This window comes from Jeotgalibaca ciconiae (assembly GCF_003955755.1).
GTDB lineage: Bacteria > Bacillota > Bacilli > Lactobacillales > Aerococcaceae > Jeotgalibaca > Jeotgalibaca ciconiae.
This window is the reverse complement of sequence record NZ_CP034465.1, coordinates 1,650,687-1,708,357: the sequence shown is the minus strand read 5'-3', so window position 1 is coordinate 1,708,357 and position 57,671 is coordinate 1,650,687. Positions and strand designations below refer to the sequence as shown.

Annotated in this window: 54 protein-coding genes and 3 pseudogenes (1 of these 57 only partly in view); 19 read left to right on the top strand and 38 right to left on the bottom strand. The window is 37.6% G+C overall.

Annotated features, from left to right (window positions below; all coding sequences use genetic code 11):
* The 17 genes from phoU to EJN90_RS08005 all read right to left on the bottom strand — a co-directional run.
* Positions 1 to 160 carry the 5' end (the start) of a phosphate signaling complex protein PhoU gene (phoU, locus tag EJN90_RS08085; protein WP_126110158.1) on the bottom strand. It extends 500 nt beyond the left edge of the window, so only the first 160 of its 660 coding nucleotides appear in the window; its start codon is at positions 158 to 160; its stop codon lies off the left edge, out of view.
* Between the two features lie 58 nt (positions 161 to 218).
* Positions 219 to 971 (bottom strand): phosphate ABC transporter ATP-binding protein PstB, encoded by a 753-nt coding sequence (gene pstB, locus EJN90_RS08080; RefSeq protein ID WP_126110156.1) that lies wholly within the window; start codon positions 969 to 971, stop codon positions 219 to 221.
* Between the two features lie 3 nt (positions 972 to 974).
* Positions 975 to 1,790, bottom strand: a complete 816-nt coding sequence (gene pstA / locus EJN90_RS08075; RefSeq protein ID WP_126110154.1) for a phosphate ABC transporter permease PstA — start codon at positions 1,788 to 1,790, stop codon at positions 975 to 977.
* Positions 1,791 to 1,793: 3 nt separating this feature from the next.
* Positions 1,794 to 2,654: a phosphate ABC transporter permease subunit PstC gene (pstC, locus tag EJN90_RS08070; RefSeq protein ID WP_126110152.1), complete on the bottom strand. Its 861-nt coding sequence runs from the start codon at positions 2,652 to 2,654 to the stop codon at positions 1,794 to 1,796.
* A gap of 140 nt (positions 2,655 to 2,794) precedes the next feature.
* A complete protein-coding gene (locus tag EJN90_RS08065) occupies positions 2,795 to 3,673 on the bottom strand; it encodes a substrate-binding domain-containing protein (RefSeq protein WP_126110150.1) in 879 nt (292 codons plus the stop codon).
* Between the two features lie 269 nt (positions 3,674 to 3,942).
* Positions 3,943 to 5,703, bottom strand: a complete 1,761-nt coding sequence (gene pnpS, locus EJN90_RS08060; RefSeq protein WP_227872474.1) for a two-component system histidine kinase PnpS — start codon at positions 5,701 to 5,703, stop codon at positions 3,943 to 3,945.
* A complete protein-coding gene (locus EJN90_RS08055) occupies positions 5,703 to 6,446 on the bottom strand; it encodes a response regulator transcription factor (RefSeq protein WP_126110148.1) in 744 nt (247 codons plus the stop codon). Before EJN90_RS08055 ends, pnpS begins: the two co-directional genes overlap by 1 nt.
* 174 nt (positions 6,447 to 6,620) lie before the next feature.
* Positions 6,621 to 7,508, bottom strand: coding sequence for a permease-like cell division protein FtsX (gene ftsX, locus EJN90_RS08050; protein ID WP_126110146.1), 888 nt, complete (start codon positions 7,506 to 7,508; stop codon positions 6,621 to 6,623).
* The gene (gene ftsE / locus EJN90_RS08045) at positions 7,498 to 8,184 is read right to left on the bottom strand and encodes a cell division ATP-binding protein FtsE (RefSeq protein ID WP_126110144.1); all 687 of its coding nucleotides are present in this window, start codon (positions 8,182 to 8,184) and stop codon (positions 7,498 to 7,500) included. The genes ftsX and ftsE overlap by 11 nt, the downstream gene beginning before the upstream one ends.
* A gap of 263 nt (positions 8,185 to 8,447) precedes the next feature.
* Positions 8,448 to 9,561, bottom strand: a protein-coding gene (gene prfB, locus EJN90_RS08040; protein ID WP_179950342.1) for a peptide chain release factor 2 whose coding sequence is annotated in 2 segments (ribosomal slippage) — positions 8,448 to 9,488 and positions 9,490 to 9,561 — 1,113 coding nt in all. Because the reading frame shifts where the segments join, the coding sequence is not laid out codon by codon here.
* Between the two features lie 89 nt (positions 9,562 to 9,650).
* Positions 9,651 to 12,335 (bottom strand): preprotein translocase subunit SecA, encoded by a 2,685-nt coding sequence (gene secA / locus EJN90_RS08035; RefSeq protein WP_126110140.1) that lies wholly within the window; start codon positions 12,333 to 12,335, stop codon positions 9,651 to 9,653.
* A 237-nt stretch (positions 12,336 to 12,572) separates the two neighbouring features.
* Positions 12,573 to 13,133, bottom strand: a complete 561-nt coding sequence (hpf, locus tag EJN90_RS08030) for a ribosome hibernation-promoting factor, HPF/YfiA family (protein WP_126110138.1) — start codon at positions 13,131 to 13,133, stop codon at positions 12,573 to 12,575.
* Positions 13,134 to 13,254: 121 nt separating this feature from the next.
* A complete protein-coding gene (locus EJN90_RS08025; protein ID WP_126110136.1) occupies positions 13,255 to 13,941 on the bottom strand; it encodes a ComF family protein in 687 nt (228 codons plus the stop codon).
* A complete protein-coding gene (locus tag EJN90_RS08020; protein WP_126110134.1) occupies positions 13,919 to 15,280 on the bottom strand; it encodes a DEAD/DEAH box helicase in 1,362 nt (453 codons plus the stop codon). The genes EJN90_RS08025 and EJN90_RS08020 overlap by 23 nt, the downstream gene beginning before the upstream one ends.
* Before the next feature lie 80 nt (positions 15,281 to 15,360).
* Positions 15,361 to 15,894, bottom strand: a complete 534-nt coding sequence (gene thpR / locus EJN90_RS08015; protein ID WP_126110132.1) for an RNA 2',3'-cyclic phosphodiesterase — start codon at positions 15,892 to 15,894, stop codon at positions 15,361 to 15,363.
* A 19-nt stretch (positions 15,895 to 15,913) separates the two neighbouring features.
* Positions 15,914 to 16,783 carry a DegV family protein gene (locus EJN90_RS08010; RefSeq protein WP_126110130.1) on the bottom strand — a complete coding sequence of 290 codons (870 nt, stop codon included), beginning with the start codon at positions 16,781 to 16,783 and terminating at the stop codon, positions 15,914 to 15,916.
* Between the two features lie 28 nt (positions 16,784 to 16,811).
* On the bottom strand, positions 16,812 to 18,317 hold the full coding sequence (locus EJN90_RS08005) for a UDP-N-acetylmuramoyl-L-alanyl-D-glutamate--2,6-diaminopimelate ligase (RefSeq protein ID WP_164544041.1): 1,506 nt from the start codon (positions 18,315 to 18,317) through the stop codon (positions 16,812 to 16,814).
* Between the two features lie 254 nt (positions 18,318 to 18,571).
* Here EJN90_RS08005 and EJN90_RS08000 point away from each other — a divergent pair, with 254 nt between their 5' ends.
* Positions 18,572 to 19,252, top strand: coding sequence for a YigZ family protein (locus EJN90_RS08000; protein WP_126110126.1), 681 nt, complete (start codon positions 18,572 to 18,574; stop codon positions 19,250 to 19,252).
* A 61-nt stretch (positions 19,253 to 19,313) separates the two neighbouring features.
* Here EJN90_RS08000 and EJN90_RS07995 read toward each other — a convergent pair whose 3' ends face one another.
* The 7 genes from EJN90_RS07995 to EJN90_RS07965 all read right to left on the bottom strand — a co-directional run bounded on the left by EJN90_RS07995 (position 19,314) and on the right by EJN90_RS07965 (position 27,849).
* Positions 19,314 to 20,408 carry a glycosyltransferase family 4 protein gene (locus EJN90_RS07995; RefSeq protein ID WP_126110124.1) on the bottom strand — a complete coding sequence of 365 codons (1,095 nt, stop codon included), beginning with the start codon at positions 20,406 to 20,408 and terminating at the stop codon, positions 19,314 to 19,316.
* A gap of 117 nt (positions 20,409 to 20,525) precedes the next feature.
* Positions 20,526 to 22,406, bottom strand: a complete 1,881-nt coding sequence (locus EJN90_RS07990; RefSeq protein ID WP_126110122.1) for an LTA synthase family protein — start codon at positions 22,404 to 22,406, stop codon at positions 20,526 to 20,528.
* A 24-nt stretch (positions 22,407 to 22,430) separates the two neighbouring features.
* Positions 22,431 to 23,261: an ammonia-dependent NAD(+) synthetase gene (gene nadE / locus EJN90_RS07985; RefSeq protein ID WP_126110120.1), complete on the bottom strand. Its 831-nt coding sequence runs from the start codon at positions 23,259 to 23,261 to the stop codon at positions 22,431 to 22,433.
* A 43-nt stretch (positions 23,262 to 23,304) separates the two neighbouring features.
* Positions 23,305 to 24,777: a nicotinate phosphoribosyltransferase gene (locus EJN90_RS07980; RefSeq protein ID WP_126110118.1), complete on the bottom strand. Its 1,473-nt coding sequence runs from the start codon at positions 24,775 to 24,777 to the stop codon at positions 23,305 to 23,307.
* A gap of 168 nt (positions 24,778 to 24,945) precedes the next feature.
* Positions 24,946 to 26,007 carry a Gfo/Idh/MocA family protein gene (locus EJN90_RS07975; protein ID WP_126110116.1) on the bottom strand — a complete coding sequence of 354 codons (1,062 nt, stop codon included), beginning with the start codon at positions 26,005 to 26,007 and terminating at the stop codon, positions 24,946 to 24,948.
* A gap of 15 nt (positions 26,008 to 26,022) precedes the next feature.
* Positions 26,023 to 26,754 (bottom strand): ThuA domain-containing protein, encoded by a 732-nt coding sequence (locus tag EJN90_RS07970; protein WP_126110114.1) that lies wholly within the window; start codon positions 26,752 to 26,754, stop codon positions 26,023 to 26,025.
* Between the two features lie 15 nt (positions 26,755 to 26,769).
* The gene (locus EJN90_RS07965; protein WP_126110113.1) at positions 26,770 to 27,849 is read right to left on the bottom strand and encodes a Gfo/Idh/MocA family protein; all 1,080 of its coding nucleotides are present in this window, start codon (positions 27,847 to 27,849) and stop codon (positions 26,770 to 26,772) included.
* Between the two features lie 112 nt (positions 27,850 to 27,961).
* Here EJN90_RS07965 and EJN90_RS07960 point away from each other — a divergent pair, with 112 nt between their 5' ends.
* A complete protein-coding gene (locus EJN90_RS07960) occupies positions 27,962 to 28,738 on the top strand; it encodes an AraC family transcriptional regulator (protein ID WP_126110111.1) in 777 nt (258 codons plus the stop codon).
* A gap of 51 nt (positions 28,739 to 28,789) precedes the next feature.
* Here EJN90_RS07960 and EJN90_RS07955 read toward each other — a convergent pair whose 3' ends face one another.
* The 6 genes from EJN90_RS07955 to groES form a co-directional block, all read right to left on the bottom strand.
* Positions 28,790 to 30,184, bottom strand: a complete 1,395-nt coding sequence (locus EJN90_RS07955) for a sugar transferase (RefSeq protein ID WP_174919277.1) — start codon at positions 30,182 to 30,184, stop codon at positions 28,790 to 28,792.
* A gap of 361 nt (positions 30,185 to 30,545) precedes the next feature.
* Positions 30,546 to 32,444, bottom strand: coding sequence for a PTS fructose transporter subunit IIABC (locus EJN90_RS07950; RefSeq protein WP_126110109.1), 1,899 nt, complete (start codon positions 32,442 to 32,444; stop codon positions 30,546 to 30,548).
* Positions 32,434 to 33,369: a 1-phosphofructokinase gene (pfkB, locus tag EJN90_RS07945; protein WP_126110107.1), complete on the bottom strand. Its 936-nt coding sequence runs from the start codon at positions 33,367 to 33,369 to the stop codon at positions 32,434 to 32,436. Before pfkB ends, EJN90_RS07950 begins: the two co-directional genes overlap by 11 nt.
* Entirely contained in the window at positions 33,366 to 34,118 is a 753-nt protein-coding gene (locus tag EJN90_RS07940; RefSeq protein ID WP_126110105.1) for a DeoR/GlpR family DNA-binding transcription regulator, read from the bottom strand. The genes pfkB and EJN90_RS07940 overlap by 4 nt, the downstream gene beginning before the upstream one ends.
* A gap of 387 nt (positions 34,119 to 34,505) precedes the next feature.
* Positions 34,506 to 36,122 carry a chaperonin GroEL gene (gene groL, locus EJN90_RS07935; RefSeq protein WP_126110103.1) on the bottom strand — a complete coding sequence of 539 codons (1,617 nt, stop codon included), beginning with the start codon at positions 36,120 to 36,122 and terminating at the stop codon, positions 34,506 to 34,508.
* Between the two features lie 32 nt (positions 36,123 to 36,154).
* Positions 36,155 to 36,439, bottom strand: coding sequence for a co-chaperone GroES (groES, locus tag EJN90_RS07930; protein ID WP_126110101.1), 285 nt, complete (start codon positions 36,437 to 36,439; stop codon positions 36,155 to 36,157).
* 219 nt (positions 36,440 to 36,658) lie between these two features.
* On the opposite strand from groES, the gene EJN90_RS07925 reads away from it, so the two are divergent.
* Positions 36,659 to 37,333, top strand: coding sequence for a CPBP family intramembrane glutamic endopeptidase (locus tag EJN90_RS07925; RefSeq protein WP_126110099.1), 675 nt, complete (start codon positions 36,659 to 36,661; stop codon positions 37,331 to 37,333).
* Between the two features lie 53 nt (positions 37,334 to 37,386).
* Positions 37,387 to 37,602 (top strand): YdiK family protein, encoded by a 216-nt coding sequence (locus EJN90_RS07920; RefSeq protein ID WP_126110097.1) that lies wholly within the window; start codon positions 37,387 to 37,389, stop codon positions 37,600 to 37,602.
* A gap of 45 nt (positions 37,603 to 37,647) precedes the next feature.
* Here EJN90_RS07920 and EJN90_RS07915 read toward each other — a convergent pair whose 3' ends face one another.
* The gene (locus EJN90_RS07915) at positions 37,648 to 38,283 is read right to left on the bottom strand and encodes a redox-sensing transcriptional repressor Rex (RefSeq protein ID WP_126110095.1); all 636 of its coding nucleotides are present in this window, start codon (positions 38,281 to 38,283) and stop codon (positions 37,648 to 37,650) included.
* A gap of 402 nt (positions 38,284 to 38,685) precedes the next feature.
* Between EJN90_RS07915 and EJN90_RS14170 the strand changes: the two are divergent.
* Positions 38,686 to 39,280 (top strand): annotated as a pseudogene (locus EJN90_RS14170) (ATP-binding cassette domain-containing protein); the annotation flags it as partial.
* Complete coding sequence (locus EJN90_RS07910) at positions 39,260 to 40,567, top strand: ABC-F family ATP-binding cassette domain-containing protein (RefSeq protein ID WP_407657535.1); 1,308 nt, start codon at positions 39,260 to 39,262, stop codon at positions 40,565 to 40,567. The pseudogene EJN90_RS14170 and the gene EJN90_RS07910, both read left to right, overlap by 21 nt.
* 100 nt (positions 40,568 to 40,667) lie before the next feature.
* On the opposite strand, the gene tsaD is transcribed toward EJN90_RS07910, so the two are convergent.
* Genes tsaD through tsaB form a run of 4 tightly spaced genes read right to left on the bottom strand, consistent with a single transcriptional unit; the run spans position 40,668 to position 43,508 of the window.
* Complete coding sequence (gene tsaD, locus EJN90_RS07905) at positions 40,668 to 41,690, bottom strand: tRNA (adenosine(37)-N6)-threonylcarbamoyltransferase complex transferase subunit TsaD (RefSeq protein ID WP_126110091.1); 1,023 nt, start codon at positions 41,688 to 41,690, stop codon at positions 40,668 to 40,670.
* A gap of 16 nt (positions 41,691 to 41,706) precedes the next feature.
* Positions 41,707 to 42,174 (bottom strand): ribosomal protein S18-alanine N-acetyltransferase, encoded by a 468-nt coding sequence (gene rimI, locus EJN90_RS07900; protein ID WP_126110090.1) that lies wholly within the window; start codon positions 42,172 to 42,174, stop codon positions 41,707 to 41,709.
* Between the two features lie 13 nt (positions 42,175 to 42,187).
* On the bottom strand, positions 42,188 to 42,799 hold the full coding sequence (rimI, locus tag EJN90_RS07895; RefSeq protein WP_164544040.1) for a ribosomal protein S18-alanine N-acetyltransferase: 612 nt from the start codon (positions 42,797 to 42,799) through the stop codon (positions 42,188 to 42,190).
* On the bottom strand, positions 42,783 to 43,508 hold the full coding sequence (gene tsaB, locus EJN90_RS07890; protein ID WP_126110086.1) for a tRNA (adenosine(37)-N6)-threonylcarbamoyltransferase complex dimerization subunit type 1 TsaB: 726 nt from the start codon (positions 43,506 to 43,508) through the stop codon (positions 42,783 to 42,785). The genes rimI (EJN90_RS07895) and tsaB overlap by 17 nt, the downstream gene beginning before the upstream one ends.
* A gap of 361 nt (positions 43,509 to 43,869) precedes the next feature.
* On the opposite strand from tsaB, the gene EJN90_RS07885 reads away from it, so the two are divergent.
* From EJN90_RS07885 to EJN90_RS07830, 12 genes and pseudogenes are all read left to right on the top strand, one after another.
* Positions 43,870 to 45,060 (top strand): IS256 family transposase, encoded by a 1,191-nt coding sequence (locus EJN90_RS07885; RefSeq protein WP_126110084.1) that lies wholly within the window; start codon positions 43,870 to 43,872, stop codon positions 45,058 to 45,060.
* A 452-nt stretch (positions 45,061 to 45,512) separates the two neighbouring features.
* Positions 45,513 to 45,794: a metal-sensitive transcriptional regulator gene (locus tag EJN90_RS07880; RefSeq protein ID WP_126110082.1), complete on the top strand. Its 282-nt coding sequence runs from the start codon at positions 45,513 to 45,515 to the stop codon at positions 45,792 to 45,794.
* A 15-nt stretch (positions 45,795 to 45,809) separates the two neighbouring features.
* Entirely contained in the window at positions 45,810 to 47,141 is a 1,332-nt protein-coding gene (locus tag EJN90_RS07875; RefSeq protein ID WP_076768360.1) for an MATE family efflux transporter, read from the top strand.
* Between the two features lie 600 nt (positions 47,142 to 47,741).
* Entirely contained in the window at positions 47,742 to 48,314 is a 573-nt protein-coding gene (locus EJN90_RS07870; protein WP_034537929.1) for a Dps family protein, read from the top strand.
* A 184-nt stretch (positions 48,315 to 48,498) separates the two neighbouring features.
* On the top strand, positions 48,499 to 49,206 hold the full coding sequence (locus tag EJN90_RS07865) for a Crp/Fnr family transcriptional regulator (protein ID WP_126110080.1): 708 nt from the start codon (positions 48,499 to 48,501) through the stop codon (positions 49,204 to 49,206).
* Between the two features lie 227 nt (positions 49,207 to 49,433).
* Positions 49,434 to 49,772, top strand: coding sequence for a hypothetical protein (locus EJN90_RS07860; RefSeq protein WP_126110078.1), 339 nt, complete (start codon positions 49,434 to 49,436; stop codon positions 49,770 to 49,772).
* Positions 49,757 to 50,611 (top strand): prolipoprotein diacylglyceryl transferase, encoded by an 855-nt coding sequence (lgt, locus tag EJN90_RS07855; RefSeq protein ID WP_003109035.1) that lies wholly within the window; start codon positions 49,757 to 49,759, stop codon positions 50,609 to 50,611. The genes EJN90_RS07860 and lgt overlap by 16 nt, the downstream gene beginning before the upstream one ends.
* Before the next feature lie 146 nt (positions 50,612 to 50,757).
* Positions 50,758 to 50,991 carry a heavy-metal-associated domain-containing protein gene (locus EJN90_RS07850; RefSeq protein WP_003703288.1) on the top strand — a complete coding sequence of 78 codons (234 nt, stop codon included), beginning with the start codon at positions 50,758 to 50,760 and terminating at the stop codon, positions 50,989 to 50,991.
* 319 nt (positions 50,992 to 51,310) lie between these two features.
* Complete coding sequence (locus EJN90_RS07840) at positions 51,311 to 53,215, top strand: heavy metal translocating P-type ATPase (RefSeq protein ID WP_126110076.1); 1,905 nt, start codon at positions 51,311 to 51,313, stop codon at positions 53,213 to 53,215.
* 297 nt (positions 53,216 to 53,512) lie between these two features.
* A pseudogene (locus EJN90_RS07835) lies at positions 53,513 to 53,980 on the top strand (tyrosine-type recombinase/integrase); the annotation flags it as partial.
* A gap of 231 nt (positions 53,981 to 54,211) precedes the next feature.
* Positions 54,212 to 54,379 (top strand): hypothetical protein, encoded by a 168-nt coding sequence (locus EJN90_RS13885; RefSeq protein ID WP_164544039.1) that lies wholly within the window; start codon positions 54,212 to 54,214, stop codon positions 54,377 to 54,379.
* The gene (locus EJN90_RS07830; RefSeq protein WP_227872472.1) at positions 54,363 to 54,560 is read left to right on the top strand and encodes an excalibur calcium-binding domain-containing protein; all 198 of its coding nucleotides are present in this window, start codon (positions 54,363 to 54,365) and stop codon (positions 54,558 to 54,560) included. The genes EJN90_RS13885 and EJN90_RS07830 overlap by 17 nt, the downstream gene beginning before the upstream one ends.
* Before the next feature lie 26 nt (positions 54,561 to 54,586).
* Here EJN90_RS07830 and EJN90_RS07825 read toward each other — a convergent pair.
* Positions 54,587 to 54,970, bottom strand: a pseudogene (locus EJN90_RS07825) (transposase); the annotation flags it as partial.
* 270 nt (positions 54,971 to 55,240) lie between these two features.
* On the bottom strand, positions 55,241 to 55,396 hold the full coding sequence (locus EJN90_RS13880) for a hypothetical protein (RefSeq protein ID WP_164544038.1): 156 nt from the start codon (positions 55,394 to 55,396) through the stop codon (positions 55,241 to 55,243).
* Between the two features lie 385 nt (positions 55,397 to 55,781).
* Between EJN90_RS13880 and EJN90_RS07820 the strand changes: the two genes are divergently transcribed.
* The gene (locus EJN90_RS07820; protein WP_126110072.1) at positions 55,782 to 56,009 is read left to right on the top strand and encodes a CsbD family protein; all 228 of its coding nucleotides are present in this window, start codon (positions 55,782 to 55,784) and stop codon (positions 56,007 to 56,009) included.
* 99 nt (positions 56,010 to 56,108) lie between these two features.
* Here the strand turns inward: EJN90_RS07820 and EJN90_RS07815 are convergent, their stop codons facing one another.
* Complete coding sequence (locus tag EJN90_RS07815) at positions 56,109 to 57,602, bottom strand: UDP-glucose--hexose-1-phosphate uridylyltransferase (protein ID WP_227872471.1); 1,494 nt, start codon at positions 57,600 to 57,602, stop codon at positions 56,109 to 56,111.
* Positions 57,603 to 57,671 lie beyond the last annotated feature (69 nt).

The window sequence follows — 57,671 nt, the reverse complement described above, 5'->3', positions numbered from 1 at the left end:
CATTAATGTCTTTATCTTTTTTCTTCGCTTCCATTGCTAAGTTTTTATCATGATTGATAAAAGCTTTTACTGCTCTTAATATATTTTCGTTTACCATTAAACCCATTTTAGTAAACTGGCCGTGCATAGATTGTAATTCACCATCAAAAGTCCTTCTCACTGTAGCACACCTCACTTTTATCTTGTCTTACTCTTCTATTTTAGCATTTTTTTCGTAATTACCCAAATCTTCCAGATACATAATCTTCTGTACGTTTATCAGCCGGATTCGAGAAAATTTGTGTCGTTTCACCAAATTCAATCGTTTCGCCTGTAAGGAAGAATGCTGTTTTGTCAGAGACACGTGCCGCTTGTTGCATATTGTGAGTAACCATGACAATCGTATAACGATCTTTCAAATCTTGTACTAGGTCTTCAATTTTTGCAGTAGAGATCGGGTCGAGCGCAGATGTCGGCTCATCCATCAATAGAACTTCTGGTTCAACAGCTAGGGCTCTTGCGATACAAATCCTTTGTTGTTGTCCTCCTGAGATACGCAAAGCATTTTTAGACAGGTCGTCTTTTACTTCTTCCCAAATTGCTGCCCCCTTTAAGCTGCGTTCTACAATTTCATCGAGAGTTTTTTTATCTTTGATCCCATGAGTACGCGGGCCGTATGCAATATTATCGTAGATACTCATTGGGAATGGGTTTGGATGTTGGAACACCATACCTACTCGTTTGCGAAGCATGTTTACATCATAATCCGATGCATAGATATCCTCTTGGTCTAAACGAATATCACCTTCAATACGGCATCCTGCAACCAAATCATTCATTCGGTTTAAGCTTTTAAGGAAGGTTGATTTCCCACAACCGGAAGGTCCGATGAACGCAGTGATTTCATGTTCGTTAATTTCCATGTTAATATTTTTCAAGGCTTGAAAATCTGTATACCAGAGATTCATATTATTTACAGTGATTTTACTCATAACTTATTTCGCTCCCTTTGTTAATCGATTGCTGAGCCAAGTAGACATGCCATTTATAATTAATACAATGACAATCAGAACTACTCCCGTTGCATAGGATTCTTTTACATGGATTCCTTCACTCGCTAAAATATACATATGTAAAGCAAGTGTACGGCTTGATTGGAATAAATTGTCGGGTACGTTTACAGACGTTCCTAAAGTATACATAAGCGCTGCTGTTTCACCAACAATTCTACCTACTGCCAAGATAATGCCTGATAAAATACCTGGCATCGCAACAGGCAGTACAACTTTAAATATGGTTCGTAACTTTCCAGCTCCTAAAGCAAAACTTCCTTCACGCAACGAATTACGCACTGCAAGCAAAGCTTCTTCTGTAGAACGGATAATTACAGGCAATACCATTATAACCGATGTAAGGATACCGGAAACAAGCGAGTATTTAAATCCTAAAAAGATAACGAAAAATAACATACCGAAGAGACCATATACAATAGAGGGAATGCCCGACAGTGTATCTGTCGCAATTCTAATGACATTTACAAATTTATTGTTTTTATCAGCATATTCTACTAAATAAAATGCTGTAAAGACTCCAATTGGTGCAGCTATCACTAATGCAAGAAAAACCACTACAAATGTGGTTAAGATTGACGGCATCATTGATACGTTGTCTGTTGTATATTTCCATGCAAACATTTCCGGTGAAAGGCTGCTGATTCCATTTATCAAAATAAAACCAATCACATAGAAAAGAGATCCAAATGTCAGGAATGAAAAGAAGTATACTAAAAATTTAATGATTTTCGATTCCATGTCCTAAATCCCCTTCCTTTTCACAATAGAGAATGCTGCATTGATGATGATGATAAAAATAAACAATACTACAGAAGTAGCAATCAGTGCTTCACGATGTTCGCCAGCTGCATATGCCATCTCTAAAACGATATTTGTTGTCATAGTACGAACCCCTTGCGTAACGCTTGACGGGATTCGTGGTTGATTCCCTGCAACAAGAATAACCGCCATCGTTTCACCAATTGCACGTCCAATGCCTAGAATAACTGCAGATACAATTCCTGATTTAGCAGCGGGTACCATAACTCGGACGACAGAACGTTCGTGAGTAGCCCCTAATGCAATACTTCCTTCATAATAACTAGCTGGAACAGCTCTCAAAGAAGACTCAGAAAGACCAATAATGGTTGGTAAAATCATGATTCCCAACAGAATAGAAGCAGTAAGAATATTCATTCCCGTCCCGCCTACTAACCCTCTCATAAAAGGAACAATTAGTCGCAAAGCAAAAAAACCATACACAATGGATGGAATAGCTGCCATCATGTTTACTGCCGGCTTGAAAAATTTGTATAATTTTGGCGGACAAAATTTTGCCATAAAAATCGAAGTAAAAACGCCAGTCGGAACTCCAATGAGGATCGCTCCAAATGTAATCACTAACGACCCAATAATCATTGGTAAAATGCCGTATTCTGGATTTGCATTCGATGGAGTCCATTTTGTTCCAAATAGAAAATCAGAGATGCCGTAGCGTACCATAAATGGTACTCCGCCTTCAAAGATAAAATAAAAAATAACAACAATAGAAATAACCGAGACAAGCGCTGAAGCAAAGAATAACCACTTCATAAAGCTCTCCCAAAAATATTTCTTTTTCATTCATTCCCTCTCCTTCATTACAGGTTTTCCCACAATAAAATAACCATTTTTATAGTATCCTATATGCTTTCCAGCAGTATACTATTTCCCCAAAAAAGGCCAGAAGAATCTGGCCCATCCTTTTCCCATTCATTATAAAATTATTGTACGTCTTCCCACTCAGTTATTTCTCCAGTAAAGATTTGCTTTACTTGCTCTAAAGTGAGACCTTCAATGCCATTGCCCTTATTAACTACTACAGCAATTCCATCAATCGCAATGGCTTCAGAATTTAATTCAGCATTTTCTTCATCTTTTAATTCACGCGAAGCCATGCCAATATCAGCAGTACCATCGATTGCGGATGTCATACCTGCAGAAGATCCATTTGATGTAATATCAATTTGTACATCCGGGTTTAGTGCACGATATTCTTCAGATAGAACCTCCATTAATGGTGTCACAGATGTTGAACCAACTACTGCAATGGTTCCTGATTGCGTTCCATCTCCTTCGTACGCTGGAGCGTCAGAAACAGATTCAACATATCCTTCTCCTAAAGCAATGGTTTGTCCTTCTTCAGATAAGATAAAATCAACAAAGTCTTGAGCTACTGCTTCTAAATCACCGCTCCAAGCAATATTAAAGTTACGTGCAATCGGGAATGAACCATTTTGTACGGTTTCAGCTGTTGGCTCAACTCCATCAATTGCAACACCTTTTACATTATCATTTAAAGAACCTAATGAAATATAACCAATTCCATTTGTGTCTTGGGATACAGTTGAAATAACACCTTCAGTACCATTTTGGATAACTGCTTCTACATAGGTATTATCGACATCATCTTCTAAAACACCTGTAATCTCAGTGAATGCTCCTCTTGTCCCTGATCCATCTTCACGGGAAACAACATTAATTGTTCCAGAAACTGCTCCTGTTCCTGTTTCATCTCCGCCAGTTGCTGCTGGATCACAAGCTGCTAGAACTCCTACAGCTCCTATTGAAAGAACTAATTTAGATAGACTTTTTAATTGCATTCTACGTACCATCCTTTTTTAATTGTCTTTTAGTAATTTGCTATAACTCTATTCTATTGCTTCTATGTAAATTTAGTTAATGGTTTAATGTAAAGTTTTTAAAGAAAAAGAACTTATTCTCCCCATTAATAAAACGTTCTCTTTTTTAACATTGTAAAAACCCTGTTAATTGAGCTTTTTAACAGGGCTCCAATCAATCGATTGTAAATTTTATGTAAATATTTTGTAAACATAAGCGCTTTTGCATCTTTTCTTTCTTTTACAATTCATTATAAGCTTTTCGGCAAACGTACTGTAAACGTACTCCCCAGACCTAGTGTACTTTTTACGCTAATAGACCCGTTCATGTTTTGGACAAGATAACGTACGATGGACAATCCTAATCCTGTTCCCCCGGAATTTCTACTTCTTCCTTTATCCACACGATAAAACCGTTCAAAGATTCTTCCTAAGTTCTCTTCCGGTATTCCGATACCAGTATCAGCGACATGAAAAATGACTTCCTCATTCGTTTCCTCTAACAGTACTGAGATTTTTCCGCCTTTATCAGTGTAATTTACAGCATTATAAATAAGATTGTTCAATACCTGTTCCAGACGACTTTGATCTCCTTCAAGGACAACGGGTGTTGGATGATTTGATAAGAGCCGTAACTTCAATCCTTTTTCATCTGCCTGCGGTTTAATCACTTGGAAACAGGCTTTTACAGCATCATTTAAGATAATTTTTTCTATTTTCATGGGTACTTGTCTTTGTTCTGCACGTGATAAATCTAAGATATCATTGACTAAGATTTCTAGGCGTCTTGATTCTTTATACATAATTTCCAAAAATTGCCTTAATAGCTGTGGATTATCTAACGCACCATCCAAGAGAACTTCTGAGAAACCTTTTAATGCAGTGACGGGTGTCCGCAATTCATGAGATGCATTCGTTACAAAGTCGGTTCGCACTTTTTCCAGACGGCGGATTTCGGTTATATCATATAAAAGAACAATCATTTGATTTCCTCTTATATCGGGTATAATCATCGTATTGACATCTAATATCCGTTCTTTCGGATGATAGATATGTATTTCTTCATTTTTATTGGTTTTTTGTTGGTAGGTTTCTTGAATAATTTGGACAAGACCATAACTTTTCGACATTTCTAAAAACGAATGTGCTAATAAATTTTCATCAATTCCAAGAATCTGATAAACAGCCGGATTCATCATTTCGATTCGCCGTTCGCTATCTAACAATACAACACCTATAATTAAGCGATCAAGTAGCGCACTTAAGCGATCATTCGATTGTAGTATTGTATTGTTTTTCTCTTCAAGACTATCTGCTAGCTTATTAACTGTATTACCAAGTTCCATAATTTCTGGGTAATCCACACCCATGTAATATTCGCTATAATCTCCTTCAGAAATTCGATTAATAACTGTTTCAATTTGTTTTAAAGGACGAGAAACACGATTCGTTAAATGTAAGGCAATAAAACTCGCTAAAACAATCGATACAAAACTAAAAACAAAAACAGATTGGGTTAATTGGGACTCTAATGAATCTAATTCATCCAGCTGATGAGTCAAACGAGCAATCCCAAGAAATTCTCCTTTCCCATTGTAAAGAGGAACCGCAACTCGGTACTCGCGTTTTCCAGCTTGACCTGTTACAATCCCACTTACTCCTATGCTCTCACCTTCTAAAACATTGAGAATTTCTTTACCAGAAGACATTTCAGCATTGCTGGGATAAAGTTGAGCTCCTTCTTTTGAAAAAAAGGCAATGGAATCTTTTTTATCCAATAAAAAAGACATACTCGGAAAATCCTCAATAGCCGTTTGAACATTTCCAGTGTTTTGTAAAATCCACTCATCTAACAGAGAGGCAATATTGGTTGCCCGCTTCTCTACATCTCTTAAAATCGAGTCTGTGGTAGTTGTGCGAACGACATGATTCGTATAAAAAACTACTCCCATTGATAGGAGTAGGAACAGCCCAATGAAAAGAGCTAAAAATTGATTTGTAAATTTGCGCATTATTTTGGCTCCTCGAATTTATAACCGAATCCTCTAACCGTTTTAATGTATTGAGGATTTTTTGTATCTTCTTCAATTTTTTCGCGCAAGTGACTGATATGTACATCGACAATTCTTGTTTCGCCAGCATAATCAAAATTCCAAATAGCATTCAATAATTGTTCTCTGCTTAAAATCCGATTAGCCCGTTGTGCCATATATAATAATAATTCAAATTCTTTTGGTGTGATATCGATAGAAATGCCCTTTACATGCACCTCATATAATTCCGGAAAAATAACCACTTCTCCAATAACAACTTTTTCTTCTACGATTGGAGCTGCTACTGTAACTTCGGCACCTTTTTCAATATCCCCATTTGTACTGGAGCGATCTTCTTTTTTAGTACGACGTAAAATTGCCTTCATGCGCGCAATTACCTCACGCGGACTAAACGGCTTTGTCATGTAATCGTCCGCGCCTAATTCGAGGCCGATTATTTTTTCAAGCTCGTCATCTTTCGCCGTCAGCATTAAGATTGGCGTATCTATCTTTTCTCTTCGAAGACTTTTGCATATATCCATCCCGTCCATTGAGGGCAACATAAGATCTAAGATGATAAAATCAAAAGATTGATTTAAGGCTAGTTCGTACCCTTCTCTTCCATCGGATGCTTGTGTTACTTCGTATCCTTCTTTTTCTAGATTATAAGCAAGTAAAATTAAAATTGACTGCTCATCATCGACGATCAATACTTTTTTCATTTTTTCCTCCAAGAGATTATTTTTACTTCTTTTATTTGAGAAGAATAATGACTCTCATATAATACCATTCTCATTCTATCATTGACTTTTTAAAATGAAAAGAACCATGTAAATATAAAAAAATCGATAGCGGATATTCTTCAATTAGAATAATCGCTATCGATTGATTTTTTATTAAACTTTTAAGAATCGAGACATAGATAATACAGAGCCAATTGATCCTAAGAACACGCCTACTCCAATTAATCCTAATCCAATATAATAGACAAATGGATTCGCTGGTAGTAATGCAAAGTTCGAGCCAACCAAATACTCTGTTCCAATCTCATATAGGAAACGATAAAGGAAGATAAGAATGCCCGTCGGTATCAGCGATCCAATTAATCCAATAAAAGAGCCTTCAATCAAGAATGGCCAGCGGATATAACTGTTTTTCGCACCTACTAAACGCATGATTTCAATCTCCGTGCTGCGAGAGAAAATAGTAATTCGAATCGTATTTGAAATAAGGAAGACTGCAATCAACAATAATCCTACAATAATCACAATTCCAATTGTTCTCATTGTTGAGATGGTATCAAAGAGCTTCTCTGCCGTTGTACCACCATATTCAACTTTCGCTACATAGTTTAATTCTCCTGCAGTCTCAGCTACTTTACCCGTTTGTTCTGGAAGTTCCGCACTCAAAATAAATACATCATGCAATGGATTATCATCGCCACCAAACAAGTTAAACTCTTCCCCGTAACTTCCAATCAGTTTATCTAATTCTTCATCACGAGTGGAGTAAGTCAAGGACTCAACGTTTGGTATTTTTTCTAGCTCATTTCGAAGGGTTTCTCTGTCTGCTTCTTCTGCTCCTAAATCAATAAAGACACGTACACTTACATCATTTTCAATATCACTTGCTAGTTTATTAACATTAAACAAAATCGCAATAAAAGAGCCAACAAGTAGTAATGTCATCGTAACTGCACTGATCGCAGCAAGTGTCATCCAACCATTACGGACAAGACTTTTACTTGCATCACGGATATGCCTACTCATCGTTCTAAATTTCATATCCGTATTCTCCTTCCTGTTGGTCACGAACAATTCTACCATTTTCGATCGCAAGGACACGATGTTTAATGTCATTTACGATTTGGCTGTTATGAGTCGCCATTAGAATAGTCGTTCCTTGGTTATTAATTTCTTCTAAAATATTCATGATCTCCATTGAAGTATCTGGGTCAAGGTTTCCTGTTGGCTCATCCGCAATCAGGATTCCTGGTGTGTTCACAATTGCACGTGCAATTGCAATTCTTTGTTGCTCTCCACCTGATAATTCATTTGGAAACATGCGTGCTTTGTGTTTCAAACTTACTAAGTCCAATACTTCAAAAACACGTTTTTCAATTTGCTTCGGTGTTTTTTCAATTACTTCCATTGCATAAGCAATATTTTCGTAAACCGTTAATTTGGGAAGTAACTTAAAATCTTGAAAGACCACTCCGACAAAACGACGCAATAATGGAATATCTCGTTCTTTTAATTTTGTTACATCAAATTTTCCAATTTTTACTGATCCTGACGTTGCTTTTGCTTCACGATACATCATTTTAATAAAGGTTGACTTTCCTGCTCCACTTGGACCCACAATATACACAAATTCACCTTGCTCAATCTTTACACTTAAATCATTAACAGCCGTAATGCCATTCGGATATTTCTTAGAGACATTCAGCATTTCAATCATGTAATCACCCATCTTTTTCTATTTTTACTAGTATCTAAGCTCATCAGAAATTGTCTGTTAATTCTTTGAATCATTTATTCTCTTTCTGAAAAAACCACAAACAATGACGATTGTTTGCGGTAGATACAACATTCATGTTTTTGCCAGATTGCTTACCCATTATAGCACGGATAAAAAGGATGTCTGTATTAGTTTCTTTACATTTATATTTCAAAGTGGTCATAGCGATGTAATCAAATTTGCGCACAAAAGCATAAAAATCATTATTCTTTTGAATCAATATTCATTTTTAAGTATGCGTCAATGAATCCGTCCAGATCACCGTCAACAACCGCCTGGGTGTTGCCAGTTTCATAATTTGTTCGATGATCTTTTACCATCGAATATGGATGGAAAACATAGGATCTGATTTGGGAACCCCACCCAATCTCTTTTTGTTCTCCACGAATAGCAGCTAATTCTTTCTCTCGTTCTTCCTCTTGACGTTGGAAGAGTTTTGCTTTCAGCATCCCCATTGCAGTATCTCTATTTTGGAACTGTGAACGTTGAGATTGACTTTGAACAACGATTCCAGTTGGAATATGAGTGATTCGAATGGCTGAAGATGTCTTGTTAATATGCTGTCCTCCAGCGCCGCTTGCGCGGTAAGTATCAATACGCAAGTCATCTGGATCTACTTCAATTTCATTATTATCTGCAGCAATTTCAGGCATAACATCAATCGAACAGAAAGACGTATGTCTTCTTCCCGCAGAATCAAAAGGAGAAATTCGCACCAAACGGTGAACTCCCCGCTCTGAGCGTAAGTAACCATAAGCATTTAATCCTTTTATCAAGAGTGTGACGCTCTTGATGCCTGCTTCATCACCCGCTTGATAATCAAGTGTTTCTACAGCAAAACCTTTATCATCTGCCCAACGCATATACATTCGTAATAAAATGCTTCCCCAATCTTGTGACTCGGTTCCCCCTGCTCCAGGGTGGATTTCAAGAATAGCATTATTCTTATCATGTGGCTCACTTAGCAACATCGTTAGTTCATACTCAGATAATACTTGCTTATATTCCTCTATTTTTTCATTCAATTCTTCTTCAAAATCTGATTCAGCTTCTTCTTTTACAAGCTCATACATCACTTCTAAATCCTCTTGCATCTCAGAGAGTTTGTTGAACGTATTATATACACTTTTTAATTGATTTGCTTCATTAATCACTTCTTGTGCTTTGTCAGAATCATTCCAAAAAGATGGATCAACCATTCGGTCTTCATATTCAGCAATATCTGCTTCTAATGCCTCTAAGTCAAAGAGACCCCCTAAAGCTTGTTATTTTTTGTTTCGATTCTTCTAGAAAGGCTTTGATTTCACTCAATTCCATTTTGTATCCTCCTTTTATTTCCCCATCACAATGATGGGCCGGAGAACGCCTCCCGCCCATCAACACTGTTTACTCAACGTTCCGTTTTATTAAAGATTTTTTCCATGACAATTCTTGAACTTTTTACCGCTCCCACATGGACATGGCTCATTACGTCCAACTTTCGTGCTTGTCGCTGGAATTTGTGATGTTGTTTCTTTCTCTTCTTCTTGGATTACTTCTTTTGCCGCTGGATCCGCTGTCGGTACAGCAGCTTCTTGTTGCTTTCCTGCAGCTTTTTGTTGTTGAGCGATCATCATTTGGCGCATTTGCATTGCAGCCATTTGTGCTCGTTTTACTTGTTCAATTCTATCGGCTGAACCTGCTTCTCCTTCGCGAGTTGGGCGAATAGAAGAACCGCCACCCACCGACTCACGTTGTAAGTTTTGGCGTACTTCAGATTTCATAACAATTCTTGTTACATCATAGTCAACAGATGCAATCATTTCTTGGAAACGATTATAGCCTTCTGTCTGGTATTCAGTTAGCGGATTGTTTTGTGCGTAAGAACGAAGACCAATTCCTTGGCGAAGCTCTTCCATATCACTAATATGTTCCGTCCATTTTGTATCAACTACACGTAAAATCACAACTTTTTGGAATTCAAGCATTTGTTCTTTGCTTAGTTGTTTCTCTTTTTCTGAATAAACGGCTTTTGCACGATCAATTAAATCTGTTTTAATTTCTTCTGCAGTTTTACTTTCCAGTTCGGAAACGCTGATTGTGTCAGGATGAACCAATACATTGGCTGCAAAATCACGGATTGCTTTTAAATCCCAATTTTCTTTTTCACCTTTTGTATGATTATCAACGAGACGTTCAATCGTGCGTTTAATCATGCTGGTTGTAACGTTGTTTAGCGACTCTGTCTCCATAATCACATCCAAACGTTGTCCATACATAATTTCACGTTGTTCACGCATTACCTCGTCATATTCCAAAACATTTTTACGTGTGTCGTAGTTATTTCCTTCTACTCGTTTCTGAGCTGATTCTACTTGGCGAGAGAGCATTTTACTTTGAATTGCCATATCATCTTCTTCGTCCACATTCAAACGACTCCAAACTTGTTGGATTCGCTCAGATCCAAAACGTCTCATTAAATCATCTTCTAATGATAGGTAGAACTGTGTTTCACCTGGATCCCCTTGACGACCAGAACGTCCACGAAGCTGATTATCAATACGGCGAGATTCATGGCGCTCTGTACCAATAACTGCCAATCCGCCTGCTTCTTTTACCCCAGGTCCAAGTTTGATATCCGTACCACGACCAGCCATGTTGGTAGCAATTGTCACTGCTCCTCTTTGGCCAGCATTCATGACAATTTCTGCTTCTTTAAAATGATTTTTCGCATTTAATACTTGATGAGGAATTCCCTCTTTTGTTAATAAACGAGATAGCAATTCTGATGTTTCGATTGCCACAGTACCAACCAAAATGGGTTGTCCCTTTTCGTGGCGCTCTTTGATATCAGCAGTAACTGCTTTAAATTTACTCTTCAGTCCTGGATACAATAAGTCTGCGTTATCAATCCGAATAACCGGTTCATTTGTAGGAATTGCAATAACTTCCATATTATAAATTTCGCGGAACTCTTCTTCTTCTGTTTTTGCTGTACCAGTCATACCAGATAACTTTTTATACATACGGAAGTAGTTCTGGAAAGTAATGGTTGCCATTGTACGTGATTCGTTTTGAATTTCAACATTTTCTTTGGCTTCAATTGCTTGATGTAGCCCATCTGAATAACGACGGCCTTCCATGATACGCCCAGTAAATTGATCAACGATTTGAACTTTTCCTTCATTCACTACATAGTCTACATCATGAATCATAATATAGTTTGCACGTAAGGCTTGATCCAAATGATGAACAAGTTTTGTATTGTCGACATCGTAAAGGTTGCTCACATGAAACGTTTTCTCTGCTTTTTCAATCCCTTGGTCTGTCAATGCAATGGATTTTGAAGTTAAATCGATAGTGTAATCTTCATCTTCTGCTAATCCTTTAACAAAGAAGTCTGTTCGATTATATAGGGCAGTTGATTTTTCTGCTTGTCCAGAAATAATCAACGGTGTTCTTGCTTCGTCGATTAAAATGGAGTCAACTTCATCGACAACCGCGAAACTAAGCGGGCGTTGCACCATTTGATTACGGTATACAACCATATTATCTCTCAAATAGTCAAAGCCAAGTTCGTTATTTGTACTATAGGTAATATCACAATTGTAGGCTTCACGTTTTTCTTCAGATGATTTTCCTGCAATGTTCAATCCTACTGTCAGTCCTAAGAAGCGATACAACTCTCCCATCTCTACAGCGTCACGGCTTGCCAAGTATTCGTTCACTGTAACAACGTGGACGCCTTCCCCTGAAAGGGCATTTAAGTATACAGGCAAAGTAGCTGTCAATGTTTTACCTTCACCGGTTTTCATTTCAGCGATGTTCCCTTTATGAAGCGTGATTCCACCCATTAATTGCACTTTATAAGGATATAGACCTAATACACGTTTTGCTGCTTCACGAACTACGGCAAATGTTTCTACTAATAAACTATCTAAGGTTTCTCCCTTTTGATAGCGTTCTTTAAATTCAATTGTTTTTGCAGTTAATTCTTCGTCGCTTAAAGCTGCTGTTGTATCAGCCAAAGCGATGACTTTATCTGCAGTTTTCTCTAAGCTTTTCAATTCTGCTTTGTCATTTTCGAAAAGACGTTTCAAAAAATTGGCCATTCTAAATCTCCTCTTAAATTAATTCATTCTTATTACGGTTAACTTGGTTCACATTTATTCGTTTTAGAATAAATATGTATACATTCTATGTATCCTATATATTTTACCATTAATATCATTATTTTTGTATATTTTTATTCGAGAGTTTGCTTTCAATTTATTTGAATGTCCTCTGTCATTCTGACACACAAAAAGACCAGACATGATTCTCCCTGGCCTTTTTGTGTCATGATAACTTTAGTTAATTTCCCCATCGGTCTCGATTAGTCCGAATTTACCATCTTTACGACGGTACACAATACTGGTTCCATTTGTTTCTGCATCTTCAAAAATAAAGAAATTATGTCCCAGCATATTCATTTGTAAAACAGCCTCTTCGCTATCCATTGGTTTTAAAGATAGGCGTTTTGTCCGAACAATTTCTAATTGACCATTATTTTCATCAACCTGTTCTTCTAACTGTGAAATCTCTGCCGTCATATCAAAACCTTTTTCGCGAGATTTCCGATTGATTTTTGTTTTGTATTTACGAACTTGACGTTCTAACTTGTCTACAACTAGATCAATGCTACCATAAAGATCAATGGAGGTCTCTTCGGCACGCAGTACTAAGTAAGGAAGTGGAATGGTAACCTCTACTTTTGCGGTTTTATCGGAATATACTTTCAAATTCACATGAGCGGTTGCTTCCGGAACATTATTAAAATAACGTTCTAACTTACTTATTTTCTTTTCTGCGTATTCCCTTATTGCTGGTGTAACCTCAATATTTTCTCCTCGGACATTGTACTTAAACATAGCATTCTCTCCTTTCGTCTGATTCATCATCAGAAAAGACACTCTTATGGACCACTCATAAGAGTTCCTTTAACTATATTATAATGTAAGCGTTCCTTTTTTACAATTGATTCAAAGAAAATTAACGACCGATACTCAACGAGAGGATATCTGCTGCTCCTGCTGAATCTAACAAAGCCTTGGCATGAAGCATCGTCCTGCCAGTTGTGTACACATCATCAAACAAAAGGAATGATTTATTTTTTACTTCTCCCTGATTCAATAGTTGAAAGGGCTGTTGGCTTATCAAACGTTCTTGACGGTTTTTCTCCGATTGCTTCTCTCCACTATAGTGGTTAATCAATATATCCTGATAAGGAACCCCCGCTGTCTGTAAAAGAAGTTCACTTTGATTAAAACCTCTTTCTTCCCTACTTTTTTTAGATATTGGTAGAGGCACGAAAATATATCCTTTGTTTTGATGATAAAGTTTTTTTAAATCGGTTTGAAATAAGGAAGCAAATCGTACGTCGCCTACAAATTTGTATTGACTCAACCATTCTTTTAATTTTTCGTCATACTGATACAAAGAACGGTGTCGAATCAAGCGGTCCGGATACTCTTTTTGCCATTTTTTACAGTCTATACAAATTTCTTTGTTCTTTTGAAGACGTGAACAAGCTGGACAAGCTGTTTCTCGGTCAATCCTTGTGAATTTAGCCAAGCAAGAATTGCATGCCGGAGAATCATGATAAGGTTGAAAAGAAAAAAGTTCGTGCAGGGAAAGAGTCCGCTTCATTACTCGATTACACAGAAGGCATGTCTTCATTCAGCAGTCCTCGCTTTCGTGCTTCCCGGTTCATTTCTTTTATTTGTTTACATGCTCCCTTGATTGCTTTGGTATAACCGAAATGACAAAACCAAACATTTCCTTTTGGGTAGTCTTTATTTCTACCAACTCGACCAGCAATCTGAACTAAGGAAGCTTCTGTAAATACAGCGTCTTCTGCCCCTAAGACAATTACATCAATGTCTCGAAAGGTAACTCCTCTTTCTAAAATGGTAGTGGTAAGTATGAAATCATAAACCTCTTCCCTCATTTTTTTCACTTTTTCAATCCTTAGTGGATCCTCAGCGGAAACAGAAGTAAAGTTTTTTTCAGGATAATATTCCTTTAGCCAATGTTCTAATTCCTCCATTAAGTGAATGTGAGGCAAAAATAATAAAAAACGTCTATCGTTTTGTATGGTTTGCTCCATCAATCTTAAAAAATTCGCCTTCTGCTTCCTTCTTTTAATGTCTCTGCGCCAATTTCCTACCCAAACACAGCGTACTTCCGGCAGCGGAAACCGATGATAACGAGCAGGCAAAACTGTTGCAGCTAATTTTTCTTCTTTTACCAATTTTTGCATGTCTCTTGGAGGTGTCGCCGTTAAATACAACAATGCGCCATTCTCTTTACGTGCCTTTCTTGAAGCAAATTGAAGAATGGCGCTATTGTGATACGGAAACGAATCAATTTCATCAATAATCAATAAATCAAACGCCGCTTTAAAACGCAATAACTGATGTGTCGTTGAAATGACAAGTGGAGTATAGTCATAGGGTTCTTCCGTTTTTCCATATAGTAAAGCCAGCGGTATACTGGGGAATGCTTCCCTTATTCGAGGTGCAAGTTCCAAACAAACATCAATTCGCGGAGACGCTATGCATACTCTGCCTCCTTCCCTTAAGCATTTTGCAATCCCCTCAAAAATCATTTCTGTTTTTCCAGCTCCTGCGACTGCCCAAACCAAGCGATTCTCTTTCTTTTCTACAGCTTGAATGATGTCCTTTGATGCCCGTTCTTGCTCTGTAGAAAGCTGACCTTTCCATGCCAGCGGTGACGTTTTCATAATTAAAAAATCATTTTTTTCTGGCAAGGAAAATAACTGGCTGCATTTTTTGACTTTCCCCATATTTAAACATTGCGAACAATAAAAACAATCCTCTCCGCAAGTACAGGGACCAGGAATCAGTAGTTGCGGATCATTAGTCCCACATCGTTGACATTGCCATTTATTTTGAATAAATTCGAATGCCGGACGATGTTTTGCTTGGTTAAGTACTTCTCCTTTCCCATTCCATTCTGAAAGAAGAACTTCTCGCCCGTATAATTGTTTTTCCATCATTTCCCTCCTTCCCTATATAAGTACGCAAAAAAGACCAGGATACTTTTTCCTGATCTTCTTTGATGACAATTCTATTATTATAGTTTTATTTCGATAAGAGGTGTATAAGTTAATAGACCATTCACTTGATGACTTTGAAAGATGGTGATTGCATCAATCATTTCTGAAAAAGTTGGCATGTTATTCGTCCAATCTTTTGCATTTTCCGCAAAGCGAATCTTTCTTCCCATTGTAATGTGAGGAATGTAGTCCCTTTCTTCAACTGGAAATTTGGCTGCCGCAATTGCTTGTTTGGTTTTTTTATAGATTTCTTCTAGCTTGAAATTCTCTTTGATACCTACCCAAGCAATCATACCACTCTTTTTCTCGAATACACCAGGATTTCCACTTTCTATTCGGAATGAAGAACAATCCGAAAGAGTCTTTCTCAATTGTTCTTCCAAATGAACAAGTTTTCCTTCTTCGACTTCACCAATAAAACAAATCGTTAAATGAAAATTTTCCTTGCGGCTAAAATTCCCCTTTATAGATGCTGATTTTATATGACTTTGAAAAATTGCTAATGAATGCTTTACCTCTTCATTTAACTGGATTCCTATGAAAATTCGCATGTCATCCCCCTACCGCCCCTTATAATTCAGGATAATTGCGTTCTACATCTTCTGTCCAAGTTAATCCCAAAGCTCCTTCTCCTAGATGAGTACCAATAACAGGTCCAAAATAACTTAATTCGAAGCGGACTTCTGGATATTTGGTTTTCAAATCGCCCATCCAAGCCCTCCCTTTGTCCTCGACATTCGCATGAATGACTGTCGCAATTACAGGGTAGTCAACCTTTTCTAAATCTTCTCCTAAACAATCACTGATACGTCCCATTGCTTTCTTTTGGGTTCGTATTTTTTCAAAAACTGTGATTAATTTGTTTTCAAAATGAAGAATCGGCTTAATTTTTAACATAGAACCTACTAGAGCGGCCCCGCCTGATAAGCGTCCGCCTTTTTGTAAATTATTCAAATCATCCACCATAAAATAAGCACGGGAACGTTCACGCATCTGTGTTAACCGTTGGATGATTTGTTCGGGATGAATTCCTTTTTGTGCTAAACGAGCTGCTTCTAAAACAAAACGCCCTTGTACATAACAACTACTTTCGGAATCAAATGGATAAATCGTACAAAGCGGAAATTCATCTTTTAATGAACAAACGCTTTGATACGTACCACTAATCCCAGATGATAAGTGAATCGATATGATGGCATCGTATTGTTCCGTTAATTTTTCAAAAAGCTGAATGGTTTCTCCTATTACGGGTTGTGAACTAGTAGGAAAGTCTGAAGATTCTCTTACTTTTTCATAAAATTCTTCAGAAGTTATATCTATTTCTTCCCGATATGATTCACCTTTTAATTGGACCAATAAAGGCAGCATATAAATCTGATGTTTCTGTCGTAATTCTTCAGGCAGATAGGCTGTACTATCGGTGACAATTGCTATTTTCATTTCAACGATCCCTTCGATTAATTCAACGTTATTTTTTCTTTATTAATTTACGGCGCTCCAGTGCGTTTAAAGCTGCTTCTTGATCAGAAAAATGATAAATGCGCCCTTCTTCATCATAATATTTTGTATCATGTCCTCGTCCCAACAGGAGAACGACATCGCCTTTTTCAGCCTTTTCAACTGCTTTGTAGATGGCTTCTATTCTGTTTTCGATATAGGCATAATTCGTTTGACCAACAGGAATTCCTTGCTTCATCATCTTCCAGATTTCAGTTTGGTCCTCTCCTTGTGACTCATCTGTTGTCATAACAGAAAAGTCCGATTGTTCCACGCCAATTTTTGCCATTAACGGCCGCTTACTGGACTCTCTCTTTCCAGGACAGCCAAAGACAGAAATAACTTTTCCATTAGCAATGTTTTTTACAGTGCTTAACACTTTTTCCATCGCATCTGGGGAATGGGCATAGTCTACATAGACTTTTATATCCTCTTCTTGAGAAACAAGTTCCATTCTTCCAACAACCCCTTTAAAATCTTTAAAGGACGCAATAATTGCTTCTAATGGATAACCTAACGAATAAACAGCTGCTAACCCAGCTAATAAATTAGAGACATTGTACTCGCCAATCAAATTCGAATGCACGGGATAAACAGTATTCAAAAAGACTAGGTCAAAAGTTGTGTGCGTTTCTTTATAAACAATATTTGTAGCAAAAAAATCGCTGTTTTTATCTTTCACACTATAAGAAATTACTTCAGCAGCTGTAGCCATGGCATAACTTTCAAACGTCTCATCATCTTTATTCAATACAGCTACTTTGGGTTGGTTTGTCGGCCTGCTATAGTCGTTGCCTAATTGTGCGAATAATAACTTCTTCGCTTCTTTGTATTCCTCCATGGTATGGTGCAATTCCATATGTTCATGGGTGAGATTCGTCATAACTGCTACATCAAAGTTAACTCCCCACACTCGCCCTTTTACAAGAGCTTGAGAAGAAACTTCCATTGCGCAGACATCCACTGCTTCTTCTTTCATTTGACGAAGAACACGCTGCAAGGTAATGCTATCAGGTGTCGTATTTTTTGTTGGAAAAAAGGCATCATTTACTTGAATTCCAACCGTGCCAATTAGACCAGTGCGCTTGTTTAATCCTTTTATGATTGATTCAATAATATAACTGATCGTGGTTTTTCCATTCGTTCCTGTCACGCCTACCAATTGGAATTGATTGCTTGGAAAACCATAGAATGCATTGGCTAGAATTGCCATTGCTTTGTCAGTGTCACTCACATAAATAACGGGTACAGATTGACTCACATTAATTTCACTTTCAGCAACAATCGCTATTGCGCCTTTCTCAACGGCAGCCCCTGCATATTTGTGTCCATCGAAATTGCTGCCTGCAATACAGATAAACACATCGCCCTGCTCTACTTCTCGAGTATCTTGGGTAATTTTATTTACCTTGTCATCTGGTATTTTCCCAACAATTTCTTTCACTCTTAAATCGTTTAATAAATTTTCTAAATTCAAAATTACACCTCACTCTAACCATTCTCGGTTTCAAAAACCATTATACAACATAATAAAACAAAAAAGGATATGGGAAAAGGATTTACAAATTTATTAAAGAATATTTTGACAATTTCGTTTGCAATAGCAAGATATGATAGAATATGATTAGAGAAAAGCGGACAAGTCCACACTCTCTCGCTAGACGTTGGTGGCGGAAAGAATCTTATAAAGCCCTACCCAAAAATAAAGCAAATGAGAAAGGAGTCGATTTTTTGTTAGATTCTTATAAAACAATTGCCGAGCATGGACAAGAAGTAATTGTCATTCGTGGTTCTCGCTTTATTTGTACAATAGAGAGAGTCCAGACTGAAGAAGAAGCAAAAGATTTTATTCAACGAATTAAAAAAGAACACTGGAAAGCAACCCATAATTGCTCGGCGTACTTAATTGGCGATACAGATGAAATTCAACGCGCTCATGATGATGGCGAGCCTTCTGGTACAGCAGGCGTTCCTATGTTGGAAGTTCTTAAAAAGAATGAACTGCATTATGTAGCTGCGGTGGTAACCCGTTATTTTGGAGGAACAAAATTAGGAGCAGGCGGTTTAATACGTGCTTATAGTAAGTCTGTTTCTACTGCTTTGCGTTCAATCGGCATTGTAGAACGTTCTCTTCAGCTTCCTATTGCTTGTAGAGTTAGCTATTCAGCTTCTGGAAAATTAGAGAATCAGTTATTACAATCCGCTTATGCGCTTTTAGATACAAGCTATACTGACACAGTTACATTTTCTGTGGGAGTACCTACTCCACAAGCTGAAGAATTTCAAAGTGAATACATTAATTTCATGAATGGAAACATTTCATTTTCAATTGGAGAAGAACAGTACGTTGAGCGTTTGCTTTCTAATAAAGATGAAGAGGATGACTTTGAGGACGAAGAATTCGATGATTAATCACAAAAGAAGCATAAAGCTGTAATAAAAAGGGCTGAAACAGATAGCATCGCTACCGAGTTCAGTCCTTTTTATCTTGATTTCCAATAAGCCGATGGAGGAATCTTCTAAAAAAATTATTCTCACTTCCGATTAGATTAAAAGAAGCGATGAAAAGAACAATACCAAACAACAAACCAGCGGTTAAAATAACAGAGCCCCAAAAGGAAGATAGCGGGTAAAGTAAAGCAGTCAAAGAGAAGATAACTCCAACTGCATAAATCACTAATACTGTCTGCCGATGACTGAAGCCTAGATAAAGTAAACGGTGATGCAAATGACCGCGATCTTTTTGACTAATTGCCTGTTTATTCATTAACCTGCGAATAATTGCAGCCAAGGTATCCGTAAGCGGCACGCCTAATATCGCAACCGGAATCAGTAACGAAATGAACGTGGCATGCTTCAGGCCATTTAAAGATAGGGTGGCAATCATGAATCCAACAAACAATGCCCCGGTGTCGCCTAAGAATAACTTTGCAGGATAAAAATTATGCGGTAAAAATCCAACCAGTACTCCTACCAATAAAAATATCATGACTACTACTGCAACATTCGTCGTATTCATAAAGAAATAACTAACCAGCCCCATTGTCACTAATGAAATAATCGATGTGCCCGCAGCTAAACCATCCAACCCATCCATTAAATTCACAGAGTTTGTTATAGCAGCAATCCAAAACATCATTACAAAATAACCCAGTCGTCCAAATTCAATGGTTCCTAAATAAGCCACCGTAAAATGATCCAGCCGTACATCCGTAAAAAAATAAAAAATATTCGCTGCTAAAAGAATTCCTGCCATTTTTTGCCAGGGCCTTAATTCATATAAATCATCGATCACACCGGTACATAAAATAATGAGCGAGCTGATAAAAATCGCTCCTATCTTAGGAAGCTGATTAGCAACAGGCACTCCTATAAAATATGTCGCCCAATAAGAGACAAAAATGACAAGGCCGCCCATTGTAACAATGGGCCTTTTATGAAGCTTTTTAGGTCCTGGTTCATCTACCCAGCCTTTATGAAAAGCAAGCTTACGAAATAAAAATGTCAATAAAAAACTAGCAGCAATTGATACGAAAAATAAAATAGTAAACTGCATCAAAAAGCTCATATACCTCCTCCTCTCTTAAGGCGAAAAGAAGCTGGAAATTCTCCTTGCTCCCATTTCAACAAATCTTTATTTTTACAACAGCTAATGCTTCTTTTACAACTTCTTATTTATTAACGACTAATCCAAGCGCTCAAAGAATCCATCCTGAACGGTCTGTTTGTTGCTGGTTGTTACATCAAACATAATCCAATCATAATCGTTCAACACTCTTTGTGCATCTTCTGAAAGTTCTTCACGACTCGAAACATAACCTTGCTGTTCATCAGAAAAATACATACCTTTTTCTAGAGACGGTATATTTTTTTGTAACTCCATCAAAAGTGCATCAAAGGGAGAAACCGATTGATCCAGCATTTCTAATACTTCTATGAAGAAATAAATGGAACTAATGGTATGGAAGTCTTTATTTGCTTTTGATACATTGTTGAACATAATCACGGGTGTATGATGCAATGCTTCTTTTCCATTACTCTCCAAAGCTTCCTCTCCAAATACACTCGGCCAATGATCTCCCCAGAACACAACGACGCTAGGCTCTTCTAATTGCTCTAGTTCTTCATATAAAAATTCCAAAGCCTGATCACTATATACTAGATCCTGAAAATACTGATTGATTCGTTCATTGTAGTAGCCAGTTTTTTGAGCACTCGGAAACGCTTCGTACTTAGCTGAATAAGGAGTATGATTCTGCATGGTCACCAAATGCACAAAATCATACTCTTCTGTCTTATTCATACTTTGCAAAACTTCTTGATAGGCAGCCTTATCAGAAATATAAGGGTTATTTTCTTTTGTAGCTGTGTTTGTCATTATCTCGTCATAGTAAAAAGTATCAAAGCCCAGATTCCCATAATTCTCCCGCCGCTTATACATGGACGTATTGTATGGATGAATTGCAGTCGTCGTATAACCTTCCGCTTTCAAACGTGAAACTACCGAGGGAATCAAAGGATCTTTGGGTAAAAACTGGGTGAAAGGTGTCGTAATATTGGCAGAAAAAGGTTCCATTGAAAAACCAGTGAGTGCTTCAAATTCTATATTAGCTGTTCCGCCGCCATAACCTTGGGAAAGCATTCTGCCGCTCCAACTTTCAGTAGCTAATTTTCTGGCAAAAGGAATCGGATCCCACTTTTTTGATGTTTCTTTCAAGTCAAACGGATCAGCAAAACTCTCGTTCATAACAAAGATGATATTCGCTTCCAGCTTTTTATTTTGGCGCGACTCATTAATTTTTTGGGCTTTTTCCTGGTATTTTTCCATTAACTGGATTAGCCCTTCTGAGCTGTATCCATCAGGTTCTGTCATTGGCTCTGAAGGTAAATTATACAAAAAACCTGCAACAAAGCCATTATTATAGTAATTCATTTGTTGGCTATAGGGAATCCAATAAGCCGTTTGATCATAAGCAATTTTAACAATATTGCCTTCTTGAGAAAAATTAGATAGATAGAAAGCCGCAAAACTGCTCAATAAAAAGAGTAGTATTCGTGTAGACCTTTTTAATCGGGGCAAATCTTCTTTTCGTTCTTTTATAATAACTAAGACGAGCCCAATGAAAAATACAGTAATTCCGGCAACAACAAGAATCACCATGAAAGGTGGCAACATTTCTAGAAGAAAAATAGGATTTGTCAGCATTTGGAGATCAGAAGGATAGAGAGGCTCTCCTCTTTGACGCATTTTTTCAAAAGTAGCAAAACCCATTCCCATTGATATGCTTAAAAAAAGGATGTTTACAATCTTCACATTTCCTATTAACGACCACAGCCAAACAGCAGGTACTAATAAAACACACAGGCTGATTAAAAACTTTATCGTATGCCATTGAAAAGTAAATTGCAGAACTAAACTTATATTTAAATCATTTTGAAACCATTGTAACAACATTTGTGATAAAAACACTGTAACAATCAATGACAATCCTTGGTTTATTAACCTTCTCTGCTGGTTACCACGAAAGAACTTATTTTTTTCTTTCATTTTCTTTGGACTATTCAAATGCGACACGCCTCATTCCTGCTGCTAACTAATCCAGAAGTCATCGTAAATAGTAATTGGTAAATGACGCTTGTGTTGGGTACGCAAATACCATTTTTCAATTACTTGCGCATCTTTCTCGCCAACATCTTTTCCTTCTAAAAAGTCGTCAATCGCTTCATAAGAAACACCCAAAGCGGCTTCATCTGGTAATGCCGGACGATTTTCTTCTAAATCTGCAGTCGGTATTTTTTCATATAAATGAACGGGACAATTTAAAGCTTTTAACATTTGCTTTCCTTGCCGCTTGTTTAATCGCCATAATGGAACAATATCCGCTGCTCCATCACCAAACTTTGTGAAAAATCCTGTAACAGATTCTGCAGCATGGTCTGTACCAATAACTGCTCCATTTACTTCACCAGCAACTGCATACTGAACAATCATTCTTTGACGTGCTTTAATGTTTCCTTTGTTAAAATCATTGATGGAGAAGCTATCTGTTTCCATAGCAGACACGATAGCGTCCGTCGCATTTTTTATATTCACAGAAACGATTTGATCTGGGTTGATAAAATCAAGTGCATCCGTAACATCTGATGCATCAAATTGTTTTCCGTAAGGTAGTTTTACAGCAATAAAACGAAAGGAATCATTGCCTGTTTCTTCGCGCAGTTCTTCTATCGCAAGTTGTGCTAACTTTCCTGCCAATGTAGAATCTTGCCCGCCACTGATGCCTAAAACCAATGTTTGTAAAAATGGGTGAGCCTTCAGGTACTCTTTCATAAAGTTAATGCTATTTCTTATTTCTTCATTTGGATTGATCTGATTTTTTACTTTTAAATCGTCAATAATTTGTTTTTGTAAAGGACGCATCAATCTCATCTCCTCTTATAAAATATTACTCTTAGCAGCTCAATTAAAATACAAGATCGTCTTTACGGATTGTTTTTTTAATCTGGTTAATCGTATCCATTTTGTGGTCCCATGCTTTCTGTGAAAGATCGACTGGATAATCTTCTGGATTAAGGATTCGTTTGTATTCATCCCACAAGGCATCTTTTTTCTCGGTTGAATAGTCTTTGATTGCTTCTATTGTAGGCAATTCATATACGAGCTCTCCATCCGTGAAAATTTCTTGCAAGATTGGACGAGCATCAAAATCAGTAATTGTTTTATTAATGTAAGTGTATGTTGGATGGAACATAAAGAGTTCTTCTGCTTGATCAGGTCGTTCTTCCCAAAGTGCTACGTAATCCCCTTCAGACTTCCCATCTTTGCGACGTGTAATCCGCCATACTTGCTTGCGGCCCGGCGTAGAAACTTTTTCTGCGTTACTTGATATTTTTAATGTATCCACCATTTGCCCATTTTCATCTTCAATACTGACGATTTTATAAACAGCTCCTAGCGCTGGTTGATCATAAGCAGTTATCAGGTTCGTTCCAACACCCCAAACATCTATTTTTGCTCCTTGCATTTTCAAGTTCAGAATCGTCATTTCATCTAAATCATTGGATGCGTAAATTTTTGCATTTGGAAAGCCGGCGTCATCAAGTTGTTGCCTAATTTTTTTCGATTGATAAGCCATATCTCCGCTGTCAATCCGTACACCCAAGAAATTAATTTGGTCGCCCATTTCCTTTGCGACACGAATCGCAGCAGGCACGCCGGAACGTAATGTGTCATAAGTATCGACTAAGAAAACACAATCTTTATGTGTTTTTGCATATGCTAGAAACGCTTCATAATCATCCCGGTAAACTTGCACAAGCGAGTGCGCGTGTGTACCGACTGCTGGAATGCCAAAGAGCTTTCCTGCGCGAACATTAGAAGTAGCATCAAATCCTCCTACAAAAGCAGCACGAGCTCCCCAAAGAGAGGCATCCATTTCTTGCGCCCTTCTAGAACCAAATTCCATTAATGTATCTTCTTCCGAAACGTAGCGCAGGCGAGCTGCTTTTGTTGCAATTAACGTTTGGAAGTTTACAATATTCAACAATGCTGTCTCGACTAATTGACATTGTGCCAACGGTCCCTCCACTTGAACAATCGGTTCATTGGCAAAAACTAATTCACCTTCTACAGCAGAACGGATACTGCCCCTAAAACGAAAATTGCTTAAATAATCTAAAAATGCTTCCGGATAGTTTTGTGTCTCTCTTAAATAATCAATATCTGTTTTAGAAAAACGAAGATTTTTTATATAACTTACTAATCTTTCTAAGCCCGCAAAAATTGCATAGCCATTTTTAAATGGGTTTCTACGGAAATAAAGCTCAAAAACAGCATGTTTTTCAGTTATTCCTTCATCCCAATAGGTTTTCATCATATTTATTTGATAGAGATCTGTGTGTAATGCTAGACTGTCGTCACTGTATCTTTCTCCCACAATAAGCACTCCTTATTAATAGTTTTTCTTGAGTAAATGATTATCATTACTCACTTTCTACCCATTATAACGCAAACCGCATCTGTTTGCTTTTTTTTAGATAAAATAAAAATAAGTTTCCTACTTTTTATACTAGTAAGAAACTTATTTTTTTATTTAATTAAGTTTTTATATTTTTGACCGAATGTCCACTCTGCTTCCTTGATCACTGCTCCTTTGGAAAGCAGTCATCACTTCTAAAACATGATAGGTTTGCGAAATGTCCGCTCTAATTTTCGTACCTTCTTTCATGCCGTTTGCCATATCAACTAAGCCGATTCCGCGTGAATTTTCCGTATAATCAAATAAAAGCGGGATTTCTTTATATTGCTTGCTCTGTTTGGTTAACAAGTACACCGGTCCGCCAAAAGTATTGGGATCTGGAACTTTCAAGGTTCCTTCTGACCCGTATATGGTGATGCTTGCCTGCTCCTCATCATAGCAGTCAAAAGTAGTAAAGAGTGTGCCGGTCGCGCCGCCTTCCATTTCCATTATTCCGGAAACAAAAGTAGGGACTTCCACTTCCACCGTTGTGCCGGATAATGGTTCACTCGTTATCAAACGCTCTGGGAAGGCTGACTTTGTTACTGCTGTTACTGTTTTTACTTGACCGAGTAACGCTACTAAGGCGGTCACATAATACGGCCCCATATCCATCATTGGCCCCCCACCAAATTGATAGTAAAAAGCAGGTCCTGGATGCCAACTTTCATGCCCCCGACAAATCATCGACGCAGTAAATCCGATTGGGGTACCGATGATTCCTGAATCAATCAATTTTTTACATGTTTGGATTCCGGAGCCTAAAAACGTATCCGGCGCGCCTCCCACTGCAAGGTTTCTCTCTTTCGCTAATGCGAGTAATTCTTGGCCATCTTCAAAAGTAGATGCCAGTGGTTTTTCAGAGTACACAGCTTTCCCCGCTTCTAAAGCCGCTTTGGTTACAGCGTAGTGTTCGTTTGGGCGAGTCAGATTTAAAACAATATCCACCGTTTCATCGGCAAAGACTTCTGCCATATCTTCGTATATTCTTTCGACTTGATATTTTTCTGCTGCATCTTCTGCTTTACTACGAATTAAATCACATAAACCAACTATTTCGATTTCTTTTTTAAATACGGTTGTCAAATTCTGTAAATAGATGCCGCTAATATCGCCCACACCTACAAATGCTATCCTGGTTCTTGCCATCCAGCTCTTCCTTTCTTAGTACATTTTCGCGTCGTTTTCGAAGCGCTCCGTTGTCAACCCATGAGTAACAGCATATTCTTTACTGTCTCCAGCCCATAACAAGCCATTTCTCATCAATTGATGGGCGGTAGGTGATTTATCAAACACATCATCGTGATGCCCTAAGGATTGATAAAAAATGCGGCCATTTCCCCAGAATTTCGTCCAAGCAACTGGAATGTCAACCTGTTTATTCGATACATGATAGTAAGGAACATCTGGATGGGGAAAACGTGTCGTTGCCAAAACCTCGATTGCTGGATCAATATGAACATAATATTGCTCACTGCATACTTCGAAATCTTCTAATCCGGAAGTGATCGGACTGGAATTCGGAATAACATTTACTACATAATGAATATTGTCTCCCCCTGGGTGCGAAACCCATTGTCCGCCAGTCATGAATTGCCACTCTGTATCTTGCCTAAAAGAATCGCACATTCCACCATGGCAGCCCGCCAATCCCATTCCTTTTCCCACTGCCTTGGATACATTTTGTGATTGGGTCATGCTGATTTCTCCCATTGTCCAACAAGCAACTAATAAATCATGCTCGCTTAACCAATCAAAATCATCCAAACAACTTAAGGTATCTTCTATCTGAACGGTCCATTCTTGGGTATCAGTCAACATTTTGGCAAAACGTTTGCTCGTTAGTTGCGGTTCATGACCATCCCATCCACCTTGAATAATTAACGCTTTTTTCATTGTTTTTCCTCCATTTTATATCGTACATAATATTCTGTCTTGGATTTCAGCAGACTCAAAGGCTGCTTCGATTACTTTTAAAACGCGTAGTATTTGATCTTCCTTAACAAATTGCTCCTCTTTCCCATTAATTGCATCTACTAAGTTCGAATAAAAATGCTCAGCAGAATAAAAATTATGTTGAAATCCTTTATCATACTTTTCAACCATTGGTAAGGGAACTTCTTGAACTGTTTTCTTTGCTCTCGGCGCCATTGTTCTCGTCGGCCCCGCTGCAGTATAAACAATTTCGTTACTCCAAGTAGGGTTACTTCCTTCCAACAATTGGATAATTTTCCCTTCACCTTCCCAATTGTCGATAATGGCTGTGCCAGCTTTTCCGGAAAGATGCCAACGCGGAAAAGGAATAAAACAATTGGTCGCAATCTCAACCAGAACGCTCAATCCATCCGAAAAACCTAATAATAGTTTTACATTATCGTCTACCTCTTCCGAAAAGACGCTCTTAACATGTGCCGTTACCGACGTTACCTTAGCGGGCGTCAATAGCAATAATTGATCAATTAAATGAACGCCCCAATCGTAAAGCATTCCACCGCCATTTACTTTAAAGTCACGCCAACCATGAAGAAATACACTCGAACCATTTACACGACTCTCAATAAAATAAGGGGTATCGATGATATTCTCCGAAAGGATTTTTTGGACAATTCGAAAGTCTGTATCCCATCGTCGATTTTGGTGCACGGTAAAAATACCAGCTGAGTTTTGACTGACTGCAATAATTTCTTCTAAGTCCTTTACTGACAACGTTACTGGTTTTTCACAAACAACATGCTTACCTGCTTCCAATGCTGAAATACAATAATCTTTATGGGAGTCATTAGGAGTGGCAATAATAATAATTTCAGCCGAACTTTCTAGAACAGCTTGGAAATTCTGAAAGATAGTCAAATTTTGCTTTGCTGCTTTCTCAAAAACTTCTTCTCTGATATCGTAGATTCCTATTACATCTATTTTTCCAATTTCTTGAAGAGCTTTATGGTGCCATGCTCCCATTCCACCATACCCTACAATCACTGCTTGCTTCTTCATTTTTCAGTATCCTTTCTTTACTCTTATTAGGTTTAATGGTAGCATTCAGGAAACGGTTACACTTGTCATAATTAGGAAAAAGATAGACAATACTTGCGCGAGGAGATTATTAATGAATATTCTTTTTGAACATCGATTAAATGAGCTTCAGGTTCACAAAACAAAAGAACTTTCATTCCCACCACATCTGCACAGTGAGATTGAAGTTCTGGTTGTGACAAAAGGGAGTATTACCATCATAAACGAAGGAGAAATGCGACAGATCCATAAGGGACAAACAGCAATCATCTTTCCTAACAGTATCCATGAATATGTCAAACAAAGCAGTGGTGAAATGGTTATGTATATTGTGAATACGCAAATTGTTCCAGAATTTCATGCTATTTTTTCCAATAAGCTGCCTGTCGACTTCGTCATTGATACACAGAAAATCGAAACACAGCTGACGGAAATCAACCAGTATTTTTTAGGCTTCAGGCAAACGAAAGCAGAAATGTTATCAAGGGCTTATCTTCATTTATTTTTCGCTCTTTTATTAAATAATTTGCCTCTTCATTCTCGCCCTAAAACGCAAGCACCTTCAACTGTCGTGCAAGTTATTCGCTATGTTTCCGAGCATTTTACCGAGCCACTCGATTTACAATCAGTAGCATCGGAAGTTGGTTGCAGCGTCTACACCGTCTCCCGGATTTTTTCTCATAAAATAAAAATTGGTTTCCGCAATTACCTTAATCAAATGCGAGTCGATTATTCGCGGCGCCTGTTACGAGAAACAGATTTAAAAATCGTGGACATCGCCCTAGAATGCGGTTTTGAAACGCTGCGCTCTTTTAACCGGGCCTTCACAAGAACCTACAACCAAACTCCCAGTGAATACAGACAAAGATAGCAGTGAATCGTATGGATTCACTGCTATCCTAAATTGTTTATTCTTAAATTTTTAATGAATCACTTTGATTCCTTTTGAAACTAACTCTTCTTCCGAATGAATCGTATGCTCCGCTTCATCTAGTCCACGAGAGCTTACTTTGTCGAATAAAATCTTCACTGTCTGTAACATAATCTTCAAGTCTAGAATCAAAGAATATTCTTTAATATAAATTAAGTCGAAATTTAATTTACTATTAAAGTCAGAAGCATATTTTCCATATACTTGTGCGTATCCAGTAATCCCGGCGCGAACGTTATGGCGTAAATAATAATGAGGATTCATTTTTTCAAATTGTTCTACAAAAAATGGTCGTTCAGGGCGCGGCCCTACAATCGACATATCCCCCTTAAGAACGTTGAATAGTTGAGGTAATTCGTCAATACGTAATGAACGTAAATACTTCCCTACCGGCGTAACCCGTACATCGTTACTTGTCGCTAATACTGGCCCTGACTCTTGCTCTGCCGTGACGCCCATACTACGGAATTTCAAGATTTCAAATTCTCTTCCTTCTTTCGTAATACGAGTCTGACGATATAAAATAGGCCCTTCCGAGCTTCTCTTCACTAAGATCGCAGCAACCAACATGATTGGTGAGCTGATAATAATCAAGAAAAGAGAAAAAAGAATATCAATCAAACGCTTTATGATACCATCTTCCGATGCAATTCTGAATGGCGATACCTCAATAATGCTTTCATCTTCGATGTTCATCATATTCGGATTAACCATTACTAAATTCTCAAAACTTGTATTTAAAAAGAATTTTTTATCTTGGCGCATCAGCAGATCGTAAATACGTAATTTTTCAGACTCTTCAATCTGGCTTGCTAGATAGACAATATCGATTTCATTGAGATTTTCTCGCACATTTTCATAATAATCAGAAAGAACGACATGCGAAACAATGTGACGAATACTTTTTGTGTTTGAAAAGTTATCTACTGCAGCAAAAACTTCTTTTTCCATTCCAACAATCATGACTCTTTTGCTTCCACTTAATTTTTGGTAAGTTTTAAAAACAACTAATCTCCACAAAAACAAGATCAGGCATCCAACAAAAAAGTTGATTAAGATTACTGAACGCGGAAATGCCAGCCATCTTCCTGCGAAAGTGAGTGCCATAATATAGAGTGACACTACAAATTGTCCGATAATGGTAATAAATAAGAAGTCACTTATCGATTTATTATAAAGGATGTAGGTTCCAAAAAGGATGCTCACAATAACAAATCCAATCGAAACATACACGATACTGCCTTTAAAAGCTTCCATGTTGCGATATGGAATATCCGGTCCATACCTTAAACGGAATGATAATAATAATGAACCGATGAATAGCAGTAATTCAATAACCATAATGAAGAATTTTCGTGCTTTGGTCCATTCCTCTTGGTGATTCACGGTTTATTTCCCTCCTTAAAGTCAATCTGACTTTCTACATTCTAGCATGAAATTCAAAAGAGGAACAGACCGAGAATAGTAGATTCATCTTTTACCATCTTAATGTTCAGCTAAATAGTGATCGTTAATGACATGAAAATCTTCTTTGTTTAATCCTGTAAAGGTCTCCCTTATTTCTTTTGCAAAAAGATTGTTATAATCTTTACACATATTTAATGAATTTTTATACTTGCTGGAAGAGCTGGTTCATTTCTTCTACGGGATAAATAGCCGGCATCCTTTTATTAAAATCAAAAGGGCATTAGTTGCTGCATTGAGAAAAGCGACTAGGAAAATTCCTAATCGCTTTTCTTGAAGTCTTTTATTCTAAAGTGATTTCTTCTTTGACTGTTTTATTTTTCCACAGTCCTAGAATCGTTGCTGAGATAACCATCCCAATTACTAATGTTAGTAAGAACATAAGAGGATTTTCAGCTAATCCAATCACAAAGATACCACCGTGTGGAGCTGGAATTGCTACATTCCACAATTGCGTTAATCCACCTGCTATTGCTGAACCAACGATAGAAGAAGTAATTACGCGTAGAGGATCTGCAGCTGCAAATGGAATTGCACCTTCCGTAATAAAGGAAATTCCTAGTACAAAGTTTGAAATACCCGATTGTCTTTCTGCATCCGTAAATTTATCTTTGAATACCAGAGTAGCTAAACCAATTGCCAAAGGAGGAATCATTCCGCCAGCCATAACAGCAGCCATCCAAGCTCCATCGCCTGTATCCGTGAAAATTCCAATAGAGAAGGCATAGGCTGCTTTATTAAACGGACCACCCATATCGATTGCCATCATGCCGCCTAACAACGCTCCTAGCAACACTGTGTTCCCTGTACCCATATTTTCTAAGAAATTCAACATTGCGGTATTAATTCCAGAGAATACTGGTCCAATGATGAAGAACATCAACAAACCTGTTATCAGAAGGCCAAATACTGGGTAAAGTAAAATCGGCTTCAATCCTTCAAGCGTTTTTGGTACTTTTCTAAATAGACGCTTTAATACATGAACAACATATCCTGCCATAAAACCAGCAACTAAACCGCCAAGGAAACCTGCATTTTGATTTACCGCCATCAACCCGCCTGCCATACCCGGTAATAACCCAGGACGGTCAGCAATACTATAGGCAATATATCCAGCAAGAATTGGAATCAAGAAATTGAACGCGGTACTTCCAATTGTATTAAACGATTCGAACAAGACACTATCACTACCGAAGCTGCTTTCAAATAAGAAAGAAATCGCCAGGATAATCCCTCCACCTACCACAAATGGAAGCATATGAGAAATTCCGTTCATCAAATCTTTATACAAGTTACCAAATACTGATTGGTTATCTTCTTCGTCATCCGATTTGCTTGCATCAACGTCCACACTTAGAATTGGAGCTTGTTGGTTCACAGCTTTATTAATAAGCTCTTCCGCTTTGTTGATGCCATCACTTACCGGACGTTGTAAAACGTGTTTTCCATTGAAACGATCCAAAGAAACTTTTTTACCAGCAGCAATGATTACTGCGGATGCTTGTTCAATTTCTGCAGCAGTTAAAATATTTTTAGCTCCTTCAGAGCCATTCGTTTCTACACGAATGTCAACACCCATTTCAGCAGCTTTTTTCTTCAAAGCATCTTCTGCCATATACGTATGTGCAATACCTGTCGGACAAGCTGTGACAGCAACTACAAATGGCTTTTTAGCGTCTTCGATTGTTGTTTTGTTTGCTTGCTCTTGACGCTCCTCTTCTTCACGACTCTCTTCTGCAGCACTGAAAATTTGTTGCACTTCTTCTGGGGTTGTTGCTGCTTTAAGCTGTGCCAATAAATCTGGATTGATTAATTGACGAGATAAGGAAGCCAACACTTCTAAGTGGACATTGTTTGCTCCTTCCGGTGCCGCAATCATAAAGAATAAGTGTGCTGGCTGTCCGTCTAGAGAATCATAGTCTACTCCTGCAGAACTTTTTGCAAAAACAACTGCTGGTTGTTGTACAGCATTATTTTTAGCATGCGGCATCGCAATTCCTTCACCCAATCCCGTAGAAGATTGAGCCTCTCTTGCAATGATCCCTTCTTTAAAAACTTCTCGGTCATTGATAATGTCATTATCTAATAAACTAGCAATCATCTCATCTAACACACCTTCTTTGGTGGTTGACTTTAAATCCATAATCATGAGCTCTTTTAATAGAACATCATTAATTTTCATTCTTTTCAACTCCATCTATTTTTTTTATTTTTATTAAATCTACAAGTTTTTCAATATCTTCCCTTTTCGCTAAATCATCAGAGAAGGCTGTTGCACTTCCACAAGCAACACTAAAAGTGAAAGCTTCTAATGCATCTTTTGTCTGTGTATAGATTCCCACAAATCCTGCAACCATCGAGTCTCCCGCACCTACAGAATTTTTTACTTTTCCTTTTGGCGCTGTAGCGTGATAAACTCCTTCTTCCGCGAATAGGATGGCGCCTTCTCCTGCTAAAGAAATAATGGCAAATTTAGCACCTTGTTCCAGAAGTTTCTTTCCATAAGGAATCATTTCTTCGATCGAATGCAACTCGACATTGAACAAATCTCCCAATTCATGGTGATTTGGTTTTACTAACAAGGGTTGATATTTCAAAGCATTTTTCAAATCATTTCCTGTTGTATCTATTACAAAGGCACTCTTCTTCGCTACTAAGTTCTGAATAATCGTTTCGTAATAATCCTCTGGTAAACTCTTTGGACGACTGCCAGACAGAATGACTGTATCTTCTTCCGTAAAGCCGTCAAAATGCTTCAGGAATTCATTAGCCGTGCTCTCTGAAATATGAGGTCCTTCCCCATTAATTTCAGTCTCTTCTCCAGCTTTCAATTTCACATTAATTCGAGTATCGTCTTCCACTTCTGTAAATTCTGTTTGAATTCCTTCATCAATCAACCAGTCTTCCACAAACTTTCCAGTAAATCCTCCTACAAATCCTAAAGCAGTATTCGATACTTGCAGCTGATTTAATATTCTAGAGACATTAATCCCTTTCCCTCCCGGCAATTTGAAATCTTGTTTAATCCGATTGACATTGCCGATCTCTAAACCATCCAGATGAACAATATAATCAATCGAAGGATTCAAAGTAATGGTATAAATCATGATTCCACCTCCCATATATTTGTCTGCTCTGCTATTCTATTTTTCAACTCTTCAGATAAACGACTGCTAATTAAGTTGCCATCTTCTAAATTTGCCACTTTTGAAAAAGTTACTTTATTCATTTTTGAAGAATCTGCAAGAAAGAAACTACGATTTGCACTTTGCATAACTAATTGCTTAATGACCGCTTCTTCCATATCAGGAGTCGTATACCCAAATTCCAAATCAACACCGTTAATTCCTAAAAAAGCTTTGCTAAAATGATAAGTCTGAATTTGCCTCTGTGCTTCCGGTCCAATGACTGCCTTCGTGTGACGTTTGATTCTCCCACCAATTTGTATTGTTTGAATGTTTAGATCCGTCAACAATGATGCGTGAGGAATCCCATTCGTAATAACGGTAACTTGTTTATTTTTTAAAAATGGTATCATGTCATAGGTTGTAGAACCCGCATCAAGATAAATCATTTCACCGTCACGAATCATTTCGACTGCAAACTTAGCAATCCTCTTCTTCTCGTCTGTATTTTTGACCGATTTCTCTTCCATCATGTCTTCATTCGCAACATTATAAATCCGTCTCGCTCCACCATGAATACGAACTAATTTTTCTGATTCTTCCAATTTTTTCAGATCTCTTCGTATTGTGGACTCAGATGTCTTGGTCAAATCCACTAAATCCTGTAATTTAACAACTGGCTCTTTTTCTAAGCTCCCCAGAATCACATGGTATCTCTCTTCTGTAAGCACTTTCCTCACCTCATTAAAACTATACCACCTTAAAACGCCAAAATCAATCATTTGCAATCAAAAACATCCAAAATGTTTTATTTTTCTTTTTTATTTTTTAGAAAACGGTCAAGATTTGGCAGCCAGACATAGAAAGCAAAACTTATAGTCGTTTAGTCTAAAATAAAGATGTTCCAGAGTATTTTACGGTTTGAATGTCTTTATATTTTTAGAATAATGTTGTTCCACGGTAAATTTCCTGTTGAACATCGTTATTTTTTGAAAATAAAGATGTTCAGCCTCAGAATACTCTTTGATTGTCTGTTTTCATAAAAATAGGCAAAAAAAAGCGAGGACGAGTTTGCTCGCCTTCGCTTTTTCACTTCTAAATTTTTTTCACACTTTTGATTACATCATGCCCATTCCTGGATCCATTGGCGGTTGTGGTGATTCTGGAGCTGGCTTGTCTGCTACTACACTTTCTGTAGAAAGAATTAATCCAGCAACGCTAGCTGCGTTTTGCAATGCAGAACGGACAACTTTAGCTGGGTCAACAATTCCTGCTTCAATCATATTTACCCACTCACCAGTTGCAGCGTTATATCCAATTCCTTGCTCTTCGGTTTTAATTCTTGCAGCGATAACAGAACCTTCCATACCTGCATTTTCTGCAATTTGTCTTACTGGCTCTTCCAATGCACGAGCGACAATACGAGCACCAGTCGCTTCATCACCTTTTAACTCCAATGCATTTACACGTGATTGGACATTAACGAGTGCAATTCCACCACCAGAAACGATTCCTTCTTCAACTGCCGCACGAGTTGCATTCAAAGCATCCTCAATACGTAATTTACGTTCTTTTAATTCCGTTTCTGTTGCAGCACCAACTTTAATCACTCCAACTCCACCAGCTAATTTAGCCAAGCGTTCTTGTAGTTTTTCACGATCAAAGTCAGAGGTTGTTTCTGCTGCTTGTGAACGAATGATTGCAACGCGTTGTTCAATCAGTTCTTTTTCACCCGCACCTTCAACAATTGTCGTGTTGTCTTTTGTAACAACCACTTTGCTCGCATTACCTAAGTGCTCAATTGTTGTATCTTTTAATTCTAGTCCTAAGTCTTCTGCAATAACTGTACCGCCTGTTAATACTGCGATATCTTGCAACATTTCTTTACGACGGTCACCAAAACCTGGTGCTTTAACAGCTGCAACATTAAATGTTCCGCGTAGTTTGTTTAACACCAGCGTTGGCAATGCTTCGCCATCTACGTCATCTGCAATAATCAATAATGGACGGCCTAATTTCAAGATTTCTTCTAATAATGGTAAAATATCTTGAATATTTGAAATCTTACGGTCTGTAATAAGGATAAATGGATTTTCTAAATCTGCTTCCATCTTATCGTTGTCCGTTACCATGTATTGAGATAAGTAACCACGGTCAAACTGCATTCCTTCTACAACATCCAATTCTGTTTCAATACCTTTGGATTCTTCAATGGTAATAACACCATCGTTACCAACTTTTTCCATTGCTTCGGCAATCAATTCACCGACTTCAGCAGAACCAGAAGAAACAGCCGCAACTTGTGCGATGGACTCTTTTGAATTAACTGTTTGAGAAATCTCCGCTAATCCAGCTACAGCTTCTTTTGTAGCCATTTCAATCCCACGGCGCACGCCTACTGGATTTGCTCCAGCTGTAACGTTTTTCAATCCTTCACGCACAATTGCTTGTGTTAATACAGTCGCAGTTGTTGTTCCGTCACCAGCAATATCATTTGTTTTAGAAGCTACCTCAGAAACAAGTTTTGCACCCATGTCTTCGAAATGGTCTTCTAATTCAATTTCTTTTGCAATTGTAACTCCATCGTTTGTAATTAACGGAGAACCGTATGCTTTTTCTAAAACGACATTGCGTCCTTTTGGCCCTAATGTCACTTTAACTGTATTAGCTAACATATCTACTCCACGTAATAAAGCTGCTCTAGCATCTTCGGAAAATTTAATATCTTTTGCCATCGTATTTGTTTCACCTCATAAATTTATTTTAATTACCCAATGATTGCAACGATATCTGTTTCTTTCACAACAAGATAGTCTTTGCCTTCGTACTTAATATCAGTACCGGAATATTTTTCAAAAAGAACGCTGTCCCCTTCTTTGACAACCATGTCGATCTTTGTACCGTTATCTGTCACTCGTCCGTCTCCAATTGCAATCACTGTACCCGTTTGTGACTTTTCTTTGGCAGATGATGGTAACACAAGGCCGCCAACTGTTTGTTCCTCTTCTTTCGCAACTTCAATGATGACGCGATTTCCTAATGGTTTTAACACAAATATCCCTCCAGAATTTTTAGAATGAATTAGCACTCTAACTCGAAGAGTGCTAACCTATGTATCTATCTTAATCAAATCTTCGAGCGATTGCAAGACAAATCCATTAATTTTTTCTAAAAATATGATATACTTTCATTTAGGCTTTTAAGTAATGAAGAAACTTTACTTAAATAAAATTCTATTACTTTTGTTACTTTAACAGAAAGGTTACGATTTATGAAAAAGAAACTTTCCGCAGCCACTCAAATCATCTTTTTGTATGTTGCTGTTCAACTATTACCTGTTCCACTTGTCTTTTTATTCCCGCAAAATAAACAGATAGAGATGAGCATGACACTATCCATACTTTTTGCCTTTATTGGTACTGTCGCAATGATTTTTGTGAATCAGCGTAAAGAATGGACTCCTATTACTGAAATAACAGAGCAAAAATCTGCATCCATTGGGAAAATACTATTGTGGGGTATTGCAGGCTTTATTGGCTCGATTATTATTCAAGTAATTACTGCAATCATTGAGATAAATGTTTTTGGGATTTCGCCAGAATCAGCAAATACAGAAAATTTGCTTGAATTGACAAGCAAATATCCTTATTTAATTTTAATGATTGTTTTATTTGCACCCATTATGGAAGAATTTGTTTTTAGAAAGGCAATTTTTACACAACTGTCCTCTTCTAATGTTGGAATGATGGGCTCAGCAGTAATCAGCTCATTAATTTTTGCCTTTATCCATTTTGATGGACATATGCTGGTATATGGAACGTTAGGACTGTGGTTCTGTTATTTATATTATAAAACAAATAACATTCTAACTCCTATTTTGGCGCACAGTTTAATGAATGCATATGCTAGTTTACCATTGATTTTCCCAGACTTATTTAATATGTAAGGACTGTTCTTTGGCAATAAAATGCAGAAATTTTAAAAGCAGAAAGGAAACATATGACTTTAAAAGACATCTTAATCCAAATTGGTATGAAATTCATTTTCGGGGCACTATTCCTGTACTTCGCTATCGATAGTGTGAATAATGCAGGATGGGGTTTTTTAGCCATTCTTAGTGTTCTCTTTGCTACAAACAATATTGTGCAGGGATTTCGGATGCTTGATACCTACTTTAAAATCAAAAAAAATATTGACGATAAAGATAATAAATGAAAAAACGGTTGAAAATCGTTCCATTCGATTTTCAACCGTTTTTTATTAGGATATATTGTTATCTAAGAAGTAAATCAACGTTTGTAACTCATTTGTTAAATCAACGTTTTGAATACGAACATCTTCTGGCACAGAAAGTCGAATCGGGGTAAAATTCATGATACCTTTTACTCCTGCTTCAACTAAATCATTGGATGCTTCTTGCGCAACATTTTGTGGGACAGTCAAAATTGCAACATCAATTTGTTGAATACGCAGTTGCTCAATCATCTCTGCCATAGAGTACACGGGCACACCACTGACAATTTTTCCTACAATTTCTTCATTTACATCAAAAGCGCAGCTAATACGTACATTATTACTTAAATGAAAATTATAATTCAATAAAGCGTGTCCCAAATTACCTACACCAATCAAGGCTACATTAGTCAAGCGGTCTTGATTCAGCGTTTTACTAAAGAAGTCTAATAAATAGGCAACGTCGTAACCATATCCTCTTTTCCCCAGTGCTCCAAAATAGGAAAAATCTCTGCGGATCGTTGCACTATCCACTTTTACTGCTTCACTTAATTCCGTAGAAGATATTCTTGTTTTTCCTGCATTATGCAAATATCGTAAATAACGGTGATAAATCGGCAACCGGCGGGCAGTTGCTCTAGGTATTTCATTAGTTGTAGACATCCTCTACACTCTCCTTCAAAATATTGTTCTCAAACAAAGCTCTATATACAGATATTCACATATCTTAACTAACTATTTCATAGTGTTATTATAGCATTAGTTTGTGAAAAATCTAGTATTTTATTCTAATTTGTAGTTTTTTGTGAAAAAATTTCTATTTTACTCTTTGTTCTTATCACCTTTCTAAATAAGGTGTAGACGTTTTTCACAATTAAAAGCTTTTGCAAATTCCTTATCTATCAGTTATATATTTTCTATGATAAAATTAGTTTGCATGTTCTTATTTGACATTATCTATTAATATTAAAAAGAGAAAGAGGAGTTATAAATGATATTATTGCAAGGCCAAAATCTCGCTCGCCACTTTGGGTCCGCAATCCTTTTCGAAAATATTCAAATTACCATTCAAGATCAGGAACGAATCGCACTTGTGGGAAGAAATGGAGCCGGAAAATCTACCTTGCTAAAAATATTAGCAGGGATTGAACCGACCGATGATGGAAAGGTAGTAAAACGAAAAGACATCCAGATTGGTTATCTTGACCAATATAGTACAGTCGATTCTGACCAAACCATTTGGGAAGAAATGTTATCGGTATTCGAACCAATTATCAAGCTGACAAAAGAAGCCGAACAAGCTGCAATCGCACTTACGAACGAAGAACTAATCAATGATCCGCCTGCATTTGAACTAGCTTTGAAGAAATACGATTCTCTTCAGCAGGAAATGCAGGATAAAAATGCTTATGGATATGAATCTGAAATCCGTTCTGTTTTGCATGGTTTCCGTTTTTATGAAGAAGACCACGAACGCCCTATTTCCCAGTTGTCTGGCGGACAAAAAACACGACTTGCTCTGGCAAAGGTTCTATTAGAAAAAAATGATCTATTAATCTTAGATGAACCTACAAACCATTTGGATATTGAAACATTAAGTTGGTTAGAAAATTATTTACTAAGTTATCGGGGAACTTTATTGATTGTTTCACACGATCGATATTTTTTAGATAAAGTTGCTAGTAGTGTCTATGAAATCAGCCGTCATCGGATCCATCATTATAAAGGTAATTACTCATTTTATTTACAAGAAAAAGCCGCTCGCCTAGAGCAGGAAATGAAGCAGTTTGACAAACAACAAGAAGAAATCGCTAAATTAGAAGATTATATTGCAAGAAATATTGTTCGTGCCTCTACCACCAAGATGGCGCAGAGTCGTCGAAAGCGTTTGGAGAAAATGTCTCGCTTGGAAAAACCAAAAGGAGATGAGCGGTCTGCTCGCTTTTCTTTTGAGGTTGAAAAAGAAAGCGGCAATGTTGTCTTGATCGTGGAAGATGGGGCAATTGGTTATGAGGGAGAAATTCTTTCTTCACCAATTCAGTTAGATTTGAGAAAACAACAAGCAATCGGGATCGTGGGACCTAATGGAATCGGTAAGTCCACTCTGTTAAAGACATTAAATAAGGAACTTCCGATGATTCATGGAAAAATTCATTACGGATCTAATCTTGATATTGGTTATTATGATCAAGAAATGAAAAACTTAACAACCAATAAAACTGTCTTAGCGGAGATATGGGATCTGCATCCAACAATGAATGAAACCGATATTCGGAGTATCCTCGGCAGTTTCCTCTTTACAGGAGAAGATGTGGAGAAAACCATTCATTCTCTGAGCGGTGGCGAAAGAGCTCGCTTATCTTTATGTAAACTCGCATTGGAAAAAAATAACGTACTCATGCTTGATGAGCCTACAAACCACTTGGATATTGACAGTAAAGAAGTCTTAGAAAATGCTTTGATCGAATATGACGGTACGCTCCTATTTGTCTCGCATGACCGCTACTTTATTAATCGCATTGCTACCAGTATTTTGGAACTTTCAGAAAATGGCAGCCAACTTTACTTAGGCGATTATGATTATTATTTAGAGAAAAAAGAAGAAGAAGAGCAATTAGCTTTACTCACTGCCGAAGAACAGATTGAGAAAGACCAAGATTCTTCTGAAACCAACGCAGCGAAAAGCAAAAATGATTATCAAGCAAATAAAGAACGTGCAAAAAACGAACGTAAATTAATGCGGATGATCGAATCGATTGAAGAGGAATTAGAAATAATTGAAGCAGACATCGAAAATATAGAAAAAAAATTAACTTTACCAGAAGTTTTTGGAGACCATGAAAAAGTACAAGAATTTCATGATCAACTTGTACACCTGCAAGACAAGCAAAACACTTTCTTGAATCAGTGGGAAGAAATGAACTTGGAGCTCGAAGATTTAGAGTAGTGTAATGTACACCAGAAGAAGCCCCTGCTTGATAAATGACTTTTATCAAGCAGGAGCTTCTTTTATTTTTTAGTGTCGTTTGAATTGTACAAGCCCCATCTTATAACAATAATCCAGGTCTTGCATTCAAGCTAAGTTGTGCAAAATCTTGATTTTGATATTGAGAGTAAGCTGCAGCCCCGATCATGGCTGCATTGTCTCCGCAAAGAGATAGCGGTGGAATAATCAACTCTACTTCGTCCAGCTCTTTCGCTACTGCATTTCTCAGCGCTTCTCGTAATCCTTTATTTGCAGCTACACCACCAGCTAATAACAACTGCTTAATTGGTTTTTCTTTTGCGGCTCGTATTGTTTTCGCCACAAGCACCTCAACCACTGCTGCTTGAAAACTTGCTGCGATGTCATAGGGGTCAATGTCATCCCCTTTTTGCCGGGCATTGTGAATCGTATTAATTACAGCACTTTTCAATCCACTGAAACTAAAATCATAATTATCTTCTTGCAACATAGCTCGAGGAAAGTTTAACGTTTCTTTTCCCTCATGCGCCATTTCATCCAACACTTTTCCGCCTGGATATGGAAGACCTAGAACTCGTCCAATCTTATCGTAAGCTTCGCCTGCTGCATCATCACGCGTCTCACCAATCGTTTCGAAAACCCCATCTTCGGGCATATAAACTAGCTCTGTGTGTCCCCCGCTGACAACCAGCGCTAGCAAAGGGAATTGGAGCGGTTGTACAAGTTGATTTGCATAGATATGCCCGGCAATATGGTTCGTAGCAATTAAAGGTTTGCTGTTTGCAAATGCCAGTGCCTTTGCAGCACTGACTCCTATCAATAAGGAACCTACTAAACCAGGACCTTCTGTAACTGCAACCGCATCAATATCCTCCATGGTAACTCTTGCCTTTTCCAAAGAAGCTTCAACAATTTGTGTAATTTGTTCTACATGATGGCGACTGGCAACTTCCGGTACGACTCCCCCAAAACGCATATGACTTTTTATTTGTGAAGCAACAATATTTGATAGAATTGTATCGCCGTTTTTTATGACAGCTGCACTTGTCTCATCACAGCTGCTTTCAATAGCTAATATCAATCCAGTTTTTTCTTTTTCATTCATTTTTTGGTCTTCACCTCTACTGACTTTTTTCTAATTGAAGAATATAGGCATCCTCTTTTGGTTTTTGATAGTAATCTTTCCGAAGCGCAATTTGTTTAAAACCTGCTCTTTTATATAATGAAATAGCTGCAAGGTTTGAAACGCGCACTTCCAGATAAAAGTTACACACACTTTTTTGTTCACAAATCGCTACGAGCTGTTCTAACAAAGCTGTACCGATTCCTCTTTTTTTATAATTCGGCAATACAGCAAAATTGTTAATCGACATCTCGTCTAGAACGATTTGGCAGCCTATATAGCCTACTAACTGTTCGTCAATTTGATATCCCAAATATAAATTGTTTTTCTCAGAAAGTTCCATTTGAAAGGAGGATACTTTCCAAGTTGTCTGTCCTTGATTTGCTTCAAAGGTTATTCTATATAAGACTTCCGCTGTTCTGGGATCTTTTCCATCCAAAAGGACTATCTTTTCCCCATCGTTCATTTTGATACCATCCTTATTTCCCCAAATGCTTCTCGTCACTTTTTTCCAGAGTCAAAGACATATCAACTGCATCTTCTCCATCTCCGTGATAATAATTCTTTTTTATACGTAAAGCAACAAAACCAAGCTTTTTATAGAGATTCTGGGCTTTTTTATTTGAAATACGAACTTCTAAACTCAATGTGGATACTTGTTCCTCTTTTGCAACTTCGCTTAATAAATCAAATAATTTCTGTCCAATTCCTTGTTGTTGCCATTCAGGAACAACTGCAATATTTGTCACATGAATATCGGAATTTTCCAAACGAACGCCTATAAAAGCAATTGGTTCTAAATTGTGGTAGACAACTAAATAGAGTGACTTTGTATTTCGAACAATATCACTTTCCAATGCCGTATATCCCCAAGGCGTTTGACCATTATAGCCAAGCTTTTCAATATACAAAACATCTGCAATATGACGCCTCTCGCCAATTTCTAGATGTACTTTTGTACCATCATTTACTATAAACGTCTCTGGCAGATAATCAACCCGGCTAGAAAGATATAGGCTTTTTTGTGGATGTACGATTTCATTTTGAATGGTTTCAACGAAACTTTGGAATTGATTAATCAATTCTTTCAACGTACTCACCCTTTCGTGGTTCTTGATGAGTTTTTTGCCAGTTTTCTTCAGCTTCTGGTTTCTTTAAATATTCTGGGATAAAAGTATGAACGTCTTCTTCCAGCTCATCTTTTGCTAAACTGGCTAATATTCCTGCTCTTGGTAACCATTCGTTCTTATGAGCAAACCGTGCTCGATTACCAAAACGTTCCCTTATTTGTTCTTCGTATTTTGGGATGTCCTGACCAATAAATAAAATTGAATGTGTTTCTTGATCAATCCGGTCAAACCATTCTGTACTTGCTACATGTGTTTCTGCTAACACTTCTTCCAGTATGCCATTTATTACTTTGTAACCTGCTGTATATAGATTACCTCGTCGTGCATCCATTAAGGGGATAATCAATCCCTCAAAAAACATGCTATTTGCTGCGAGAACTTTCAGACTCGAAACAGCTACGAGTGGTTTATTGAGAGTCCACGCTAACGTTTTCGCAATTGTTGCACCAATCCGAACTCCTGTGTAAGAACCTGGTCCTTTTGAGACTGCTACTTTGTCTAAATCTTTTGGTTCCCAATCAGAGCTTTTTAAAACATACTCAATAGCAGGCATTAATTGGGTACTATGTTGAAGATTACCGTTTCTAGTATATTCAGCTACAACTAATCCATCTTCCATAGTTGCAACGCTCATTGTTTGATTTGATGATTCAATAGCTAGTATTTTCAAAAAAACTCTTCCTTCCAAGCCGCTTGTACCACCTTTCAAACAAGTAGTTTTGTACGGCTTCACACATTTTCTTACTCATTATTATAACGTAATTAATTATAAAAATCTTCTTATCGAATTGATTTCATGGTTTTGTTGAATAAGGGTTTAGAAGCATAAAGTTTCTTAAATTTTTTTTAATAAAGGCTCTATCATATTCATTGCTTTCAATTCGCTTATAAATGTTTAAAACATCTACATTAATATAATTATTCTCAATCATAACGTGAGAGTGTAAAATATTTTGTGTAAATAGAAAAAAGGAAGTCCCTTCTGTAGAATAGAGTTACCACAACACATTCACAGAAGAGAGGACTTCCCTATGAACGATTTTACTACAGAAATTCTAAAGACTCTAGCAAACAAAGGCGATTTGAATGAATTATTCCGTGTCCATTTGGAGAAAGCAGTCAATACGCTTCTCAAAACGGAGTTAACAGCTTTCCTCGATTACGAAAAGTATGATCGCATTGGTTTTAACACGAGGAATTCTCGTAACGGCTCCTATGACCGTACGGTCAAGACCGAGTACGGGGAACTTCATCTCCAGATTCCGCGCGACCGCAACGGCGAGTTCAAGCAACAGACTGTTCCTGCTTATAGACGGACGAATGATACCTTAGAGGAGACCGTCATTCACCTCTTCCGAAAAGGTATTACCATGTCGGAAATCGCAGACTTGATTGAGAAAATGTATGGGCATCACTACACGCCCCAAACCATGTCCAATATGACTAAATCATTTACGGAAGAAGTCACTTCATTTAAGGAACGTGAGCTTCATGACCGTTATTCCGCTATTTATATGGACGCAACCTATATCCCTTTAAAGCGGAAAACCGTTGCCAAGGAAGCCATTCATATCGCAGTAGGCATTCGCCCGGACGGTTCAAAGGAAGTGTTGAGCTATGCGATTGCACCAACTGAATCTATCACGATTTGGGAAGAGATTTTAATAGACCTCCAGGAACGTGGCGTGAAAAACGTCCTCCTTTTCATCACGGATGGCTTAAAGGGGATGGCAGGGGCCGTGCAGCGGTTCTACCCCAAAGCCCGTTTTCAACATTGCTGTGTGCACGTTTCCCGTAATATCAGTCACAAAGTGCGTGTCGATGATCGTAAGGAAGTCTGTGATGATTTTAAAATGGTGTATCAAGCGTCATCTAAAAAGGCGGCATTGGAAGCACGTGGTGCTTTTGCGGAAAAATGGAAAACCAGCTATCCAAAAATGGTGGAATCGATCCTTTCGAACGATTACCTGCTCACTTTCTATGATTTCCCATTAGCCATACGCAAGACTATTTACTCTACGAACTTGATTGAATCCTTTAATAAGCAAATCAAGAAATACAGCCACCGCAAGGAACAGTTCCAAAATGAAGAGTCGATGGAACGTTTCTTAGTCTCGTCTTTTGATACTTACAACCAAAAATTCCTAGGTCGCAGTCATAAAGGTTTCCAACAGGCCGAAGGCGAGCTCGAACAAATGCTGAGTCAACCGATGGAGAATTAGAAACAATCTACAGTAGGGAAGAACCATTTACACAAAATTATTGACGCTCCCCTAGTAATACTTGGTAAAATTCTTCTATGATATATGTATTAAAAACAATCGTTTAAGACACAGATTAAAAGAGGCACTTTTTCAAAAGAAAAGTGTCTCTTTTTAGTTTTAAAGGATATCTCATTATCTATGTATCTTTACCCACCGTTTATGATAAAAAGGAGAAGAAAAATACAACGTTGAGCGATTATGTCTTTGGCTATGTCTGATGAGCATAATTTCGCAATAATCGCCATTTATATGAAAAGTGTAACCCGATAGAAAGCAGGGTTTAATACTGCAATAGATTTATTTGACTAATCAATGACATTACTGACTAACGGTTGACTTTTTTATTACCCAATCCTATAATTCTAATAGGGTATAGGGGCATACCCTATTAGAACTATAGGAGGCATTTTATGACACATCATCCAGATCACAGCAAAGTGAGTATAATTAAACGCCTGAATCGTATTGAAGGTCAAATTGGCGGGATAAAAAACATGATTATTGACGAGCGGCCTTATGACGAGGTGATTGTTCAGTTGAACTCTTCACGATCTGCATTACAAAAGATTAGTCAGATTTTATTGGAAGCTCATGCCGACCATACCTTTAGGGACGCTATTGCGAGCGGTCAAACTGAAAAAGAACTAGAGAGTTTACGTCGTGCTATTAAACAATACAGTAAGATGATTTAGGAAGGTTAATCATTCATGAAAAAATTAAAAGAAAATAAAGTCCTTTCTTTAGCAATTCCAGCCACGATTGAAAACATTTTACAGACACTCGTTGGTTTTATCGACACTCTGATGATTTCTAGAATTGGATTACTGGCCGTAACCGCTGTTGGAGTTGCCAACACTATACTAAATGTCTATTTAGCTGTTTTTATTGCCTTAGGGGTGGGTTCATCTGCTTTAATTGCTCAATATCTAGGAGCAAATAAAGAAAAAGAATCCCAAAAAGTCACCAACCAATCGGTTGTTTTAGCGACTGGTGTAGGCCTTGTTTTCTCTCTTGGCTCTCTTTTTCTTGGAGAACCTTTGTTAGCGACTATGGGTGCTTCAGCTGAAGTTTTAACGTATTCAAAACAATTCTTTTATATTGTCGGCGGAAGTTCAGTCTTTATCTCCCTCATGACTGTATTAGGTAGCATCTTGAGAGCAACTGGAGATACAAAAACACCCATGAAGGTAACAGCTGTCGTAAATATAGGAAATATAATATTAGACTATATTCTCATTTTCGGTTTAGGTCCTATTCCAGCATTAGGTGTGGTTGGAACAGCAATTGGTACTGCGATTTCACGATTAATGGGTACAATTTTGTTGTTAAATAGGGTTCAAAAATCTAGCAGTCCTATAGATTTCTTAACTATATTTAAAAAATCGAATTATCAGTCATTAATTAACCTTACTATTCCAGCTACTCTAGAACGCCTAGTTATGCGCTTAGGTCAAGTTCTTTATTTTGGTTTAATTATAAGTATTGGCGCAAAAACTTTTGCTGCTCATTCGATAGCTGGAAATATTGAGAGCTTCACTTATATGCCTGCATATGGGTTAGCTACAGCAGCAGCTACTTTGGTTGGAAATAGCATTGGGGCAAAGGACTTACCGAAAGCTAACCATTACGCTTATTCATCTGCTAAATACGGAGTGATATTTATGTCCTTTTTAGGCGTCATTTTATTTTTCGGTTCACCATTATTCGCCACACTATTTACCGATGATACAGAAGCAATTAATCAGATAGTAACAGCTCTTAGAATCGATTCATTCGCACAGCCTGTTTTAGCTATCAGTTTGATTACCACTGGTTCATTGCAAGGTATGGGGGATACCAAATCACCTTTGTACAGCACGGCATTTGGCATGTGGGTTATTCGAGTGGTTGGAGTCATTGTATTATCAAAAATATTTAATCTAGGTATAGCCGGTGTGTGGTTGTCAATCGCTATAGACTTATCTTTACGTTCTCTATTTTTAGTCTATAGATTCAAAAATAATATTAAGACCTTAGATAATAAATATCAAAATTTATAAACCAAATTAATACATGAAATTGAATAGAATCATGTATTGCAAAATAAGAGATTAATTTGACAAACCGTCATAAAAATAAAAACCAGTCAAAACTAATAATAATATAGGTATTCCATAAGCTAAAACTCCTATTAATCGATCTACTAAAAATAAATAAAAAAATTCTTTTCAATTTTTATTTATGGTATGACATAAATAAAGTAAAGTTATTCGTCTAGGTTAATCTTATTAATACTCTTTCTCACTAGTGTTGCATGCAACACTAGTGAGAAAGAGTATTAAATATACTGCAAGGCAAGACATTTGGTAATTGAAGAATAACAAGCAAAAAAATAGCAGTCAGGTCTCTTGACAAAGTATAGTTGCTATTCTTTTTTTAGGCCCTACTTTAATGAAATTTTTGTTTGGAGGGAACGACTTCATTCCTTTGATTATTTCAGTTGAATTTAATAGAGAAGCCTGGCGTCTATTAAGAAATACTTTTCTTGATGAGCGTCAATTTTTTTAACGGAAATCTATCCTATACTAAATTCAGTAAAGGAAAAGGAGGAATCAAAGGAAGCTATTTTAAACAAACCAAAATTATAGGAGGAATAGATCATGACTGAAAATAAAGCTTCTCAAGAAAGAACACCCCAAGAAAGATTTCAAGAAGAACAAGAACACAAGGAACATGTCCATCATACAAAAATTAATGCAGCGGCCATTTCGGATCATCTTTTAGGGAACATGCATACTTTACATGTGAAATTGCACCAATATCACTGGTATGTAAATGGCGCTAATTTCTTCACCCTGCATGAAAAATTTGAAGAATTGTATAATCAAAACGAAGAATGGTTCGACAAACTAGCAGAACGCTTGATTATTTCCGGTCATAAACCGGCTTCAACCACCGCTGAATTTGAAAAATATTCCATGCTTTCAGAAGATGCCATCAATAAATACGCTAAAGCAGAAGACATGGTTGAAAATATTATCGAAGATTTCAGAAGTACCCGTGAATTAACGATTCGTGCTATTCGTTTAGTACAAGATGAGGGTGACGATGCTTTAGAAGATACACTGATTGCTTTTAAAAATGACTTAGATAAAAACATTTGGATGCTGCAAGCGTTCATTGGCAAAGAGGCATTGGAAGACGACGATGCGTTTGATGAGGATGAAGATTAGGTTTTTCGTAAACATACATTTAAAAATTAAAGATTTTGGGGTTGGGACTCTTTCCAGCTCCTATTTTTTTGCCGTTAAAAAGACTTTTCTTGATGAGCGTCAATTTTTTTGAGGTAGGGGGCCTTTATACTAAATATAGGAAAGTTAAAAAAAGGACAATAAACTGATAAAGGGGAAGAACGAATTGACTCAATACACCCAACCACCTGCAGCAGGAAACCACTCAGCTTGTATCCGCTTAGTCCCGATATTCAATCATTTGGAGGAAAGCTCGATGGATCGCATCGCTGGAAAAGCTCACACGAATCACTATCAAAAAGGGGAGTTTCTGTTTCGCTCGCAAGAAAAAGATGATGCCTTGTATATTGTGAATCGCGGAAAAGTCCGCATCTATCGCTTGTCTGATTCTGGCAAAGAGCAACTAGTTCGTATTTTGAATCCGGGTGACTTTACGGGAGAATGGACGTTGTTCAATCCTGATGCTGTGCACGAGGAATACGCAGAAGCTACTCGAGATACGTCTGTCTGCATGATTCAACAACATGATGTACAAGAGTTTCTAAAAGAGTATCCTGCAATTTCGTTAAAGCTGCTAGGAGAGATATCGCAGCGGTTAGAAAGCTCCGAACGTCAAACCGCACAAGTAGCCGTGGAGAGTGTCATTACCCGTTTAGTTTTGTTTTTGGCAGAAAATGTGGAACCTGAAATGGGCAACTCTCCCACCATCACCCTGCCGATGGCAAAAAAGGACATTGCTTCCTATTTAGGAACGACACCTGAGACCATCAGTCGCAAATTTGGAGAATTGGAGGACGAGGGATTGATTCAACAGCTGTCTGGGAAAAGGATCAAGATTCAGGATTTAGATGATTTATTGCTTTACAGCGAATAATCGGACACACTTTTTTCTACACGTTGGTGTTCTGTCGCTCTTCATTAACAACGGGACAGAACTCAGTGCTTTTGCTTCCATCTGTCCGTTTTTGGTTTTTTTAAGACAGAACGACCTTCATTCATTGGAAAAATAAAAGCACAAACATGATAACCCTCAATTTTTTTGTTTTATTTTTCTTTAAGATAGGGTTGTCGAACAAAACGTAAAAATAAGTAGGGGTGAATGTGCATTATTTTTGGGTGATAGTTGCCATCACGTTGTCAGCAGCGAGTGCATTCTTTGTCGTCCCTTTCACCAAGAACACGATTGGCGGCGAAGCAAAAACGTCTAACGTTGTTGAGGCAGATAGGTTAGCTATGGAAAAAGAAGAGGAAGTTGTAAAAGGAGCCGGCGTAATCGGACACGGAAAAGTGGCGTATTACGAAGCGAGTGACCAGGGAGATAAAAGTGTATTCACTGTTTGGTTTCCATGGAGCTTAGCCGGAATCTTGTTCAGCATCACCATGACTAGAATGACGCGAAAAATTGAAGAAATGGAGCAAATAGAATGGAATTCGTATTAGGCGTTTTGAATCCCCATGCGGTGGAGATTGGTTCTGTTGTGATTCATTGGTATGGAGTCATTATTGCAGCGGGCATATTAGCGGCTCTCCAGTTGAGCACCAAGGAAGCAAAGAAAAAAGGACTGGAAGAGGATACCATTATCGATATGGCCTTATGGGCAATTCCGATTGGACTCCTCGGCGCTCGGCTTTATTATGTGTTATTTGAACTTGGTTATTATCTGCAAAATCCAGGACAAATCCTTGCGATTTGGAATGGCGGCATTGCGATTTATGGGGGATTGATTGCAGGAGGGGGTACGCTATATTGGTATGCAAAGAAAAAAGGTACTTCTTTGGCACTCGTTCTTGATATTTTAGCGCCCAATGTATTGTTAGCCCAGTCCATTGGTCGTTGGGGCAATTTTATGAATCAGGAAGCTCATGGTGGACCGGTTACTCGTCAATTCTTGGAAAATCTTTATTTACCTGAATTTATCATTGAACAAATGAATATCAATGGTACCTACTACCATCCGACTTTTTTATACGAGTCATTGTGGAGTTTGTTGGGCTTTGTCCTCATCGTCACTATACGGAACCGAAAACAGCTTTTGCGTCAAGGAGAAGTCGCTTTGAGTTACGTTTTGTGGTACTCAGTGGGTCGGTTCTTCATTGAAGGTATGCGAACGGACAGTTTATGGATTGGCGAGTGGATCCGCGTTTCGCAAGCCTTGTCTCTGGCCCTGTTTATTGGCGCGATTGTAGTATGGTTTATACGCAGACAAGACTATCCACCAATTTCTTATTATTCTGATGGCAATAAGGGGCAGAAAAAGACTATTAAGATGGTGAATTGAGCAAAAAGATAAAAAGAAGTGCAAAACTTGATATGCGTCAATTTTCGTTTGCTAAAAGTGAGCTATACTACAGTTGTAAAGAGGAAAAGGCAGTGTTCATTAATCTGCTGCCGATAAAATAAAAACACATAAAGGAGATAGGAATTATGGAAAAAGCTATATTGCAATTAGAAACGTTGTCTTGTCCAAGTTGTATGCAAAAAATTGAAGGTGCCTTGAAATCAGTTAACGGTATTGATAAAGACAGCATTAAAGTATTATTCAACTCCAGCAAAGTCAAAATCAATTTTGATTCAGCTGTCACTTCGATTGAAGAGATTCAAAAAGCTATCGAAAACGTAGGCTATCCGGTCCTTAAAGCAAAAGTCAAGGCCGCTTAACAGATTAAATGAACTAGGCAATTCTGGAAGAAAAGCTATTTTTCCGGGATTGCTTTTTTGTTGCAATCCGATTCGAGGTGCTTAGAAACGATAAAAGAGAACTTTCTAAACTTGATAGCCGTAAATTTTTATTCGATAAAAAGAGGGTATCGTTATAACTGTAAAGAGGAATAAGTGTCATTGAGGCTGTTAGATCAAAAAAATAGTGAAAAGGGACACGTATTCTTTCAAGACTTGATGTCAGTCAATTAATTACTTAGGCAATTATCTTATACTGTGTTTATCAATAAAAGAGAAATTAAATTTGGAGGGAAAAAGCATGCAACAATATATATTAAGCAAGAAAAATGTTATCACCGTCATCAGTGGATTGTTAATCGCACTCGGTTTCTTCAGTCACTTTGTTTTAGAAAACGTAGGACTTTCAGAGTGGTCTTTGATCATCGCCTCTGTCTTTGGGATTACGCCAATTGCCATTCAAGCGTTTCAAGCAATGAAAGTCAAAGTCATCAGTATTGATGTCTTAGTCAGTATTGCAGCGATTGGTGCGCTTTTTATTCAAAATTATGAAGAATCGGCTATTGTCACGTTCTTATTCTTATTCGGACACTACTTGGAACAACGAACATTGAACCAAACGCGATCTGCTATCAAAGAATTGACTGAAATGGCACCCGAAAGCGCCTTGAAACAAATGGATAATGGCGAATTTGAAGAAGTAGAAGTGGATGATGTAGATGAAGGGGATATCTTGCTCGTTAAAACGGGTGCGAAAGTTCCAGTGGATGGCACAGTCCTTACGGGTGAAGGGCATATCAATGAAGCTAGCATTACAGGGGAAGCTGTTCCGGTCAACAAGCTAGCTGATGCAGAAGTTTTTGCAGGAACCATTTTAGAAAACGGAACGATTCAAATCAGAGCTGACCGAGTTGGTGAGGACACCACATTTGGAAAAATTATTGAACTCGTGGAAGAAGCACAAGATTCTAAATCCGAAGCGGAACGGTTCATTGATCGCTTTTCTAAATACTACACACCAGCTGTCTTGGTTCTGGCAATTGTTGTATGGGCGTTCAGTCAAAATATTGAGTTAGCAATCACCATCTTGGTTCTAGGTTGCCCAGGCGCATTAGTTATCGGAGTGCCTGTCTCAAACGTTGCCGGTATTGGGAATGGTGCTCGTAACGGTGTTCTTTTAAAAGGGAGTGAAGTCATTCAAGACTTCAGCAATGTGGATACAATTGTATTTGATAAGACAGGTACTTTAACTGTCGGAAACCCAACCGTAGCAGCGACTGAACTGTATGAAAAAGATTCTGCTGAAACGCTTGGCTATCTGGCCAGTGTGGAACGGGAATCAGATCATCCATTAGCAAAAGCGGTCTTAAATCAAATTGGAGAAACAAACTTTTATCCTGTTGAAGGAACTGAAGTCGTGAAAGGCGGCGGAATCGTTTCAAGTGTAGCTGGACATAGAGTGGCTGTTGGGAATGTGGCCTTGATGGAAAAAGAAAATGTCACTCTCAGCAAAAAAGTGCAAAAAGATGTCAAACGGTTTGAACAACAAGGGAACTCTCTCGTTTTGACAGCGGTCGACGGTGAATTAAAAGTACTGATGGGCATTCGCGATCAAGTCCGTCCGGGTGTGAAAGCTAATTTGCAGGAATTAAAAGACTTGGGCGTGAAAAATCTAGTCGTTCTTTCAGGAGATAACCAAGGAACCGTTGATGTGGTCGCCGGCGAACTTGGTTTGACCGAAGCTCACGGCCACATGTTGCCGGAAGACAAATCGGCTTATATCGGAAAACTTCAACAACGTGGTCAAATTGTAGCCTTTGTTGGAGATGGCGTTAACGATAGTCCGTCCTTAGCTTTAGCAGACATTGGCATCGCAATGGGAAGCGGAACGGACGTAGCGATTGAAACATCCGATGTCGTTTTAATGAACTCGAACTTCAGCAACTTGCCTCACGCATTAGGATTAGTAAAAGCCACCGCAAATAATATGAAACAAAATATCGTGATTGCAATTGGAGTAGTATTGGTCTTGTTGACCAGCGTCTTCTTCAGCGAATGGATGAATATGTCTATCGGAATGTTGGTTCATGAAGGTAGTATCTTGGTGGTAATTTTCAACGGCATGAGATTAATGAAGTATAAGTTGAAAGGTCGAAAAGAACAAAAAGAAGTATCAGCACCTGCAGAGAAAGTAAAAATATCTTAAGAATAAATTAGAAGAGGCTGAGACAATAGTCCATCCTTGAAATGACAAAAGCGGAAACTCAGATTTTTAAATCTGGGATTTTCCGCTTTTTTGAGTTCTTGAAAAAAAATAAGAGTATAGAGTATGCTCTTTATAAAATTAATTTTCGTGTAAATGATTAAAAAATCTAATAATAAAATTTAAATTCCTATTAAGTTGTAACACATGAAATTACATAAAATCATGTATCGAGAACTTTATATCTATAGGGTTCTTTTTTTATATCGGTTTCCAATACATGATTGTGTGGTGTAATAAATGAAAGCATGTATCTGTTTTGTGAGAGGAGAGACTTTTTCAAGGAGTTATAATGTCCAATCATTACGAACACACCAAGAAATCAGCGACTTTTTATTCTGTTTGAGACGCAACAAAAACGCCGAACGCGACGTTTTCTTGTTTTTGATCGGCATTAATAGCGATTTACGCATGTCCGATATCGTGAAATTAAAGAAAAAAGACGTGATTTCCTCGAAAAACCCCCGTATTGTGGAACAAAAAACCGGAAAAACACGTATTTTATATTTAAGCAGCCTGCAGGACTTGATCCAGGACTACACCAAAGACCTGGAGCCAGAAGATTATTTGTTTCCCAGTACCAAAGGCGGCCATTTGGAGGTCAACACAGTCTACCAAATGTTTTAGAAGGTAGCCAAGCTGTTGGGGCGCGATGACATCGGCATCCACACGTTACGCAAAACCTTTGGGTACCACTATTATAAAAAAAGACTAAAATAAAATATATAAATTCTATTTATTATATAACACCTAGAAATCCTTATAGTATTATAGATTCTAGCCTCTCTTAATTTTTCAGGGTTACTATACTCACTCCTTAAATTGTGCTAGTGTTTAAAACCTTTTTTACGGTATTTTTAGCTATATTTTCCTTTCACTTCATATTGATTTAATATGTGTCTAAATTGAGTACCCCCTCATTTTGAGGGGAATAATTTATTGGCTTCAAGTGTATATATGAAAGGTTTATCCATTGAGGATAATGGGGAAGGCCTCCTGTTCCATATTTATGTTCCCAATATCCAACCCAGTGTTAATCTTGACTATTCAAATGGATTGAGTTGGACAGATGCTCTTGAAGTAAATGTTGTTGAAGAGCCCTTTTAGAAACAGTATCAAAAGTTGTGAAACAGCCAGTCGTAGAAGAAACTCCTCCACCGGTCCAAAAAATATCTTCTATCAAAACTGTACGGTAGTTCGAGCTGCTGGCGCTGATCCGATCAGAGCAGGAGATCCTGGTTGGGATACGAAGTTCGACCGAGATGGTGACGGAGTCGGTTGTGAATAGAAAGAGAGTTTGGTAACTAGAAAACATTATCTATATGTGAAAGAAGTCGATGCGAGGATAGAATTCCCCCAAAATCTTTGCTTTTTTATTTTCAAGGTAATAAGCAAGGAAATAACTAGCCTCAAATAAAAAAATCGTAATGAAATGATCAGAATTCTGATTGTTTCATTGCGATTTTTATTTTTGCTTTCATTTTTGTAAAAAGCTTTTGTTTTTCTTCCAGCCTCTAGGACTAGTTTTGTAAGATTCGTGCTCATAAGCATGATACCAATGTCATTATGAACGGCTTGCTTGCCTCTGACATGCGTTCTTCGCATGCCAAATATACCTTTCAAACGACCAAAAACAGTTTCTACGTCATTCTTCCGTTGTGCGTAGATTTGTTTACCATGATCGCTTTCAAGGTTTTCTTTTACATGGTGCTTAAAGTATTACCAGTTATAGTTGACCGCTGTCTGACGTTGGTCATCTTTCGGTGTCTTGGCTAATTGATTGCGCGTCTCATCCTGTTGTTCCACATCAGCCTTGTATACTTTAAATTGTCTTCGGAAATATCTTTAAATTTTTTATCTAAATACTGACCAGGAAATTCTCTAAGAATTCCAACTTTTCTACGATTAGAGATTATTTCATTAGCAGTCATATTATCTTAATTAGAGAAAAAATTGATAATAGCTTTGCTAGCCGCCAATAGTTACGTCAGCAACAAGCGACCTTGTAGAATAGTTAGGTATGTCATAAGATTCAATCTTTTTAGCACTATCAAGCAGTAAATATAATTCTTCTTCACTTATGATTTTACCATCAATAAATAATTCATCTTCTAAAATAAACACTTCAATTTCATTTAAATCCTCACTGACTGCTATATTATCATTTTCAGAGTAAGCATAAACTGAATGACCTTCATGGGTTTTTCGGCAATTCTCATTTGAACAGCTTGCTATTTTACTTCAGGTGGATACATTTTTCTTTTTACCATGACAAAAACACCTGCATATTAGGTTCAGTGTAACATTTCTGAATTCAAGGGAGATGTTTTGTGTTTGTCTCATGCTATGGGTCAGGTCCCCTTTTTCATGGCTGCATCTTGTTCCTTACAGTGCTAAATAAGGGTTATCATTTGCTTATTTCATAAATTCACCTAAAATAATAGATAAGAGAACTGGAAACTTTCTCTTTTATATTTTATTTTTAAATACGAGCTAGGAGGAATTACAAATGGCAAAAGGGTTTGAAGATAAAGCAAAAGGATTAAAAGACAAGGTTGTCGGTAAAGTAAAAGAAGAGTACGGCGATTTAACGGACGATAAGAGCAAAGAAGTTGAAGGTAAACTTCAAAAGAAAAAAGGCGACGTTAGAGAGCATATCGGCGAAGCAAAAAATAAAGCTGATAAAAAAGTTGATGAGCTTCAAAAAAGAAATGACGATCGTTTAGAAGATTTATAAAAATTACATACTAATCTCCCAAAAAAAGCGCTGAGCATTCAGCGCTTTTTGTTCTGGATTATGATTTTATATTTATATGGAAAACTCAGCTTTGCAATTTTAACGGAATTTTTTTGTGAATGCCTGGAATGCCTCTTGCCCTGCTGCGGTTTGCTTAAAGACGCCAGCATCTTCTAAAACTTGCTCAAATTTCTTTCCGACGGATTCCTGAATGACAGTTGTTACATTTTCTTCTGTTATATTTGGAAGTTCTTTTAATGTATTAGCCCATTCTAAATGGTAAGGAGCTACTTCAACATCTTTTCCTAATACATAATCGGCTACTTCACGTAATTCTGTTTTTAATCGAGGAGGTAAAATTGCCATTCCCAACACTTCAATTAAACCAATATTCTCTTTTTTAATGTGTTGAACATCTGGGTGGGGATGAAAAACTCCGTCTGGAAATTCCTTTGATGTTCGATTATTTCTTAAAACAACATCCAGTTCATATGCATTGCCATTTCTCCGTGCAATCAAGGTTACCGCGTTATGTACTGTCTCTCCTGTATTAGCGAGAATTCCTAAATCTTCATTCGTATAATCATTCCATGCATCCATTATTTCAGAACCCGATTCTACAAGATCCTCTATGGATAACGAACGAAGACGGATGACTGAAAGCGGCCAATACAATTTTTCAGCTGTGACGCTTGGTTTTGATTTCCATTGCCATGTATCAGTCACTTTTGCATCTTCCATCGGAAAATGATGTCGTCCTCCTTGGTAATGTTCATGCCCCAAGAGAGAGCCGCCAACAATTGGTAACCCTGCATTTGAACCCATGAAATAGTGTGGTAAAACAGTTACTAATTCCAATAAATTTGCAATTGTCTGTCTAGTCACATTCATAGGAGTATGCTTCTTTGTAAAAACGATACAATGTTCATTGTAATAAGCGTAGGGAGAATACTGGAATCCCCAATTCTCTCCTTGAATGGGAATACGGATCACTCGATGATTTGTTCGAGCTGCAATGCCTGGTCGGCCTTTGTATCCTTCATTCTCTGCACATAATTGACACTCGGGATAATTACCAAAAGAATTTTGTGCTTCTTCAATATCTTTTTTCGTCTTTTCCGGTTTGGATAGATTGATGGTTATATCTAACACTCCATATTTGGAAGTTGTTTTAAAATGTTCGTTTTTTGCAATATGACGCGTTTTAATATAGTCATTATTTTTTGAAAGCTTATAAAAGTCATCGGTCGCTCTCATAGGAGCTTCTTGATAACCTTCCCAAAAAGCCTTGTTTACTACTGAAGGTGCTGGTGTAATGACATCCATAATTTCTGCTTCCAACTCTTCTCTCGCACGCAAAGTATCATCGATAACTTTTTCTTGAACGGCATATTCCACTAGTTGATCCATCAAATCTAACATATCTTCCAAGGGAATCGAAGGAGTTAAAGTTGTTCCATAATGCTCTTTTTTTAATAAATTTATCAATCGATTAGTGGCATAATATGAGTCAAGTGGATGTACTAACTGCGAAACAACCCCCTTTGCTACAAAATCACAAACAATTTGATCAATTTTATTTTTAGTTCCCAACGATAGACCTCTTTTCTATTCTAAATACTTATAGAAGCTATTTTAGCATACTCTTAATAATTAAGGACA

Coding starts and splice junctions, on each gene's coding strand:
- EJN90_RS07850 (WP_003703288.1), top strand. CDS start 50,758: ATGGAAAAAGCTATATTGCAATTAGAAACGTTGTCTTGTCCAAGTTGT.
- EJN90_RS07965 (WP_126110113.1), bottom strand. CDS start 27,849: ATGAAGAAGCAAGCAGTGATTGTAGGGTATGGTGGAATGGGAGCATGG.
- tsaD (WP_126110091.1), bottom strand. CDS start 41,690: ATGAATGAAAAAGAAAAAACTGGATTGATATTAGCTATTGAAAGCAGC.
- EJN90_RS07960 (WP_126110111.1), top strand. CDS start 27,962: ATGAATATTCTTTTTGAACATCGATTAAATGAGCTTCAGGTTCACAAA.
- EJN90_RS08020 (WP_126110134.1), bottom strand. CDS start 15,280: ATGGAAAAACAATTATACGGGCGAGAAGTTCTTCTTTCAGAATGGAAT.
- EJN90_RS08065 (WP_126110150.1), bottom strand. CDS start 3,673: ATGCAATTAAAAAGTCTATCTAAATTAGTTCTTTCAATAGGAGCTGTA.
- lgt (WP_003109035.1), top strand. CDS start 49,757: ATGGAATTCGTATTAGGCGTTTTGAATCCCCATGCGGTGGAGATTGGT.
- EJN90_RS07915 (WP_126110095.1), bottom strand. CDS start 38,283: ATGTCTACAACTAATGAAATACCTAGAGCAACTGCCCGCCGGTTGCCG.
- EJN90_RS08010 (WP_126110130.1), bottom strand. CDS start 16,783: ATGAAAATAGCAATTGTCACCGATAGTACAGCCTATCTGCCTGAAGAA.
- EJN90_RS07875 (WP_076768360.1), top strand. CDS start 45,810: ATGAAAAAATTAAAAGAAAATAAAGTCCTTTCTTTAGCAATTCCAGCC.
- EJN90_RS07950 (WP_126110109.1), bottom strand. CDS start 32,444: ATGAAAATTAATGATGTTCTATTAAAAGAGCTCATGATTATGGATTTA.
- pfkB (WP_126110107.1), bottom strand. CDS start 33,369: ATGATTTATACCATTACTTTGAATCCTTCGATTGATTATATTGTTCAT.
- groL (WP_126110103.1), bottom strand. CDS start 36,122: ATGGCAAAAGATATTAAATTTTCCGAAGATGCTAGAGCAGCTTTATTA.
- pstC (WP_126110152.1), bottom strand. CDS start 2,654: ATGAAAAAGAAATATTTTTGGGAGAGCTTTATGAAGTGGTTATTCTTT.
- pstB (WP_126110156.1), bottom strand. CDS start 971: ATGAGTAAAATCACTGTAAATAATATGAATCTCTGGTATACAGATTTT.
- EJN90_RS08025 (WP_126110136.1), bottom strand. CDS start 13,941: ATGAAGACATGCCTTCTGTGTAATCGAGTAATGAAGCGGACTCTTTCC.
- EJN90_RS07880 (WP_126110082.1), top strand. CDS start 45,513: ATGACACATCATCCAGATCACAGCAAAGTGAGTATAATTAAACGCCTG.
- EJN90_RS07975 (WP_126110116.1), bottom strand. CDS start 26,007: ATGGCAAGAACCAGGATAGCATTTGTAGGTGTGGGCGATATTAGCGGC.
- EJN90_RS07995 (WP_126110124.1), bottom strand. CDS start 20,408: ATGAGCTTTTTGATGCAGTTTACTATTTTATTTTTCGTATCAATTGCT.
- EJN90_RS07840 (WP_126110076.1), top strand. CDS start 51,311: ATGCAACAATATATATTAAGCAAGAAAAATGTTATCACCGTCATCAGT.
- EJN90_RS07820 (WP_126110072.1), top strand. CDS start 55,782: ATGGCAAAAGGGTTTGAAGATAAAGCAAAAGGATTAAAAGACAAGGTT.
- hpf (WP_126110138.1), bottom strand. CDS start 13,133: ATGTTTAAGTACAATGTCCGAGGAGAAAATATTGAGGTTACACCAGCA.
- thpR (WP_126110132.1), bottom strand. CDS start 15,894: ATGCGAATTTTCATAGGAATCCAGTTAAATGAAGAGGTAAAGCATTCA.
- rimI (WP_126110090.1), bottom strand. CDS start 42,174: ATGAACGATGGGGAAAAGATAGTCCTTTTGGATGGAAAAGATCCCAGA.
- pnpS (WP_227872474.1), bottom strand. CDS start 5,703: ATGCGCAAATTTACAAATCAATTTTTAGCTCTTTTCATTGGGCTGTTC.
- secA (WP_126110140.1), bottom strand. CDS start 12,335: ATGGCCAATTTTTTGAAACGTCTTTTCGAAAATGACAAAGCAGAATTG.
- pstA (WP_126110154.1), bottom strand. CDS start 1,790: ATGGAATCGAAAATCATTAAATTTTTAGTATACTTCTTTTCATTCCTG.
- EJN90_RS08055 (WP_126110148.1), bottom strand. CDS start 6,446: ATGAAAAAAGTATTGATCGTCGATGATGAGCAGTCAATTTTAATTTTA.
- ftsX (WP_126110146.1), bottom strand. CDS start 7,508: ATGAAATTTAGAACGATGAGTAGGCATATCCGTGATGCAAGTAAAAGT.
- EJN90_RS07870 (WP_034537929.1), top strand. CDS start 47,742: ATGACTGAAAATAAAGCTTCTCAAGAAAGAACACCCCAAGAAAGATTT.
- nadE (WP_126110120.1), bottom strand. CDS start 23,261: ATGCGTCCTTTACAAAAACAAATTATTGACGATTTAAAAGTAAAAAAT.
- EJN90_RS07885 (WP_126110084.1), top strand. CDS start 43,870: ATGAACGATTTTACTACAGAAATTCTAAAGACTCTAGCAAACAAAGGC.
- EJN90_RS07970 (WP_126110114.1), bottom strand. CDS start 26,754: ATGAAAAAAGCGTTAATTATTCAAGGTGGATGGGATGGTCATGAACCG.
- ftsE (WP_126110144.1), bottom strand. CDS start 8,184: ATGATTGAAATGCTGAATGTCTCTAAGAAATATCCGAATGGCATTACG.
- EJN90_RS07920 (WP_126110097.1), top strand. CDS start 37,387: ATGACTTTAAAAGACATCTTAATCCAAATTGGTATGAAATTCATTTTC.
- EJN90_RS07925 (WP_126110099.1), top strand. CDS start 36,659: ATGAAAAAGAAACTTTCCGCAGCCACTCAAATCATCTTTTTGTATGTT.